The sequence below is a fragment of the Nitratireductor arenosus genome (genome assembly GCF_009742725.1).
GTDB lineage: Bacteria > Pseudomonadota > Alphaproteobacteria > Rhizobiales > Rhizobiaceae > Mangrovimarina > Mangrovimarina arenosa.
Genome location: NZ_WPHG01000007.1, coordinates 112,431 through 170,101 on the forward strand (window position 1 = coordinate 112,431; position 57,671 = coordinate 170,101).

At 65.3% G+C, this 57,671-nt stretch carries 52 protein-coding genes (2 of these 52 cut by a window edge); 9 read left to right on the forward strand and 43 right to left on the reverse strand.

What is annotated here, in order from left to right:
* The 25 genes from GN330_RS21010 to GN330_RS21130 all read right to left on the reverse strand — a co-directional run.
* Nucleotides 1-1,580, reverse strand: partial view of a hydantoinase/oxoprolinase family protein gene (locus GN330_RS21010; RefSeq protein ID WP_156715242.1) — the 5' portion only. Its footprint begins 460 nt before the window's first position; the window shows 1,580 of its 2,040 coding nt (coding positions 1-1,580); its start codon is at nt 1,578-1,580; its stop codon lies beyond the left edge, outside the window.
* 158 nt (nt 1,581-1,738) lie between these two features.
* Nucleotides 1,739-2,749 (reverse strand): dipeptidase, encoded by a 1,011-nt coding sequence (locus GN330_RS21015; protein WP_156715244.1) that lies wholly within the window; start codon nt 2,747-2,749, stop codon nt 1,739-1,741.
* Nucleotides 2,750-3,856, reverse strand: a complete 1,107-nt coding sequence (locus tag GN330_RS21020; protein WP_343041012.1) for an ABC transporter ATP-binding protein — start codon at nt 3,854-3,856, stop codon at nt 2,750-2,752.
* Nucleotides 3,853-4,878 (reverse strand): ABC transporter ATP-binding protein, encoded by a 1,026-nt coding sequence (locus GN330_RS21025; RefSeq protein WP_156715249.1) that lies wholly within the window; start codon nt 4,876-4,878, stop codon nt 3,853-3,855. Before GN330_RS21025 ends, GN330_RS21020 begins: the two co-directional genes overlap by 4 nt.
* A complete protein-coding gene (locus GN330_RS21030; protein WP_197435266.1) occupies nt 4,875-5,774 on the reverse strand; it encodes an ABC transporter permease in 900 nt (299 codons plus the stop codon). Before GN330_RS21030 ends, GN330_RS21025 begins: the two co-directional genes overlap by 4 nt.
* The gene (locus tag GN330_RS21035) at nt 5,771-6,688 is read right to left on the reverse strand and encodes an ABC transporter permease (RefSeq protein ID WP_106573353.1); all 918 of its coding nucleotides are present in this window, start codon (nt 6,686-6,688) and stop codon (nt 5,771-5,773) included. The genes GN330_RS21030 and GN330_RS21035 overlap by 4 nt, the downstream gene beginning before the upstream one ends.
* Nucleotides 6,689-6,763: 75 nt before the next feature.
* Nucleotides 6,764-8,302, reverse strand: a complete 1,539-nt coding sequence (locus GN330_RS21040) for an ABC transporter substrate-binding protein (protein ID WP_156715251.1) — start codon at nt 8,300-8,302, stop codon at nt 6,764-6,766.
* A 125-nt stretch (nt 8,303-8,427) separates the two neighbouring features.
* Nucleotides 8,428-9,192, reverse strand: a complete 765-nt coding sequence (locus tag GN330_RS21045; RefSeq protein ID WP_156715253.1) for an IclR family transcriptional regulator — start codon at nt 9,190-9,192, stop codon at nt 8,428-8,430.
* Between the two features lie 325 nt (nt 9,193-9,517).
* Nucleotides 9,518-10,939, reverse strand: coding sequence for an FAD-dependent oxidoreductase (locus GN330_RS21050; RefSeq protein ID WP_343041013.1), 1,422 nt, complete (start codon nt 10,937-10,939; stop codon nt 9,518-9,520).
* A 2-nt stretch (nt 10,940-10,941) separates the two neighbouring features.
* The gene (locus tag GN330_RS21055; protein ID WP_156715255.1) at nt 10,942-11,556 is read right to left on the reverse strand and encodes a cysteine hydrolase family protein; all 615 of its coding nucleotides are present in this window, start codon (nt 11,554-11,556) and stop codon (nt 10,942-10,944) included.
* Between the two features lie 3 nt (nt 11,557-11,559).
* Nucleotides 11,560-13,614, reverse strand: coding sequence for a hydantoinase/oxoprolinase family protein (locus GN330_RS21060; protein ID WP_343041014.1), 2,055 nt, complete (start codon nt 13,612-13,614; stop codon nt 11,560-11,562).
* Entirely contained in the window at nt 13,611-15,359 is a 1,749-nt protein-coding gene (locus tag GN330_RS21065; RefSeq protein WP_156715257.1) for a hydantoinase B/oxoprolinase family protein, read from the reverse strand. Before GN330_RS21065 ends, GN330_RS21060 begins: the two co-directional genes overlap by 4 nt.
* The gene (locus GN330_RS21070; RefSeq protein ID WP_156715259.1) at nt 15,356-16,225 is read right to left on the reverse strand and encodes an isocitrate lyase/PEP mutase family protein; all 870 of its coding nucleotides are present in this window, start codon (nt 16,223-16,225) and stop codon (nt 15,356-15,358) included. Before GN330_RS21070 ends, GN330_RS21065 begins: the two co-directional genes overlap by 4 nt.
* The gene (locus GN330_RS21075; protein ID WP_156715261.1) at nt 16,222-16,728 is read right to left on the reverse strand and encodes a LeuD/DmdB family oxidoreductase small subunit; all 507 of its coding nucleotides are present in this window, start codon (nt 16,726-16,728) and stop codon (nt 16,222-16,224) included. Before GN330_RS21075 ends, GN330_RS21070 begins: the two co-directional genes overlap by 4 nt.
* Nucleotides 16,725-18,002: a 3-isopropylmalate dehydratase large subunit gene (locus tag GN330_RS21080; RefSeq protein ID WP_156715263.1), complete on the reverse strand. Its 1,278-nt coding sequence runs from the start codon at nt 18,000-18,002 to the stop codon at nt 16,725-16,727. Before GN330_RS21080 ends, GN330_RS21075 begins: the two co-directional genes overlap by 4 nt.
* Nucleotides 18,002-18,706, reverse strand: a complete 705-nt coding sequence (locus GN330_RS21085; RefSeq protein ID WP_156715265.1) for an ABC transporter ATP-binding protein — start codon at nt 18,704-18,706, stop codon at nt 18,002-18,004. The genes GN330_RS21080 and GN330_RS21085 overlap by 1 nt, the downstream gene beginning before the upstream one ends.
* The gene (locus tag GN330_RS21090; RefSeq protein WP_156715267.1) at nt 18,699-19,445 is read right to left on the reverse strand and encodes an ABC transporter ATP-binding protein; all 747 of its coding nucleotides are present in this window, start codon (nt 19,443-19,445) and stop codon (nt 18,699-18,701) included. Before GN330_RS21090 ends, GN330_RS21085 begins: the two co-directional genes overlap by 8 nt.
* Complete coding sequence (locus GN330_RS21095; protein ID WP_156715269.1) at nt 19,438-20,418, reverse strand: branched-chain amino acid ABC transporter permease; 981 nt, start codon at nt 20,416-20,418, stop codon at nt 19,438-19,440. The genes GN330_RS21090 and GN330_RS21095 overlap by 8 nt, the downstream gene beginning before the upstream one ends.
* A 3-nt stretch (nt 20,419-20,421) precedes the next feature.
* Nucleotides 20,422-21,294, reverse strand: a complete 873-nt coding sequence (locus tag GN330_RS21100) for a branched-chain amino acid ABC transporter permease (protein ID WP_156715271.1) — start codon at nt 21,292-21,294, stop codon at nt 20,422-20,424.
* 65 nt (nt 21,295-21,359) lie between these two features.
* A complete protein-coding gene (locus tag GN330_RS21105) occupies nt 21,360-22,604 on the reverse strand; it encodes an ABC transporter substrate-binding protein (protein ID WP_156715273.1) in 1,245 nt (414 codons plus the stop codon).
* A gap of 2 nt (nt 22,605-22,606) precedes the next feature.
* Nucleotides 22,607-23,506, reverse strand: coding sequence for a GntR family transcriptional regulator (locus tag GN330_RS21110; protein ID WP_156715276.1), 900 nt, complete (start codon nt 23,504-23,506; stop codon nt 22,607-22,609).
* A gap of 326 nt (nt 23,507-23,832) precedes the next feature.
* Complete coding sequence (locus GN330_RS21115) at nt 23,833-24,681, reverse strand: HTD2 family dehydratase (protein ID WP_156715280.1); 849 nt, start codon at nt 24,679-24,681, stop codon at nt 23,833-23,835.
* Nucleotides 24,678-25,796 (reverse strand): CaiB/BaiF CoA transferase family protein, encoded by a 1,119-nt coding sequence (locus tag GN330_RS21120; protein ID WP_156715282.1) that lies wholly within the window; start codon nt 25,794-25,796, stop codon nt 24,678-24,680. The genes GN330_RS21115 and GN330_RS21120 overlap by 4 nt, the downstream gene beginning before the upstream one ends.
* An 8-nt stretch (nt 25,797-25,804) precedes the next feature.
* Complete coding sequence (locus GN330_RS21125; RefSeq protein WP_156715284.1) at nt 25,805-26,977, reverse strand: acyl-CoA dehydrogenase family protein; 1,173 nt, start codon at nt 26,975-26,977, stop codon at nt 25,805-25,807.
* Nucleotides 26,978-27,026: 49 nt separating this feature from the next.
* Nucleotides 27,027-28,415, reverse strand: coding sequence for an MmgE/PrpD family protein (locus GN330_RS21130; RefSeq protein WP_197435267.1), 1,389 nt, complete (start codon nt 28,413-28,415; stop codon nt 27,027-27,029).
* A 130-nt stretch (nt 28,416-28,545) separates the two neighbouring features.
* On the opposite strand from GN330_RS21130, the gene GN330_RS21135 reads away from it, so the two are divergent.
* Nucleotides 28,546-29,451 carry a LysR family transcriptional regulator gene (locus tag GN330_RS21135; protein WP_156715286.1) on the forward strand — a complete coding sequence of 302 codons (906 nt, stop codon included), beginning with the start codon at nt 28,546-28,548 and terminating at the stop codon, nt 29,449-29,451.
* A 13-nt stretch (nt 29,452-29,464) separates the two neighbouring features.
* Here GN330_RS21135 and GN330_RS21140 read toward each other — a convergent pair whose 3' ends face one another.
* The 14 genes from GN330_RS21140 to GN330_RS21205 all read right to left on the reverse strand — a co-directional run bounded on the left by GN330_RS21140 (nt 29,465) and on the right by GN330_RS21205 (nt 45,873).
* Nucleotides 29,465-30,436: a CobW family GTP-binding protein gene (locus GN330_RS21140; protein ID WP_156715289.1), complete on the reverse strand. Its 972-nt coding sequence runs from the start codon at nt 30,434-30,436 to the stop codon at nt 29,465-29,467.
* The gene (locus GN330_RS21145) at nt 30,433-30,753 is read right to left on the reverse strand and encodes a hypothetical protein (RefSeq protein ID WP_156715291.1); all 321 of its coding nucleotides are present in this window, start codon (nt 30,751-30,753) and stop codon (nt 30,433-30,435) included. The genes GN330_RS21140 and GN330_RS21145 overlap by 4 nt, the downstream gene beginning before the upstream one ends.
* Before the next feature lie 62 nt (nt 30,754-30,815).
* Complete coding sequence (locus GN330_RS21150) at nt 30,816-31,721, reverse strand: polysaccharide deacetylase family protein (RefSeq protein ID WP_343041018.1); 906 nt, start codon at nt 31,719-31,721, stop codon at nt 30,816-30,818.
* A gap of 284 nt (nt 31,722-32,005) precedes the next feature.
* Complete coding sequence (gene hydA / locus GN330_RS21155) at nt 32,006-33,463, reverse strand: dihydropyrimidinase (protein WP_156715293.1); 1,458 nt, start codon at nt 33,461-33,463, stop codon at nt 32,006-32,008.
* A gap of 65 nt (nt 33,464-33,528) precedes the next feature.
* A complete protein-coding gene (locus tag GN330_RS21160) occupies nt 33,529-34,467 on the reverse strand; it encodes an N-carbamoyl-D-amino-acid hydrolase (protein ID WP_156715296.1) in 939 nt (312 codons plus the stop codon).
* Nucleotides 34,468-34,500: 33 nt separating this feature from the next.
* Nucleotides 34,501-35,415 (reverse strand): NAD(P)-dependent oxidoreductase, encoded by a 915-nt coding sequence (locus GN330_RS21165; RefSeq protein WP_343041019.1) that lies wholly within the window; start codon nt 35,413-35,415, stop codon nt 34,501-34,503.
* A complete protein-coding gene (locus tag GN330_RS21170; protein ID WP_156715298.1) occupies nt 35,412-35,804 on the reverse strand; it encodes a carboxymuconolactone decarboxylase family protein in 393 nt (130 codons plus the stop codon). Before GN330_RS21170 ends, GN330_RS21165 begins: the two co-directional genes overlap by 4 nt.
* 28 nt (nt 35,805-35,832) lie before the next feature.
* Nucleotides 35,833-37,227 (reverse strand): amidase family protein, encoded by a 1,395-nt coding sequence (locus tag GN330_RS21175; protein WP_197435268.1) that lies wholly within the window; start codon nt 37,225-37,227, stop codon nt 35,833-35,835.
* Between the two features lie 340 nt (nt 37,228-37,567).
* The gene (locus GN330_RS21180) at nt 37,568-38,704 is read right to left on the reverse strand and encodes an ABC transporter ATP-binding protein (RefSeq protein WP_156715368.1); all 1,137 of its coding nucleotides are present in this window, start codon (nt 38,702-38,704) and stop codon (nt 37,568-37,570) included.
* Between the two features lie 48 nt (nt 38,705-38,752).
* Complete coding sequence (locus GN330_RS21185; protein ID WP_156715302.1) at nt 38,753-39,574, reverse strand: ABC transporter permease; 822 nt, start codon at nt 39,572-39,574, stop codon at nt 38,753-38,755.
* A 4-nt stretch (nt 39,575-39,578) separates the two neighbouring features.
* Nucleotides 39,579-40,442, reverse strand: a complete 864-nt coding sequence (locus GN330_RS21190; RefSeq protein ID WP_156715304.1) for an ABC transporter permease — start codon at nt 40,440-40,442, stop codon at nt 39,579-39,581.
* Between the two features lie 65 nt (nt 40,443-40,507).
* Nucleotides 40,508-41,797 (reverse strand): ABC transporter substrate-binding protein, encoded by a 1,290-nt coding sequence (locus tag GN330_RS21195; RefSeq protein ID WP_197435270.1) that lies wholly within the window; start codon nt 41,795-41,797, stop codon nt 40,508-40,510.
* A 205-nt stretch (nt 41,798-42,002) separates the two neighbouring features.
* Nucleotides 42,003-43,775, reverse strand: a complete 1,773-nt coding sequence (locus GN330_RS21200) for a hydantoinase B/oxoprolinase family protein (RefSeq protein WP_156715308.1) — start codon at nt 43,773-43,775, stop codon at nt 42,003-42,005.
* A 10-nt stretch (nt 43,776-43,785) separates the two neighbouring features.
* On the reverse strand, nt 43,786-45,873 hold the full coding sequence (locus GN330_RS21205) for a hydantoinase/oxoprolinase family protein (RefSeq protein WP_156715310.1): 2,088 nt from the start codon (nt 45,871-45,873) through the stop codon (nt 43,786-43,788).
* A 299-nt stretch (nt 45,874-46,172) separates the two neighbouring features.
* Between GN330_RS21205 and GN330_RS21210 the strand changes: the two genes are divergently transcribed.
* The gene (locus GN330_RS21210) at nt 46,173-47,081 is read left to right on the forward strand and encodes a LysR substrate-binding domain-containing protein (protein WP_156715312.1); all 909 of its coding nucleotides are present in this window, start codon (nt 46,173-46,175) and stop codon (nt 47,079-47,081) included.
* A gap of 22 nt (nt 47,082-47,103) precedes the next feature.
* Here the strand turns inward: GN330_RS21210 and GN330_RS21215 are convergent, their stop codons facing one another.
* Nucleotides 47,104-47,826: an isochorismatase family protein gene (locus GN330_RS21215; RefSeq protein ID WP_156715315.1), complete on the reverse strand. Its 723-nt coding sequence runs from the start codon at nt 47,824-47,826 to the stop codon at nt 47,104-47,106.
* Nucleotides 47,827-47,957: 131 nt separating this feature from the next.
* Between GN330_RS21215 and GN330_RS21220 the strand changes: the two genes are divergently transcribed.
* From GN330_RS21220 to GN330_RS21240, 5 genes are all read left to right on the forward strand, one after another.
* A complete protein-coding gene (locus tag GN330_RS21220; RefSeq protein ID WP_156715317.1) occupies nt 47,958-48,887 on the forward strand; it encodes a LysR family transcriptional regulator in 930 nt (309 codons plus the stop codon).
* A gap of 62 nt (nt 48,888-48,949) precedes the next feature.
* The gene (locus tag GN330_RS21225; protein WP_156715319.1) at nt 48,950-49,996 is read left to right on the forward strand and encodes an ornithine cyclodeaminase family protein; all 1,047 of its coding nucleotides are present in this window, start codon (nt 48,950-48,952) and stop codon (nt 49,994-49,996) included.
* A 24-nt stretch (nt 49,997-50,020) separates the two neighbouring features.
* Complete coding sequence (locus GN330_RS21230; RefSeq protein ID WP_156715321.1) at nt 50,021-50,632, forward strand: isochorismatase family protein; 612 nt, start codon at nt 50,021-50,023, stop codon at nt 50,630-50,632.
* Between the two features lie 274 nt (nt 50,633-50,906).
* Nucleotides 50,907-51,506: a LabA-like NYN domain-containing protein gene (locus GN330_RS21235; protein WP_156715323.1), complete on the forward strand. Its 600-nt coding sequence runs from the start codon at nt 50,907-50,909 to the stop codon at nt 51,504-51,506.
* 11 nt (nt 51,507-51,517) lie between these two features.
* Entirely contained in the window at nt 51,518-52,195 is a 678-nt protein-coding gene (locus tag GN330_RS21240) for a uracil-DNA glycosylase (protein WP_156715325.1), read from the forward strand.
* Nucleotides 52,196-52,228: 33 nt separating this feature from the next.
* On the opposite strand, the gene smpB is transcribed toward GN330_RS21240, so the two are convergent.
* Both smpB and dapA read right to left on the reverse strand, forming a co-directional pair.
* Nucleotides 52,229-52,702, reverse strand: coding sequence for an SsrA-binding protein SmpB (gene smpB / locus GN330_RS21245; RefSeq protein WP_156715328.1), 474 nt, complete (start codon nt 52,700-52,702; stop codon nt 52,229-52,231).
* Nucleotides 52,703-52,726: 24 nt separating this feature from the next.
* The gene (dapA, locus tag GN330_RS21250; protein ID WP_156715330.1) at nt 52,727-53,608 is read right to left on the reverse strand and encodes a 4-hydroxy-tetrahydrodipicolinate synthase; all 882 of its coding nucleotides are present in this window, start codon (nt 53,606-53,608) and stop codon (nt 52,727-52,729) included.
* Between the two features lie 234 nt (nt 53,609-53,842).
* Between dapA and GN330_RS21255 the strand changes: the two genes are divergently transcribed.
* Together GN330_RS21255 and GN330_RS21260 are read left to right on the forward strand one after the other, a co-directional pair.
* On the forward strand, nt 53,843-55,894 hold the full coding sequence (locus GN330_RS21255; RefSeq protein ID WP_246188792.1) for a lytic transglycosylase domain-containing protein: 2,052 nt from the start codon (nt 53,843-53,845) through the stop codon (nt 55,892-55,894).
* A 237-nt stretch (nt 55,895-56,131) separates the two neighbouring features.
* Nucleotides 56,132-57,016 (forward strand): alpha/beta fold hydrolase, encoded by an 885-nt coding sequence (locus GN330_RS21260; RefSeq protein WP_343041022.1) that lies wholly within the window; start codon nt 56,132-56,134, stop codon nt 57,014-57,016.
* 447 nt (nt 57,017-57,463) lie between these two features.
* On the opposite strand, the gene GN330_RS21265 is transcribed toward GN330_RS21260, so the two are convergent.
* Nucleotides 57,464-57,671, reverse strand: the end of a protein-coding gene (locus GN330_RS21265; protein ID WP_156715333.1) for a porin. 1,010 nt of this gene lie beyond the right edge of the window; only the last 208 of its 1,218 coding nucleotides appear in the window; the start codon falls outside the window, past its right edge; it ends in the stop codon at nt 57,464-57,466.

The window sequence follows — 57,671 nt, forward strand, 5'->3', positions numbered from 1 at the left end:
TCCGTCACCTTTTGGGCGGCAAGCCAGCGCCTGCCCTCCTCCGCGAGGGCGGCAAAACCGACGACGAGTTCGTCGGTCCCGAGCCGCTGACCGTGCACGGAGCGGACCGCGTCGTGCATCATGTCGGACACGAGGCCGCCGAAGGCGCAAAAGACGGAGGGAATGCGCGGTACCACGATGCGGCGAATGCCGACTTCCTCGGCGAGCAAAGGGCCGTGGATGCCGCCGGCGCCGCCGAATATCATCATGGTCAGGTCGCCGGCGCTGACGCCGAGCCTGGCCAGGAAAGGTGTGATCTTGGCAAGCATTTCGGAAGTGGCGACCGCCACGGCGCTTTCGGCGACCTGCACGCTGTCGAGACCGAGCCGCTCGCACAGCGGCTGCAGGGCCCGCACCGCCAGGTCCCGGTCTAGACTCAAGCGACCGCCCAAAAGCCCATCGCCGGGCAGATAGCCAAGCAGGAAATAGGCGTCCGACAGTGCCGGCTCGTCGCTGCCGAGACCATAACAGGCAGGCCCCGGCGACGAACCGACGCTGCGCGGACCGACTTTCAGCACGCGGTCGTCGAGCCCTATGACGGAGCCGCCGCCCGCCCCCATCGCCTCGACCGCGGTCACCGGCATCATCAGCGGAAAATCGCCGACTTCCGCCTGCCCGGCGGTGGTCGGTCGCCCGCTCTCCACCAGCGACACGTCCACCGACGTGCCGCCCATGTCGAATGTAAGCACATGATCGATCCCGACATGCTCGGCGAGCACCTGGGCCGCGGTCACGCCCGCGGCCGGGCCCGAAAGCAGCGTGTGGATCGGCAGCCTGCGCGCCTCGTCGACCGACATGATGCCGCCGTTCGACTTGGTCAGATAGAGGCGCGCCTCGGGGTAGCGGGAACGCAAAAAACCGTCGATCTCGTGCAGATAGTCCTGCATGAGTGGCTTCACATAAACATTGAGTAGGGTCAGCACGGCGCGTTCGTACTCGGCCTGTTGCGGCCACACCTCGTGCGAGGCCATCACCTCGAGCCGGGGGAACTCGCCGCGCGCGATCTCCAGCGCTCTCACCTCGTGCTGTTGGTACCTATAGGCGTTCACAAAGCAGATCGCGGCGCCGGCCAGGCCGCGATCGAGCATGGTGCGCAACGCCCCGCGCAGGCCGTCCTCGTCGAGCGGCCGGTCCTCGGTGCCATCCGCAAGGATGCGGCCGCCAACGGCGAAGACGTTTTGGCGCGGGACAAGCGGCCTGGCTCTCCGGTTAAAGAGGTCGACCGGCTTGTCGAGACGCAGCCGCGCCAGGCCGAGAATGTCGCGAAACCCTTCCGTGGTGATCAGTCCGACCGGAGGCTGCGAACGCTCTATCACCGCATTCGTGCTGACGGTCGTGCTGTGCACCACGGTCAGAGGCGCCTGATCAGAATAGCCGAGCTCGGCGACGATCTCGTCAATACCCCGCTTGACCGCCTCGGCGAAATTTGGCCGCGAGGTGGGAATCTTGCGGCTTTCGATCTGCGCGTAACCGTCGCCGTCATCCTTCCAGACGGCGAAATCGGTGAACGTGCCGCCGATGTCGATACCGATCCTGAGCATACCGCGCTCCTAAAACGCTAGCCACGAAAACGGGTGCGCGCCGACGGGCGGCTTCCTCGATGATCGCGCAGCCGCGCCAACGATTAGTGATATCCGGATAAGAGTGCCGGCCGCCCGCAACGACCCTACGGCCTTTGCGGGCGACAGAAACCGCGCCGTCAGTTCTTCCAGACGTCGCCGAGAACGCGCAGCCAGTTGCCCGACATCACTTTCTCGATATCGCTCTCGTGGTAGCCGCGCGCGCGCATCCTGTCCCAAACCAGCGGCGTCTTGGAGATCGTCTCCATTCCCTCGGTCGAGCGGTCCTCATAGGTGTACCAATCGCCGAGCACGCCGGTGACGTTGGGATAGAGACCATTCGGCCCCCACATTTTCTGCCAGTCGGCCTTGGTCTGACCGATGTCCTCCGGCAGGTCGCTGGCAAACGCCACGTGCTCGATGCCGCCGACCTTGACCAGGTGATCGAGGTGATCCAGGTAATCGTCGAGCGTCGGGCGCTGGTCCCAGCGCACGACGGGCGCCCAGGTGACGGCGCCGATCAGGCCGCCGGTCTTGGCGACGCCGCGGATCATCTCGTCGGTCTTGTTCCGCGGGCTGGGGCACACGGCATAGGCGTTGGCATGACTGAAGACCAGCGGGCGTTTGGCCGCCGCCAGATAGTCGAGGCTTGTGCGGTGGCCGCAATGCGACAAATCCACCAAAATGCCGAAGTCTTCCATCGCGTCGAGCCACATGCGGCCGGCTTCGGTGATGCCCCGGTCACCCATATCCGTGAAGGACGCCCCATAACCGAACGCATTGCGCTCGTTGTAGGTGGGCTGGATGATGCGCATGCCCAGGGCGTGGAAGCTCGCAAGCAGCTTGACGTCGGGCTCCACCATCAAGGTGTTCTGCGCACCGAGAATGATGCCGACCACACCCTTGTCGTGGGCGGCGACGATCTGGTCGACGGTCGTGACGACGGTCGCCAGTTCGGGCACGGCCTCGATCGCGCGGCGCGCGTCCTCGAGTTGCAGCAACGCGTCGTGAAGATGCGCTCCCGGCCTGATTGCCGTCAGGTTCATCGCCGAGATGCCCCCTTCGAGCGTCCGCTTGAGCTGGCCCGGGGTGACCCCAGCGCAGTTCAGCCCATCGATAACGATCGGGCGCGTTTTTGTTTCGGCACTCATCTATACCTCACTTACATCTTGACTGCTGTTGGTGGTTGGGAGCTGTGGGCGGGTGCGCGCGGCATAGGCGGCAACGCGCCGCCGCCCGGCGGGCGACAGAATGTCCAGCGGGTCGGGTGAGCCTTCCCAATCCGGCAGGTCGTCGACCCTGTGACAGGCCACCGCCTTGTCGGCGCCGACATCGGTGAGCGTCGGCTCTTCCTTTCGGCAGCGGTCGACGGCAAACGGGCAGCGGGGATGGAAACGGCACCCTTGTGGCAAATTGATCGGGTTGGGAATTTCGCCCGACAACGCCATCCGGTTCAGCCTTTCGCGTGGATTGGGCTGAGGTATCGCGGACAGAAGGGCCCGCGAGTAGGGATGGCGCGGACTGGCGAAAAAATCCCGCTTCGGCGCGGTTTCGATGATCTTGCCGAGATACATCACCGCGACCCGATCGGCGATGTGTTTGACCACCGCCAGATCGTGCGAAATGAAAAGATAGGACAGGCCGAGCTGTGCCTGCAGATCGCCCAACAGGTTGATCACCTGAGCCTGGATCGAGACATCGAGGGCCGAGACCGGTTCGTCGCACACCACAAGCTGGGGACGAACGATCAATGCCCTGGCGATCCCTATCCTTTGCCGCTGCCCGCCCGAAAATTCGTGCGGGTACCGACCGGCATATTCGGGGGCGAGCCCAACCTGCTGCATCACCTCGTGGATGCGCGCCCGGCGTGTCGCCTGGTTTCCGAGATCGTTGACGATCAGCGGCTCCTCCAGCGTCTGCCAGACCGTCATCCCGGGATTGAGCGAGGCGAACGGATCTTGAAAGATGATCTGCATATGCCGCCGGAAACGCCGCAATGGCGAACCGCGCAGCGCGCCGATGTCGCTGCCGTCGAAGCGGACGGTTCCCGCCGAAGGCTCGATCAGGCGCATGGCGAGCCGCGCGGTGGTCGACTTCCCACATCCGCTTTCGCCCACCAGCGCCAGCGTCTCCCCGCGCTTCAGCGAGAAGGACACGCCGTCGACGGCCCGCAACACCTGCTTGCGCCGGGTAATCAGCGATTGGGAGACCGTATAGGTCTTGGACAGGTCGCGTATTTCCAGAAGCCCTTCGGTCACGATTGGCCCTCCTCGATTGGCGCCTTCAGGCAGGCAACGGCGTGTCCGTCGGCCACGGCCGTCAATTCGGGCCGGTGCCGGGTACATTCCTGACCGCTGAAGACGCATCTGGGATGGAATCGGCACCCCGGAGGCATCGACGCAACCGGCGGCACCACCCCGTCGATGGCCAGCAGCCGCGTGGCGGCCTGGTCCATGCGTGGAATGCTGCCGAGTAGACCGAGCGTGTATGGGTGCTGCGGGTCGGCGAAGAGCGCGTCGCAGGTCGCCTTCTCCGCTATGCGTCCGGCATACATGACGGCAACCTCGTCGGCGACCTGCGCCACGACACCCAGATCGTGGGTGATCAGAACGATCGCCATATTGGTCTCCTGCTGGAGGTCGCGCAGAAGATCGAGAATCTCGGCCTGGACGGTCACGTCAAGCGCCGTCGTCGGCTCGTCCGCGATCAGCACCTCCGGCTTGCAGGACAACGCCATGGCAATAGCCGCGCGCTGGCGCATGCCGCCCGACAATTGGTGCGGATATTCGTCGAAACGTCTCTCCGCCGCCGGCATGCGCACCTGCACCAGCGCCTCGATGGCACGGCGGCGCAGCACTTCGTAGGACGACTTGCGATCATGCGCGCGCATCGCCTCGACGATCTGGAACCCGACGGTCAGAACCGGATTGAGACTGGTCATCGGCTCCTGGAAGATCATCGCGATGCGATTTCCGCGGATCCGCCGCATCTCGGCCGGCGACAAGTCGAGCAGGTTTCGTCCGGAAAACTCGATCCGTCCCTCAACCCGGCAAGGCGGCGGCACCAGCCCCATCACCGACAGCGAGAGCATCGACTTGCCGCAACCGCTTTCGCCGACGATGCCGAGTGTCTTGCCACGCCGTACCGACAAGTCGACGCCGTCGACCACCGTCACGCCGCCGGGGCGGGAGCCCAGGGTCGTGCGTAGCTGCTTGATCGACAGGATCTCTTCGTGCCGATCAACACCGGCGCTGGTCCCACAGGTCGCGGTCGCGTTCATCGGCCGTCCTCGCCGGACAAACGGGGATCGAGGGCATCACGCAGGACATCGCCAAGCATGTTGATGGCAAGAATGGTCGACGCGATGGCAATGCCCGGAAACACCGAGGCGGCCCAGGCCAGGCTGATATATTTCTGGCCCTCGCTGATCATGCCGCCCCATGTGGGCGTGGGGGGCTGGATGCCGAGTCCCAGAAAACTCAGCGTCGCCTCGATCAGGATCATGCGCGACAGTTCGTAGGTGGCGAATACGATCGTTGCCGACAGCACGTTGGGGCCGATATGCCGGAAGATGACACGCATTGCCGGCGCGCCGATAGCCCGGGCGGCCTCGACATACTCCATTTCCCGCACCGAAATGACCGCCGCGCGAACGATGCGGGCAAATTGCGGCCAGCCGGAAATGCCAAGCACCACGATCAGGGTGAGCACGGACGAGCCGACGACGGCGACCACCGCGATCACCAGCAGGATCACCGGAAAGGCGAGTTGCATGTCGATCAGGCGCAAGACAAGCGCATCCGTCCTGCCGCCATTGTATCCCGCGACCAGTCCGACCGTCGTGCCGATGCTGCAGGAGATGACAACCGCCGCGATGCTGATCAAAAGCGTCGCGCGCGCGCCGTAGATGATGCGCGACAGAATATCGCGACCAAGCTGGTCGGTTCCCAGGAAATGCCCCTCCGGTCCACCCAGGAAGGACGGCGGCGCGAGCCTTGCCAAAAGGCTCTGCTCGGCGGGATCGTGCGGCGCCAAGAGGCCGGGCGCGAGCGTGGCCCCGAGGGCCAACCCGACCACGATCAGGCTGGTGACGGCCACCGGCGAGCGCAGATGGCGCATAAGCGAGCCCAGGCGCCTGTGCCGACGAGCCGGCATGAATACAGGTGCAACGGTCATTTGTAACGAACCCTTGGATCCAGCACGGCCGAGAGGATGTCCGCGAGCAGGTTGGAGAGAACGAAGATCAGGGCGAAGAAGAACACCACCGCCTGAACGACCGGATAGTCGCGCGCATAGATTGCCTGGATGACGAGGCGCCCCACGCCCGGCCAGGAAAAGACCGTTTCGGTGACGATCACGCCGCCCATGAGGACGCCGAACTGCAGCGCGATCACCGTCAGTACGGGAATGAAAGCGTTGCGCGCGACATGGCGCATGACGACGGTGAATTCGCCCAGCCCCTTGGCCCTGGCGGTGCGAACGAAATCCTGCCGCATCACGTCCAGCATCGTCGAACGCATAACCCGTGCCAGCAGCGCGACGAGCGTTGAGGCCAAAGTGGTCGCGGGCAAGATCAGGTGAACCAGCCCGCCGCTACCGCCGGTCGGCAGCCATTTCAGCCATACCGAGAAGATGAGGATGCACAAAACGCCCCAGTAGAAGGTCGGCACGGCCTGACCGAATGCGGCCAGGCTGCGCACCGCCACGTCCAGAAGCGAGTTGCGGTAATAGGCGGACACGATGCCGGCCGGGATGCCGACGCCAACGGCGATAAAAAGCGTCGCCAGGGCAAGCTGAATAGTCGCTCCGAGCCTCTCGGCGAGCAGGCTTATGGCCGGCTCTCCGAAGCGCAGGGAATTGCCGAAATCGCCCTGCAAGGCCTTGTAGAAGAACGCGACAAACTGCTCCATGAGCGGCTTGTCCAGCCCATACTGGACCCGAAACGCGTCCCGCGCCTCCTCCGAGGCATCGATCGGCAGAAACAGGTCCGTCGGATCACCGCTCAGACGCGTGAGGAAGAAACACACCACCACAATGCCGAGCAGCGACGGAATTGTGTAAAGAAGGCGGCGCAACACATAATCGACCATTGGACACCTGTGGTCGCGGGAGTGCGTGAAATCGGGTGGCAGGGCTTCGCGCCGGCCGGCGCGAAGCCCTGAACGTTAGTTCAAGGACATTCCGTAGATGACCCAGCGCTGGTCGCCGCGCGGCGCAAAGCCGTTCACACGCTCCGAAACGCCGTAGAGGTCGACACCCTGGTACAGGAACAGCACATGCGCCTGATCGTGCATGATGCGCATGGATTTTCTGTAGATCTCCTGCCTCTTTGCGCGATCCAACTCGCTGCCGCCGGCGTCGATAAGCGTGTCGAGCTCGGGATTGTTGACGTAGGAATATCGCCAGTCCGAGCGGTACTGCGAGAGCTGAAGATCGGGATCGTCGGCGGGAGCCAGCCCGACATAGCCCATCGGCTGCAGTTCGCGCCCGCTGAGCTGACGCAGGAACTCGCCTGGCTCGAGCGATACCATCCGGGTTCTCACGCCGACGGCGCCCAGCATGCCGGCCACGGCTTCGGCCACTTCCCTGTCCTGCGCATAGCGCCCGGTGGGGAATTTGAACGTGATGTCGAAACCGTCGGGATAGCCGGCTTCGGCGAGCAACGCCTTCGCCTTTTCGGGATCATAGGGGTAGTCGCTGATGTCGGGATTGAAACCGACCTGCTCCTTGCGCAGCAGCTGCCCGTTGAGCGACCTCGCCTGCCCCTGAAAGAGCCCTTTGATGATGCCTTCCTTGTCGACCGCGTAATTGATCGCCTGGCGGACGCGGACATCGTGCAGGGGGCTCTCCTGGCCCGGTAGATTGGACAGGGAGACCGTGAAGATCCGATAGCTGGGGATGGACATCACCTCCAGGCCGGACTGGCCGCCGATCTGCGCCGAAGCCGCGATCGGGACATTGGTGGCAATGTCGAATTCACCGGCCATGAGCGCGGAGGCACGCACCATGTCGTCGGGGATCGGACGCAGCACGATACGCTCGATACCTTCGGGAACCTCTCCCCAATAATCCGGATTGGCCTCCATCACCAATTCGCTGTCGCGCACCCAATCGGCCAGCTTGAAGGGGCCGGTGCCGATCGGCTTGCTGCCAAATCCGTCGGGCCCGCCGACTTCCTGCCAATAGGCAGGCGGGACGATGAAGACCTGGCTCAGCACGAGGTTAAGCGCGGGATAGCGCTGGTTGAGATAAAGCATGACCGTGTGGTCATCGACCTTTTCGGCCCGGTCGATGACCACGGAGTAGCGCCCATAGGCCGGCGTGGTCTTTATGTCGGTGAAGATGTCGAACGAATGGACGACCGCATCGGCGTTGAAGGGCTCGCCGTTGGTAAACTGGATATTTTTGCGCAGCGAGATTCGGACCGTCTTGTCATCGACCAGTTCGTAGCCCTCGGCCAAGATCGGCTGCGCCTCATCGGAATCCGGCGGCACCCAGAACAGCGGCTCGACGATCAGACTGCCGACATTGATCTGCTCCTGAGTGGTCGAATAGTTGGGCCACAGAGAAACGGGATCGAACCCCTGGGCAATGGACAATACGCCCTCTTCTGTCGCCGAAGCCGGAACGACCCCGACAAACTGCGAAGCCAGCAGCGACACCGACATCAAGCCGGAGAGAAAAGTTCTTCTGATTATCGTCATGGATTTTACCCCTCTTTCCTTTTTTGCGAATAATCGATTTCACCCTGCGGCAGACCGAAGCTCCGCGGGGCATTGCCAGGTGATTGGGCCGGCATTCTCCTTCGCCAAAGCCGCGAAAGCCCTGTTCAGGACATCTCCACCCCACGCGACGGGTCCGACCAGAACGGGTCGCCCACGCCCTTTCCGATGCGCAGCGCCTCTTCGCGCACCCGCGCCCGCATGCGCTTCAGCAACGGCTCATCCACGGCGTCTGACGGATAAGAGATCGAGAACGAAATGTTTTCGTGGCGCGCCGGATCACATACGGCGGCGCCAACCGCCGACACGCCCGACCGCATTCCGTCGAACAGGTTGAAGACGCCGGTACGGCGGGTCTCCTCGATCCTGGCTAGGGCGTTCTCGCGCGCCTCGTCGCCATCGAGCTTGCCGTCGAGCGCGGTCAGGATCTGCTCGTCCGTCTGCCGCGCCAGGAGCGTAACGCCGAGCGCCGTCGGCAAGGCCGGCATGCGCCGCCCCACCGCGTGCACGAGCCGCAACGGGTAGGATCCCGACTTGGCCCGAAGGATGATGATGTCGGCGCCGGACAACACCGCGACATAGCCCACGAACTGAAACTCCGAGACCAATTCGTCGATGCTGGCATTGACCATCGACAAGAGCGACCGCGCCGCAACGAAGCAGTCCGCCAACGCGAGCGCCTGCACCCCGAGAACGTAGCCCGCATCCCCTGCCTCGCGCTCGACAAGCCCGAATTCGCTCAACGTCTTCAGAAGGCGCGACGCTGAACTCTTCGGGATGTCCAGCTCGCGACATACTTCCCCGACCCGTAGCACCGGGCGCTCCTTGCTGAAGTGCGTGAGGATTTTGAGGCCGTTTTCGAGCGAGCTCATGTTGTTCCATATACAGCAACTATGTTGTTCTATATAGTTCAATAGCCATCCACCGTTTGTCAACCCGGAATCTCAAGGAACGCTCGACGGCGCATTCACCCGACCGCAAGCATCACTCACGCAGTTGTTTTTGCGGGTTCTTTTTCTTCAAGATTCCGAAGAGGGGCGTCCGGGCCGCCGCTTTGCGTCGGTCGTCCGACAGTGCTGGACACGACAAGCCGGTCTCGCAAAGCGACATGTCCGGACGACTTGCAGCCGTTCGCCGCAGACGAAAATCGTTGCGCCGCCTGCCGTCCGCGCCCGCATTTGATAGGCTGATGTCGGTTTATCGGGTCGACATCTGCTCTTGCACCGTGCGCACGGCCTCTTGGCCGGCGAGGAAGCCGAAGGCGATCGCCGTCAAGAGCCCGTTGCCGGACAGATAACCGGAGACATCGGGACCTGACACGCCGCAAGCCGCGCCGCCGCCGGCGAAAAGATTGGCAAAGGGCCGGCCCTTCCGGTCAAGGACGCGGGCGCGGTCGTCGATCCGCAACCCGCCCTGGGTGTGGAACAGCGCGCCGGTCACCTTGACCGCGTAAAACGGTGGCAACAGCGGTGCCAGACCGGCAAAATCCCGCCCGAGCGGGTCGGGCTTCGCACCGACGCAAAACCGCGCCACCTCGGCCAGCGTGGCGGCGAGCCGCAATTGCGGCAGCCCGGTCAGGGCGGCGAGCGCACCGACGGTCGTCGCCGTGCGCACGGCGCCGGCGGCATGCGCCTGGCGATAGTCGGGAAAGGTGAGGCCGAAGCGGTGGACCGTTTCGTCATAGACGTTCCAGGCAAAACCGCCCGGCTGGGCGAGCACCTTGACCGCCTGCTCGGAATAGCCGCCGCTTTCATCGGCAAAGCGGTCGCCATCGCCGTTGAGTTGGATCGCGCCCTTCATCATTAGCGCCCAGGAAATCAGGATCGCGTGCGGATGGGCCAGCGAACCGTGTCCCTGATAGCCGGACATGTGCGCGAACCCGGCGCCGAGCGCCTCGCCCCAGCGTACGGCGTCCCCGGTATTGCCGGTATGGCCGTAATAAAGCGCCTTGCCAAGTTCGGGAATGTGGGCTTCCATCAGGTCCGGATCGCCGCCGAAACCGCTCGAGGCTAGAACCAGCGCGCCGCAACCCAGGGTTTCGCGTGTTCCGCCCGGTCGCTCGATCCCGACCGCGGTGATCCGGCCGTCGGGGGCGGCGTAAAGATGCGTGGCGCGCGCCTCGGTGACGATCGCGATATCCATCGCCTCGGCGGCGGCCAGCAGCCTCGCATGCAGCGCCGCGCCGGTGCGCTCGTCGACGCAATGCATACGGTGGCGGCTGTGGCCCGGGTAAAGAAAATCATCGAGAACCTGCCAGTCGACGCCGGCGTGATCGGCGAGCCATTCCAGCGCCGGACCGATGGTTTCGGCGGCCAGGATCGCCAGTTCCGCGTCGCAACGCCCGTTCGACTTGGCCAGGATGTCGGCCGCGAATCGCGCGGGCGTGTCGTCCGTAACGCCGATCTTTCGCTGAAAGCGGGTGGCCGGCGCGGGCACGAAGCCGGACGACATCGCGGTCGAGCCCGACGGCGTGGCGTCGCGTTCGACAACCACCACCTCCGCGCCGGCGGCACACGCACGCAGTGCGGCGACCAGGCCGCAAGCGCCGGCGCCGATCACCACGACATCGGCCGCCGCGTCACGGCGGTCGGGCGCGGTGCGCAGAACGCGGCCTTCCACCCTCACGCCTCTTCGACCAGCTCGCGCGCTTCGGCGCAGCGCATGGTGCGGGCCACGGTGGCAAGGTCGGCGACGGCGCGCTCATGGGTGTCGCGCAAAAACGCCGCGCAACCGTCCGACAAGACGATGGTGGCAAAGTCGCGCACATGCGCGTCGCGCACCGTGGAGGCGACGCCGCCATTGGTGACGATGCCGCAAAAGATCAGCGTGTCGACGCCGGCCTTGCGCAGCAGCCATTCGAGCCGGGTCATGTAGAAGGCCGAATAGGCGATTTTTTCCACCGTCAGATCGGCCGGTTTGAGGAGATCGACCAGATCGTGGCCCCACGAACCGGGAGCGAAATCGCCCTTGCCGAGAAACGGCCGCATCGCCTTGAGATGCGGCGCGATGAACGGTTCGCCGCGCTTGCCGGGAACCAGCGTAAAATGCGTCGAGACGATCCAGCCGCCGCGCGCGCGCAGCGCCTCGGCCACGGGCAACACGCGTTGCGGCAGGGCGGCGATGTCGTCACTGGCCTGGCCGCCGCGGGCATAAGCGCCGTCGGGATGCAGAAAATCGTTTTGCAGATCGACGATGACCAGCGCGGTGCGCGCGACATCGATTGCGGCATGCGCCATTTTTCACCCCTTTCCCGGCGTGATCACCAGATTGCCGAAACGGTCGACGGCGGCGACGAGCCCCGGGTCGACGAAGATCGTGGTATCGGGTTGTTCCAGCAGCGCCGGCCCCTCGATCACCGCGCCGACGGCGAGGCCGAGCCGCTCGTAGACACCGGCGTCGTGATAGGCGCCGTCGGCGTAGACGCGCCGGGTCGCGGTCCGGCAGTGTTCGGCCGACTTGCCGTCGACGGGGGCGAAAACCTGCATGTCGAGCGCCGGCCGGCGGCCGATCACCGCGACGCGGTGGTTCATCACCCGCTTGGGGATACCGTCCAACAGCCTCCCGAAGGCGTCGCGGTAGGCAGCGTCGAAGGCGCCGGCGACCGTTTCGGCGTCGAGCCCGCCGGGGCCGATCGCGATCGGCACGGCGACGGAATGGGTCTGGCCGAGATAAAGCATGTCGAGTTCGAACACCCGGTCGACGCGCTCGAAGGCAACGCCGGCGCGCGCCAGCACAGTCTCGGTGTCCTCGGCGACGGCCAGCATCGCGCGACCGAGCGCTTCGGCGTCGATATCGTCCAGCAGCCGGTTGACCGTCTGGACCCGGTCGTGGCGCATATCGGCCACGACGCAGCCGAGCGCTGAGGTGACGCCGGGAAAGCGCGGCACCAGGGCCGAGCCTAGGCCGACCTCCTTGATCAGCGCGCCTGTGTGCAATGCGCCGCCGCCACCGAAGGGCATGGCCGCGAACCTGGCCGGGTCGTGCCCCTTTTCGATCGAGACCAGGCGGATGGCGCCGGCCATCTTGGCGTTGGCAAGCCGCAAGATCGCCTCGGCCGCGTCCTCGACCGAAAGTTCGAGCGGGCGTGCGATCTCCGTCTCGATCGCCGCACGCGCGGCCTCGATGTCGAGCCGGTCGAGCTTGCCGCCGATCGGGCGGTCGGCATTGATGCGGCCGAGCACGAGACTGGCGTCGGTGACCGTCGGACGGCTATTGCCGAGACCGTAGCAGACAGGGCCGGGATCGGAACCGGCCGATTCGGGCCCGACCTGCAACAGGCCGCTCTTGTCGAGCCCGGCGATCGAGCCGCCGCCGGCGCCGATCGTGGTGATCTCGATCATCGGGGTGCGCACCACCAGGCCGAAATCGATCGCCGTCTGAGCGGCAAGCGTCGCCTTGCCGTCGGCCACCAGCGACACGTCGAAGGAGGTGCCGCCCATGTCGCAGGTGATGATGTTGGTAAAACCGGCCGCCCGCGCGATGGCGGTTGCAGCGATCACGCCGGCCGCCGGTCCCGACAGCGCCGTGCGCACGGGATAGCGGCGCGCGGTCTCGGCCGACATCACCCCGCCGTTCGACTGCACGATCAAAAGCTCGCCGGCAAAGCCGCGCCCGTCCAGCCCCTGTTGCAGCCGCTCCAGATAGGACGACACCACCGGCTGCAGATAGGCGTTGAGCGTGGCGGTGGAGGCGCGCTCGAATTCGCGGATTTCCGGCAGGATCTCGGTGGCTGCGGTGACGAAGGCGTTGGGCCAGACCGAGCGCACCGCTTCGACGGCGCGGCGCTCGTTGTCGTCATTGGCGTAGCCGTTGATGAAAAACACGCACACCGCCTCGCAGCCGGCCGCGGCGAGAGCGCGAGCACGTTCGCGCACTTCGTCCTCCGCGACGGGAGTGAACACGGAGCCGTCGGCCAGCACCCGCTCGGCGACCTCGAGCCGGTCGCCACGTTCGACCACCGGGGTGAAGCCGCCCTTCAGCCCCCAGGTGGTCGGACGGTCGCGCCGGCGCATTTCGATCACATCGCGGAACCCCTCGGTGGTGATGATGCCGGTGCGCGCGCCCTTGCGTTCCAGAAGCGCGTTGGTGCCGACGGTGGTGCCGTGGACGAGTGTGCCAATCTCGGCGAAATCGGCGACAATCTCGGCGATGCCCTGGACGAAGCCACGCGACTGGTCGCCGCGCGTGGAGGGAACTTTCGTCGTGACGACCGCGCCGGCGGCCTCGTCCAGCACAAAAACGTCGGTGAAGGTGCCGCCGACATCGACACCGACAATAAAGGCTCTGTCATTCACGTGGCGGGCTCCCGGCTGCGCAGTTGGCGGGTGGCGTCGGCGTCGACGGTGCCGTTCGCCGAAAATGCCACGCCGTAGCTGACGGCCGCCTGTTCGGCGCTGACGAAACCGCGCCGCACATCGCGCGCGACCTCGTCGACCGGGCGTAAAAAGGCCGGACCGTAGCCGCCGCCGCCCGGCGTTTCGAGCCGCAGACGCTGGCCGCGGGCGAGCTTGATGCCGACCATCTTGGAGACCATCTGCGGCCGGTGCTCGCCATCGTGCTGCTGGTAGGTAAAGCGATTGGTCGCCGCGTCACCCCCGCCGACGACGCCGCGCGGGGCGAAGCGGCCGCGTTCGCCGAACAGGAACACATCGGCCTGCTTTTCCAGTAGCTCGATCTCGTAGACGGCGCCGAGCCCGCCGCGATGGCGCCCGGGGCCGCCCGAATCCGGGCGCAGCGCCCATTGGGTGAAGCGCACCGGATAGGCCGCCTCGAGGATTTCGAGCGGCGGGATGGTGGCGGTCGAGATCGGCGCGTTGCCGTGGTTGAGGCCGTCGCCGCCGCCATGGGCGCCATGGCCGCCGCCGAAGAAGGAAAACATCACCCAGCGCTGGCCGTTTTCGCGATGGCCGGCGAGCGACAGCGCGTTGATGGTGCCGTAGGCGCAGGCCATAGCCGGCCCCGGCGCGATGCTGGCGATCGCCTGGAAGACGACGTCGATCAGGCGCAGGATGGTCTCGGTATAGCCGCCGACCGGCTTCGGCGCCGTAACCGAAAGCAGCGAACCGGGATCGATGCGGAACTCGACCGGTTCGAGCACGCCGGCATTGGCCGGCACGTCGCCGAAAATATGCTTCAGCGCGACGTAGCAGGCCGCCACCGTGGTGGCGCGCGAGATGTTGACCGGGCCGGCACAGGCCGGCGATGAGCGCGAAAAATCCATCACCATGCGGCCGTCGCCGATCGTCAGGTCGAGCGCGATCTTCAACGGCTCGTCGACGATGCCGTCATTGTCGAGAAAATCCTCCGCCGACACGGTCCCGGCCGGCAGCTCTGCGATCTGGGCGCGCATCATCTCGGCCGCACGCGCCTTCAGTGCAGCAAGTGCTGCGGAAATCGTCGGCGCGCCATAATCGTCGATCAGCGCATGCATGCGTTTTTCGCCCAGTTCGAGCGCGTTGATCTGGCCGTTCAGGTCGCCGTAGAGCGACATCGGCAGGCGCGAATTCGCCGACAGGATATCGACGACGTCCTGACGGAACGCGCCGCGGTCATAGAGCTTGACCGGCGGGATCAGCATGCCCTCCTGAAAACACTCGGTGGCGGCGGGATTGTAGTTGCCCGGCACATTGCCGCCGACATCGTGCCAATGGCCGACCGAAGCGAGAAAGCAGAACACCGCGCCATCGCGGAAGACCGGCTTGACCAGCCGGAAGTCGGACAGATGGGTGCCGCCATCGTAGGGATCGTTGAAGATCCAGACATCGCCTTCGTGGATGCCGCCCCTGAGCCTGGCCTTCTCGATGACCGCCTGCACGGCGAAGGCCATCACGCCGACGAAGATCGGCAGGCCGGACTTGCCCTGGACCAGGGTCTCGCCGGTCGCCGCGTCGTAGATGCCGTGCGAGGCGTCATGCGCCTCGGCGATGATTGGGTTGAAGGCGGAGCGGAACAAGGTCGCGTCCATCTCGTCGGCGATCTGCTCCAGCCGTCCCTTGAGGATCGCCAGCGTTACGGCGTCGACGGTCGCGGTGCCGCTCATTGATCGTCCTCCGCGTCATAGCGTTTGCCTTCGGCGAGCAGCTCCGGCGTGCCGATGACCCCGTTCAGCCCGGCGAAATCGAACATCCGGTTGCGAAAACCCTGGTTCGAGCCGGTGGCGAGCAGATTGGCGTAATAGTCGCGCGCCGTCGCCGCGACCGCGCGCACCACACCGCCGGGGAAGATGACCAGGCCGTAGCCGAGCGCTTCCAGGCCCGCGGCATCGATCGCCGGGGTCTTGCCGCCCTCCACCATATTGGCCATCAGCGGCACGCGCCCCTTGAAACGCTGCACGATCTCGCCGATCTCGGCCAGCGATTGCGGCGCCTCGACGAACAGCATGTCGGCGCCGGCCTCGACATAGGCCTCGGCCCGGTCGAGGGCGGCCTCGAAGCCTTCGACCGCGATCGCATCGGTTCGGCCGATGATCAGGGTTTCCTCGCTGGCACGGGCATCGCAGGCGGCGCGGATCTTGCCGGCCATCTCCGCCGTCGAAATCAGCGACTTGCCGTCAAGATGGCCGCAGCGCTTCGGCATCGTCTGGTCTTCTAGTTGCAGGGCGCCGGCGCCCATGCGCTCGAACACGCGCACGGTGCGCTGCACGTTGAGCGCGTTGCCGAAGCCGTTATCGGCGTCGACCAAGATCGGCAGACCCACCCGGTCGCGCAGCGCGGCGATGGTGTCGGCGACCTCGCTCATCGAGACCAACCCGATATCCGGACGGCCGAAGCGGCTATAGGCGATCGAGGCCCCCGACAGGTAGACGGTTTCCGCGCCGGCCTGCTCGGCGATCAGGCCCGACAGGGCGTCGTAGACGCCCGGCGCGACCAGGATCGGCGGCGCCTGCAATCGTTTCCTGAGGCTCATCGGCCCGTCTCCCGCGTGCGCTCCGCGGCGAAGCGCTTCTTGAGATGCGGCACCAGGCCGCCGTCACGCAGCATGCGCCTGAGATTGCCGGGCAACGGCTCCAGACGAACGGACAGATCGCGGTCGACAATCCGCAATTCGCTCTTGTCCAGGTCGAGAGCCGCCCGGTCTCCGTCGGCGACCGTCTCCAGATCCGCACCGACCAGGACCGGCAGGCCGAGATTGATGGCGTTGCGATAGAAAATACCGGCGAAGGAACGCGCCACTACCCCGGCGACGCCGAGATGCTTCAAGGCCTCGGCGGCCTGCTCGCGCGAGGAGCCCATGCCGAAATTCCGTCCCGCGACCACGATGTCGCCCGACCGCGCGGTGGCCGCGAAATCAGGCCGCGCCGTTTCCAGGCAATGGGCGGCCAGCGCCTCGATGCCGCCCTTCATATAGGCGCCCGGCGCGAGCTGGTCGGTATCGATGTCGTCGCCGAACAGGAAGACGCGTCCGCTCATGCCGCCCCTCCGCCGGCCAGGAACTCGCGCGGGTCGACGATGCGGCCGGCGACCGCGGCGGCCGCAACGGTGAAGGGCGAGCCGAGCCACACTTTCGCCGACGCCGCCCCCATGCGCCCACGAAAATTGCGCGCCGTCGAGGAAACGCAGGTGACGTCCTCGCCGAGCCGGTCGACGCCGTAGCCGGCGCAGATGCCGCAGGCATTGGGCAGGATGCGCGCTCCGGCCTGTTCAAACACCGCCATGATGCCGTCGGCGGCCGCGCGCTCCTGGTCACGGCGCGAGGACGGCGCCACCATCAGTTCGACGCCGGCGGCCAGGCGCCGGCCTTTCAGGATCGCCGCTGCGTTTTTGAGATCGTCATATTTGGCGCCGGTGCAGGCGCCGATATAGGCGACGTCGATCCTCGTCGGCGGCGCCGCGCCGACCGGTCCGGCATTGGCCGGCGAATGCGGCGCAGCCACTTGCGGCTCGAGTGCCGCGGCGTCGAAGACATGATGTTCAAGCAGTTCGGCGTCGGGGTCGGTGTTGAGCCAGCGCCAGTCGCCGGCCTCGCCGCCATGCGCGGCAAGCCAGGCCGCCGACTTCGCGTCAGGCGCGATCAGCCCCGCCTGGGCGCCGAGTTCGGCGGCCATGTTGGATAGGGTCATGCGCTCCTGCATCGACAATGCCATGACTGCCTCGCCGGCATATTCGACCGCCTGGTAGCGACCGCCATCCATGCCCAGCCGTCCGCACAGCGCCAGCATCATGTCCTTGGCGACGACCCCGGGGCCGAGCCGGTTTTGCCATTCGATCAAGATCGTTTCGGGAACCTTGAGCCAGATCTCGCCGGTCGCCAGCACGCCCGCCATTTCGGTCGCACCGACCCCGAACATGTAGGCGCCGAAGGCGCCCCCGGTCGGCGAATGGCTGTCGCCGCCGACCACGAACATGCCGGGCCTGAGATGGCCGCGTTCGGGCAGGACGACGTGGCAGATCCCCTCGCCGTCATGGAAGGCGACCTTGCGCTCGCGCGCCCATTGCCGGGTCAATTCAAGAATGCGCGCGCCCTCGTCGGTGTCGCCAGGCACGAAATGATCGGAAATCAGCACCACCTTGTCCGCGTCGAACAGGCCGACACCCAGTTCGCGCAGGATCGGCTCGACCCGGCGCGGACCGCCCGAATCGTGAATCATGGCGAGATCGACCGCGGCGGTGACGATCTCTCCCGGCGCGACCGTCTCGCGGCCGGCAGCCCTTGCGATGATCTTTTGCGCCAACGTCTGCGCCATCACACCAGCCCGAGATAGGAGCGTTGTAGTTCGGGATCGTCGAGCATGGCGCCGGCCCTGCCCGACAGGCGGATTTCGCCGTTTTCCATAACGAAGGCACGGTCGGCGATCTCCAGCGACTGCAAAACGTTCTGCTCGACCAGCAGAATCGTCAGCCCGTCCTGGTTGAGTTGCCGGATCAGGGAAAACATTTCTTCCACCAGCAGCGGCGACAGGCCGATCGACGGCTCGTCGAGGATCAGCAGTTCGGGCTCGGCCATCAGGCCGCGGCCGATCGCCAGCATCTGCTGCTCGCCGCCCGACAAGGTGCCGGCCTTCTGGTCGAACCGCTCTGCAAGCCGGGGAAACGTCTCGCCGACGCGCACGATGTTGGCGGCGCGGTTGGGCTTGCCGCGCCGATAGGCGCCAAGCTCGAGATTTTCGCGCACCGTCAGATTGGGAAAGATGTGCCTTCCTTCCGGCACCTGGATCAGGCCGAGTTCGACGATGCGCCGCGCGCCGAGCCGGGTGATGTCGTGGCCGGCAAAGCGGATGGCGCCGCCTCGGCACGGCAAAAGCCCCGACAAAAGCGCGGCGAAGGTCGTCTTGCCGACGCCGTTGGAGCCGAGCAGCGCGACGATCTCGCCACGGGCGATGTCGATGTCGACGCCGCGCAGCACCTCGACCGCGCCGTAGCCGCCACGCAGACCCGCCACTTCAAGCATTGGCCGCCTCCCTGGCGCGCATGCGCTCGGCCATGCCCTTGCCAAGATATGCCTCGATCACGCGCGGATCGGCGACCACTTTGGAGGCCGTGCCCTCGGCGATGATTTCGCCCTGGTTGAGCACCCAGGTATGTTCCGACAAGCTCATCACCGCCTGCATGACGTGCTCGATCAGAAGCACGGTCACGCCCTCGTCGCGGATCGCGCGGATGATCGGGATCACCGCCTCGATCTCGGACGGGTTGAGCCCGGCCATGACCTCGTCGAGTAGGATCAGCTTCGGCCGCGTGGCGAGCGCGCGGGCGACTTCGAGCCGCTTGCGCCCGGCAACCGTGAGCGCGGCCGCGTCGATGTCGAGCCGGTCGCCGAGCCCGACCTTGCGCGCCACCGCGCCGGCATAGGCGAGCGCGTCGGCTCGGGACGCGATGTGGAGATGGGCGCCGACCGCGATGTTGTCGCGCACTGTCTGGCCGGCGAAGGGCTGGACGAGCTGGAAGGTGCGCACCATGCCGCGCCGCGCGATCGCCTCGGGCGAAAGGCCGGTAATGTCTTCGCCGCAAAACCGCACCGTACCCCGGTCGGGGCGATGAAAGCCGGTGATCATCGCAAACAGGGTCGTCTTGCCGGCGCCGTTGGGGCCGATCAGCGAGGCGATCACGCCTTGCGGCACGGTGAAACCGACGTCGCGGGCGGCCTGAACGCCGCCGAAATTCTTGGAGATGCCCGCGACCTCAAGCATGGCGGCGCTCCGCGACGAGCGGGCGCGCGCGACGCCAGGCCCCGAGACGGGTGACGAGGCCGGCCAGGCCCCGCGGCATGAAGGTGACCATGACGACCAGTAACGCGCCGTAGACGGCCAGGCTGATGCCGGGCGCGTCGCCGGTCACCTCGCTGGTGAACTCGGAAACGGCGTGGATCGCGGCGGCCCCGAGCAAGGGGCCGAACAGCGTGCCCATGCCGCCGATGATCGGCACCAGCAAGCTCTCGATCGAGACCGCCGGACCGTAGGCGATCGACGGGTCGAGGTAGAGCAGATATTGCGCGTAGAAGACCCCGGCCAGACCGGAGAAGATGCCGGACAGGACGATCGAGCCCATCTTGACGCGAAACGCGTCGACGCCGAGCGCGCGCGCGGCCTCCTCATTGTCACGCACCGCCATCAGCCTGGCGCCGAACCGCGAATTGCCGATCCACCACACGACCAGGAAGGCCGCCAGCGTCATCGTCCAGATCAGCCAGAAATAAGATGTCTTGGAAGCGAACTGGAGATTGGCCAGGCTGCGCTCCAGCGGGATCAGAATGCCGACGCCGGCGCCGGTGAAGTCGACCGAGTTCGACAGGATGCGCAGGACCTCGGCGAAAGCGAGCGTGACCAGCGCGAAATAGGAACCGCGCAGGCCATAGCGGAAGGTGGAAAAGCCGATAAAGGCGGCGACCGCACCCGCTGTCAGCCCGCCGGCGACGAGCCCGATCCACGGATTGACGCCGAACTGCACCTGCAGCACCGCCACCGTGTAGGCGCCGGTGCCGAAATAGGCGGCGTGGCCGAAGGAGAACTGACCGCCATAACCGCCGAGAATGTTCCAGGCCTGCCCGAGCAGCGCGGCGTAAAGCGTCATGATGACCACGTCGAGCCAGAACTCCGAAACGATCAACACCGGAACCGCGGCGATCGCGATGAAGACGGCGAGAAGGAGCAGCAGTGAACGCATTATCTAAACCTTGTGGCCCAAGAGGCCGGTCGGCCGGAATATCAGCACCAGGATGAAGATCGCGAAGATGCCGATCTGGCCCAGGCTCTCGCCGAGGAAAAGGCCGCCCATGGCCTCGACCACTCCGATGACGAAGCCGCCGATCAGCGCGCCGACGAACGAGCCCATGCCGCCGAGCACGACGATGGTGAACGCGATCAGCACGAAGCCGTGACCGACCTGCGGATTGACGTAATAGCTCGGCAGAAGCAGGCAGGCGGCGACGCCGAGGCAGGCAATGCCAAGGCCGTAGCTCGTCGCGTAGACATGGTCGGTGTCGATGCCGACCAGAGCAGTACCCTTCTTTTCCTTGGCTACAGCACGGATGGCGCGGCCGAGATCGGTGCGCGCCATGATCAGCCACAAAAGCGCCGCGGTGACGATAGCGCCGACGAAGGCCACCAGCTTGGGCAGCGGCAGGAAGGCGCCGAGTATCTCGACCGTCTCGAAGGAATAGGGCGTGTCGACGATGCGCGTGTCGGAGCGGAAGAAGAACAGCGACAGATTCTCGATGACGATCGCCAGGCCGAGCGTGACAAGCAGGATGTTCTCGTCGCGGCCGTGGCTGGCGCGGCCGATAATGCCGCGCTGCACTGCGTAACCGAGGGCGAACATCCCCGGCGGCACGATCAAGAGGGCCACGTAAGGATCGATGCCGAACCTCGCCTTGAGATAATAGACGGCGTAGAGGCCAAGCATCAAAAGCGCGCCATGGGCGAAATTGATGATGTGAAGGACGCCGTAGATCAGCGTCAGGCCGAGCGCCACCAAAGCGTAGAGTGCGCCGGTGGTGATGCCGTTGAGCACCGATGGGACGATGATGGCGAGATCGGGCATCTTGGTATCCGTGCTGCGTTCGCATCCGCCGGGCCGTCGGCCCGGCAGACCTAATGCGAATGCGGTCAACTCATCGGGAAAACCGCGTCTGCGGAAGCGAACTCCTTGGGAAAGATCACCTCGATCGCGCCGTTCTGCACTTGGGTGTTGACCGGCTGGGCGCCCATGTTCTGCCCGTTTTCCATCTTGGTGGAACCATAGGGCATGCCATGCTGGTCCCAGGTCGACCCGGCCAGCGCCGCGATCACGGCGTCCTTGTCGGTCGAACCGGCCCGCTCGATGGCATCGGCCAGGAAAGCGACTGCATTATAGGCCAGGAACACCTCGTAGGTGTAGATCACGCCTTTGGCCTCGGCCGCCTTCTTGCGCGCGAGCGCAGTGTCGGACTTCGGGTCGAACCAGTGATTGCAGTCCATGATCTGCTCGGCGGCCTCGGGATATTCGTTGACGAACTGGTAGCTGGAGGCCGCCCCGCCGAGCACCGAATAGATGCCCTTGGCCTCGACCTGCTGCTGCTGCAGCGTGCGCGCCAGAAGCACATATTCGTTGTAATAATTGGCCGGAATGATCAGGTCCGGCTGCTTCGACTTGATCTGCAGGGCGATGTTGGTGAAGTCGCGTGTCGGGTTGGCGTGCTTGATGACGTCCAGAACCTCGATCCCGATTCCCGGCAGCTTTTCGCTCAAAAGCTTCGCAGTGCCGGTCCCGAACAGCGATTCCTCGTGCACGATCATCGCGCTCTTGGCCGGCGAGCCGGCGGTCTTGTTGATGGTGTCGAGATTTGCGACCGCGATCTCGGCGACCTTGCCGTAGCCGGGGGCGAAGCGGAACGTGTTGGCCAGGCCACGGCTGGTGATCTGGTCGGACACGCCGACATCGACCACGTGCGGCGTGTTCGTTTTGGCTGCCTCCTGCGAGGTGGCGAGCGAGATCGCGGAAGAGTAGCCCGCGACGAAACCGGCAACGCCGGCTTCCACCATCTTGCTTACCTCCTGCGCGCCGATTTCGGGCTTGCCCTGGCTATCGCCGAGCATCGCCTCGAGCATGGCACCGCCCATCGACTTGATGCCGCCGGCGGCGTTGATGTCGTCGATCGCCATCTGCGCACCGGTCCGGCATTGGGTTCCGGAAAAGGAGATGAACCCGGTCACCGGATGAATCAGTCCAATCTTGACGGTTTCGCTCTGTGCTCTGAGCACCGCCGGAAAACCGGCGGAGGCCACGCCGAGCGCGGCGGCGCCGGCAAGAAAGTCGCGTCGTCCGATACGATGCCGCGATCGAACGAGCCTATCCGTCGTGTTGTTTTTCATAACTATCCTCCTGTCGTCATCCGGCCTGGGGTCCCCGAGGGTCCTTTCTCCTCCTCATCGCCGGCCGGAATCGGCGATGACGGCAACGTCGTCCAATGCGCTCCGTCCTTCGCACGGACGCGGCGCATGGACATTTCGAAGCGGTAGAGATCGGGCCGGTAGACAACGCGGATATATTCCACCGGTCGGTCGTCCGTATCGCGCACCACGCGCCTGACCTCGATCAGCGGCGCGCCGGCATGAATACCGAGCGCGGTGGCAACCTCGGCGTCGGCGAGGGTAGCCGAAACCGTCTGGCGCGCCGAGGCGACCTCGACACCCGCCTTTTCAAGCAGATGCAGGAGCGGCTTGGTCTCCAGATCCTCGCGCTCATATTCGCGACCAACCCGGCTCGGCACATAGGTGACCAGAAAGGACATCGGCTCGCCGTCGAGGCTGCGCACGCGCACGGCGCGCTGCACCTCGTCGCCAAGCCCCACTTCCAGCGCGGCGGCGATATCGGCGGATGCCGCGAGATAACCGAATTCCAGCACTCGCGCCTGGGTCGCGATGCCCATCAGCGAGACGTTTTCCAGCCAGCCCTCGATCGAGGCCATCACCGCCGGCGCGGGCGGTTGCTCGACGACGCGCGTGCCCCTGCCCCGCTCGCGCACGACCAGACCGGCATCGGCGAGTTCGTTGAGCGCCCGTTTGGCGGTGATGCGCGAAACGCCGAATTCCTGGCACAATTCCTGCTCGCTCGGCACAAGATCGCCGGCCGAGAGACCGCCGCCATAGATGCGGCTGCGCAGGATCACGAAAAGCTGGTGATAGAGCGGGACGCGGGAGGCTTCGTGGAGCTGACGGGCCGGACGCAGCTTATCGCGACGGACATCGCTCTCCGGCTCGCCCAACCTGTCCATCACATCCTCCCGATGCGCTGCCTATATGGCATGTAGGTATATCATTATACCAATTGAATTGACGGCTCAAGCGGCAATCTGCGGCTGGCCTCGCGGCGGTATGCGGCCGCCGGCGGCCGTCGCCTGTGCGTAACGCAGTCGTTGTTTGCGGTATCGGATCGGGCGTTGAGGGAAAGCCAACATGCCGCGGCTCCAGGCACCGATCCTTCGACGGCGGTGCCCTCGAAAGACGGGACCCGAATGGCGTGTCGTCGAAGCGCCCCCGACCCATTCCCTCGTTGCGTTGTGATCGCTCCCGAAACCCGGCATCCGGGTCAGGATCAGCGTCAGAAAACCAGCGTCGCGCTCATCGTCCTAGCCGCCTGGCCATCGGCGCACCAGAGGTCCAGCCCATCGCCGGAACGGACCGCGTTGACGGTGAACGGGCCGCCGTGGAAGAGCGGCGACAGGCCGCGATAAGAAAAGCGGCGCGGCGGACGACCGGCGAGCCGCGCGCCGAGATGCAGCATCAGCGTCGCCTGCAGCGGACCGTGCACGACGAGACCCGGATAGGCCTCCTCGTCGCGCGCATAGTCAACGTCGTAATGGATGCGATGGCCGTTGAAGGTCAGCGCCGAATATCGAAACAAAAGCGCCGTCGTCGCCTCGACCGTCTCGGTGTGCTCGGCCGTCGGCAGCGGCGCGGGCGATCCCGGTTGCCCGGGCGTGGCGGGCGCGGTGGACGGCGCTGCGCGATAGACGATATCCTGGCGCTCGCTGATGACGGTGCGGCCGTCGCAGTCGAAATCGTGCTCGACCGTCACGAAGACCAGTTCGCCGCTGCGGCCTGTCTTGTGGGCGATGTCGGCGATGCGTGAAACCCGCATCACCTCGGCCCCGACCGAAAGCGGCGCGTGAAAGGAAAGCGCGCCGCCGGCCCACATGCGGCGCGGCAGCGGCACGGGCGGCAGAAACCCGCCGCGCGCGGGATGGCCGTCCGGACCCAGTTCATCGGGCTGCACGGCCGGCGGAGCCAGGCACCAGTGGATGGCGAGTGGAGCCGCGGCGGCGCCGCGATAGGCCGAGTGGCCGAGCGTGGCCTCGAAACGTTCGGCCAGCCCCGGCGTGACGATGTCGCTTGCCCGTTGCTCGTTTCCGATCCAGCGTCGCAGATCGTCGATGTCGACCGCGCTCATGCCGGTGTTTCCGAAAACTCGCGCCGTACAGCGTCGGTATGGACGCCAAGCGCCGGCACGGGCCCGCCCTTGATGGCGCGGCGCAGCGGCGAGCCAACCCCGTCGAAGACGCCGCCCGGCGTCTCGACGGCGATGCGCCGCAGAGCCGCATGGCCAGAAAGATCGGCAACCGTGGAGACGTTCGACCAGGCAAGCCGGTTGGCCTCAAGCCTTGCGATCGCCTCGACCCGGCTCATGCGGCCGAAAATGCCGGCCATGATCTCGCCCAGCAGTTCGCGGTTTTCGACCCGGCTCGGATTGTCGTGGTAAAGCGGATCGTCGACCAGATCGGGCCGCTCGAAGACGCCTTCGCACAGGCGCCGCCATTCGCCCGGATTCTGCACCACGATCACGATCTCGCCGTCGCTGCAGGCGACCGAGCAATAGGGGTAGATCGCGGCGTGGGCGAGCCCGGTGCGCGGCGTCGGCTTGCCGCCATAGTCGTGATGCAGCAGAGGCACGCTCATCATGTCGGCCATGGTGTCGAACATGGCGATCTCGATGGCCGCGCCGCGTCCGGTCGCGGCCCGGCCGACCAGCGCCTCCAGAATCGCGGCATGGGCGTTCATGCCGGTCATGACGTCGGCGATCGACACGCCGACCTTGACCGGCGTGTCGGGCGTGCCGGTGACCGCGCAAACGCCGCTCTCGGCCTGGATCAACATATCGTAGGCGCGCATGGCGCGCGCGGGACTGTCCTGGCGGTAGCCGACAATGTCGACAGCGATCAGACGGGGATAGCGCGCGACCACGTCCGCGGCACCGAGACCCAGCCGGGCGGCGGCGCCCGGCGCCAGGTTCTGCACGAAGACGTCGGCGCGCGCGACCATGCGCTCGACCAGCGCCCGGTCGTCATCGTGCTTGATATCGAGCACGGTGCTTTCCTTGCCCCGGTTCAGCCAGGCGAAATAGGCGCTAGTGCCGTGAACCGCCTTGTCGTAATGGCGCGCCGTCTCGCCTTCCGCGCGCTCGATCTTGATGACACGGGCACCGGCATCGGCGAGCCGGAGCGTGCAGGTCGGCGCGGCGACGGCCTGTTCGATGGAGACGACCAAAAGACCTTCAAGCGGCAGCATGGCTTTCCTCAATAGGAGCGCGGCAGGCCGAGCACGTGCTCGGACAGATAACTCAGGATCAGATTGGTCGAGATCGGCGCAACCTGGTAGAGCCGGGTTTCGCGGAACTTGCGCTCGACGTCGTATTCCTCGGCAAAGCCGAATCCGCCATGGGTCTGCACGCAGGCTTCCGCCGCCGCCCAGGAGGCCTCGGCCGCAAGCATCTTGGCCATGTTGGCCTGTTCGCCGCAGTCCTCGCCGGCCTCGAACAGGCGGGCTGCCTGGTGGACCATCAGTTCGGCCGCGCGCATCTGCGCATAGGCGCGCGCGATCGGGAACTGCACGCCCTGGTTCTGGCCGATCGGACGGCCGAAAACCCGCCGTTCGCCGGCATAGGCGCTCGCCTTGTCGATGAACCATTTGGCGTCCCCGATACATTCGGCCGCGATCAGGATGCGCTCGGCGTTCATGCCCGACAGGATGTAACGGAAGCCCCGGCCCTCCTCGCCGATCAGGTTGTCGGCCGGCACGCGCACGGAATCGAAAAACACCTCGGTGGTGGCGTGGTTCATCATCGTGCGGATCGGCTTGATCGTCATGCCGTCCTTCAACGCGTCGCGCATGTCGACGATGAACACCGACATGCCGGCGGTGCGCTTTTCGGCCTCCTCCTTCGGCGTCGTACGCGCCAGAAGCAGCATCAGGTCGGAGTGCTCGGCGCGCGAGGTCCACACTTTCTGCCCGTTGACGACATAATGGTCGCCCTCGCGCCGGGCGAAGGTCTTGATGGAGGTCGTGTCGGTGCCGCTGGTCGGCTCGGTGACCCCGAAAGCCTGCAGCCGCAATTCGCCGGCGGCGATGCCGGGAAGGTATTTTTGTTTCTGCGCCTCACTGCCGTGCCGCAGCAGCGCACCCATGATGTACATCTGCGCGTGGCAGGCCGCGCCGTTGGCGCCGGCGCGCTGCACCTCTTCCAGGATCGCGGCCGCGGCGGACAGCGGCAGGCCGGAGCCGCCATATTCCTCCGGGATGAGCACGGACAGATAACCGGCATCGGACAGCGCCTTGACGAAGTCGCTCGGATAGGCGTTGTCGCGGTCGAGCTGGCGCCAATATTCGGCGGCGAAGCTGGCGCACAACCGTCTGACGCTTTGCCTGATCTGGGCGATATCCTCGCCTTCCGGAAGATCCTTGATGGTCATGAAGTTTTCCGATTTTGGTCTGGTTGATTTGGGCGCGGCGAAGCCGGGTTCAGGAGGGACCGGCACCGCGCGCGGGCATCAGCGCGCCGATATGGTTGGCGCGTTCGATCGTCCACAGGCGCGGCAGCACCATGTCCATCTCGGCCGCGTCGGCGGCCCGGCTGAAGGCGGCGAGGCCGCGCACCTTGGCGTCGATCTCCTCGCGGCTGAGCGTGTTGCCGGGATCGCCCTTGGGATCGTCGACCCTGGCCTCGATATGGCGGCCGTCGCGCGTCTCCAGCGCAACCTTGCCGATCCAGCGCGCCGGATAGGCGGCATTCACCTCATCGTCGAGCCGCATGGCGACGCGCTCGCGAAAGCCCGCGATCTCGGGACTGTCGAACCCGTTCTGGAACTCGCCCATGCCGGCGCGGCCATGGGCGGCGATCAGCCCGAGCGTGGTGCCCATGGAGAATTTCGCCTGGTGCACACTCGCCGGCGCCGTCACCGGCCCGAGCACGTCGATGGCGGCCTGGTGGACCAGCGCCGTGACGCTGCCGATGTCGTCGATCGTGAGATCGTTGTCCTGCATCGCCTTCAACAGCGCGTCCGCGGCCGGATGGGTGTGGCGGCAGGAGGCATGAAACTTGAACGAGGTTTCCGCCAGGGCCCAGCGTACGCCGAGCCGGTCGGTAAGCCTTGCCGGGTCGGCGTCGCTCGACATGCCGGCGCCCATGCCCTGCGCGCCTTCCAGTATGCGCCTCGCGCCGGTGAAGCCGTCGGCGGCGAGATAGGCGGCGATCAGCCCATTGGCGGCCGCCTTGCCGGTGTGCAGCGGCTTTGAATCGGCGGCGTCGCGCAGGAACTCCCACAGCCCTGCGGCCTGCGTGCCGGCCGAGCCGAAAGCGTCGAGCATGGCGGCGGGATTCAGTCCCAGCAACCGGCCGGCGGCCGCCGCGGCGGCCAGCGCGCCGGCCGTGCCGGTGGTATGGAAGATACGGTAGTGCGAACGGCCGAGAAATTCGCCGATCCGGATGCCGGCTTCGTAGCCGGCCACCACGGCGGCGATGAAATCGCGGCCCGAGGCGCGGTTGGCCTGGGCGACGGCGAGCGCTGCGGGAAACACCACCGCGGCCGGATGGAAAACCGAGCCGTTGTGGACGTCGTCCTGCTCGGCCACGTGCGAGGCGGCGCCGTTGACAAGCGCGGCAAACAACGGCGAGCTGGAGCCGCGGCTTGCAAGCAATTCGCTCGGCCCGTCCGCCGGCCCCATGCGGGCGGCGAAGGCGGCGACGATCTCCACCGGCCGCACGCCCTTGCCCGCGAGCGCGGAACCGGCCCAGTCGACGAACAGATCGACTGCGCGCTCCACCACCGGCTGCGGAATATCCTCATAACGCAACCCGGCGGCAAAGGCGGCCAGCCGGGCGCTCGGTGTCTCGTCCAGTTGCTCATGCATGGGTGCGCTCCTCCAGGGCCGACGGGGCGCGGCCGGCCCATCTCATCCTGCATGTAGCGCCCCGTGGCGCAATTCGTTATTCAGGAAGCACGCCTTCAGCACAGGCAAACGCTCCCGGAGAAAAGGCTCGATGTCCGGCCTTCGTTACGACCTCGTGGACCTGCGGCTCTATGTCAGCATCGCGGAAGCCGGTAGCCTGACCAAAGGCGCCGAACGCGTGCATCTGTCGGTCGGCGCGGCCTCGATGCGGGTCAAGAACCTGGAAGAAGCGCTCGGCGCACCGTTGTTGGTGCGCACCAGCCAGGGGGTCAGCCTGACCCCGGCCGGAGAGGCGCTGCTGACGCATGCACGACGGGTTTTCCGCGACCTTGAACGGCTGCATGGTGACCTGCAGGCCTTCTCGCGCGGTCTGCGGGGCCGGGTGCGCGTTTTCGCCAACACGACCGCGATGACCGAAATCCTGCCGGCTGCGCTCGGCTCCTTCCTGGCCGCCCACCCGCATGTGGACATAGACCTGGAGGAGCGGCTCAGCCCGGAAATCGCCCGCGCCGTGGCCGACGGCAGCGCCGATATCGGCATCCTGGCCGGCACCGTGCGCACCGACGGACTCGACGTGCTTGCCTATCAGAAAGACACGCTGGTGCTTGCCGTTCCCGCCGGCCACGCGCTCGCCGGGGCAGACATGGTGGATTTCGCCGAGGTGGCCGCACTCAGCCTGGTTTCGCTGCAGCGCGGCAGCGCCATACACGGCTTCATGGAAAACATCTTTGCCGAAATGGGCGTCGCGCCAGACATCCGCATCCGGGTGTCCAGCTTTGAATCGCTATGCCGCATGGTCGAGGCCGGCGTCGGCATCGGCATGCTGCCCGGCTCGGTGGCAAACCGGCTCAAGCACAACCACGCCATTGCGGTCGTGCCGCTTTCCAACCGCTGGGCGGTGCGCGAACTCAAGATCTGCGTGCAGAAGCTCGACGAGTTGCCGGCATTCGGCCATGCGCTGGTCGAACACCTGGTGTCCGGCGCCCGCGCCACATGACACCTCCACCCGCTCAGCGCCGCTCGCCGGTAAAGTAGGCCAGAGATTTGCGCAGATCCTCGGCCCGAAAGCCGCGGCCGATCACCACCACGGAATTGTCGTCGTCGGTCGGCTTCGCGCCGGCTTCGGGCACGATTTCCGGCTGTTGGACGACCTTACGCACGCTCTGCAGAAGCAGCCGGCCGGCCGGCGTGCGCACCACGCCCTTCACCCGCATGATGTCGTCGCCGCGCGCGTGAAGCAGCGCGCTCAACCAGACCGAAAAGGCCGGCCAGTCGGTCGCCTCGGAAAGATCGAGCCGCGTGGCGGCGATCGGAGCCGGCGCGCGGCTGCCTTCGGCCGGCGGGATCGCGACCGGTTCGATACCGGCATGGTCTGGCAGGCCGGCGCCGCTGCCCATGGCAGCTCCCGATATCGCCGCACCGGGATTGAGCGCCTGCAGCGTCGCCACCAGCCGGGCAAGATCGGGTTCGGCAGCGGCGTCGACCTTGGTCACCAGCAGCCGGTCGGCGGTTTCGATCTGACGCAGCGTCAGCGGCTCGTGGCGCATCTGGTCGAGCCCGTACAGCGCGTCGATGGCGATGACGATCTCGTCGACCATCAGATGGTGGATCAGGACAGGGTCGGTGCGGATCGTATCGACGATCGGGCCCGGATCGGCCAGCCCGCTGGTTTCCAGCACGACGCGGTCGAGCGAGGCCAGCGCGTCGTCGCCGCCGACGCGCGCATCGCAGATGGCGCGCAAAAGGGCAACCAGCGCCTCGCGCCCGTCGCAGCAGGCGCAGCCCCCGGCCAGAACCCGCAATTCGGCCGACCGCGCCAGTAACGCGTCGTCGACCGGCACCTCGGCCGCCTCGTTGACGATCACCAGCGCGTCCTTCATCTGCCCGTGATGCAACTGGTGGCGCAACCAGGTCGTCTTGCCCGAGCCGAGAAACCCGCCGAGCACTGTCAGCCGCATGCGCCCGTCGCGGGCCTCGCTCATGTGTCCTCGCGCTCCTCCGCGTCACACGCTTCGGCGAGGAACTGCGGGTCGAGCGGATCGATCACGCGCCCGCTCATCCGTTCGGCGGCGCGCCACACTTCGCTGACGTCATCGACCATTTCATGCCGGCCGGTGCGATCGGAAAGCGTGACGCCGGGTATCGCGCCGTCGTCGTGCACGCTCAAGCCGAATGCCGGCAACACCGATTGAAGCAGTTGGGCGCGGCGGAACCGCGCCCGCAAGCGGTCGGTCGGCGTCGAGGCGCCGGCTTCGGTCCAGTGGCCCGGGGCGGACGGAAAACCGCAATTGGCGCACATCTTGTCTGCTCCTTCGATCGCGGCGGGCGGTGCCAAACGCCGCCCGCCATTGCCCCACCGGCTTAGATGACCGGCGGGCGCTGTTTGCCTTCGAAAGGATAACGCGCGCGGAAATCGTCGGCGATTTCCTCGAACGGCACCCAGCGCACGCCATCATGGCCGTTAATATAGTCGATCAGCCTTTCGAGCATCAAAAGCACCTGCGGCCGGCCGCTGACGTCGGGATGGATGGTAAAGCAGAAGGCGGCGTAATCCATCTCGCGATAGACCCAATCGAACTGGTCGCGCCACAATTCCTCGATGTCGCGCGGGTTCACGAAGCCGTGGCTGTTGGGCGACTTCTTGATGAACATCATCGGCGGCAGGTCGTCGACATACCAGTTGGCGCCGATCTCGACCAGGTCGATCTCCTTGCCGTGCTCGAGCGGCTTCATCCACTCCTCCGCCTTCTTGGAGTAGTCGATCAAAGTCCATTTGTCGCCGACACGGGCATAAAACGGCTGGAAATCGCGATAGCCCTGGCTGTGGTCGTATTTGAAGCCGTATTTCTGCAACAAGGCGGCGGTGCTGTTCGACATTTCCCACCACGGCGCGACGTAGCCGCGCGGCGCCTTGCCGCTCATCTTCTCGATCAGCTCGACCGACTTGGCCAGCACCGCCTCCTCCTGGGTCGGCGTCATGGCGACCGGATTTTCGTGCGTATAGCCGTGGGCGCCGATCTCATGGCCCTCGTCGACGATCTGCCGGCACTGATCAGGAAAGGTCTCCAGCGAGTGGCCCGGAATGAAGAAGCTGGTGCGCAGGTCGTATTTCTTGAACAGCCGCAACAGCCGCGGCACGCCGACCTCGGAAGCGAACACGCCGCGCTGGATGTCGGACGGGGAATCCCCGCCGCCATAAGAACCGATCCACCCCGCCACCGAGTCGATATCGGTGCCGAACGAACAGAAAATCTCTTTCTTTGCCACTTCGAGTCCTCCTTCCAGGTGAAAACCGAACTTTCTCTTCCGCGCCGCGCCCTTCAAGACGGTGCGCGCGATGGATGACACCGCCGGGTCCCGGCCCCGAAGCCGCTGTCGTGCCGGTCCCACGTGCGGGCTGCCGGCTAGGTCGAGGATATTCCGGGATGCTATAGAAGCGCTACGATATTCGCAATTCTCCTTCCATTTTATAGCTTTAGCTAAAACCAAAAGCCTATTGATACATTTCTGCTATCAATTGATCCGATTCTAGTATCGCCGGCCGCGCGGCGTCAGACACCGATCGGCATGTGCTCGGCCGACCGCTGCACGGCGCGCGGCGCGGTCAGTTCCTTCCAGGTCGACAGCGCCCGGTTGACGGCGGAAAACGGCGGACGCTTGACAAAGCGGCCACGACCCGGCCGCGGCTCGTTGGAGCCCTCCTCGCCCCAGACAACCTCGCCGCGCGAGAGCGTGTAGCGCGGCATGCCGCGCACCTCGTGACCCTCGAAGACGTTATAGTCGATGATCGATTTCTGGGTTGCGGCGGTGATCGTCTTCGATTTCTTCGGATCCCAGACCACGATATCGGCATCGGCGCCGACCATGACCGCCCCCTTGCGCGGGTAGACGTTGAGTATCTGGGCGATATTGGTGGAGGTGACCGCGACGAACTCGTTCATGGTCAGCCGACCGGTCTCGACCCCATGGGTCCACAACAGCGACAGCCGGTCTTCCAGCCCGCCGGTGCCGTTCGGAATCTTGGTGAAATCGGTGCGTCCGAACTGCTTCTGCTCGGTGGTGAAGGCACAATGGTCGGTTGCGACCACCTGCAGGGAACCGGCCGACAGCCCGGCCCACAAAGAATCCTGATGCTGCCTGTCGCGGAAGGGCGGGCTCATCACCCGCCGCGCGGCGTGGTCCCAGTCGGCATTGGCATATTCGCCCACGTCGAGCAGGAGATGCTGGATGAGCGGCTCGCCATAGACGCGCATCCCCTTCTGGCGCGCCCGGCGGATCGCCTCGTGCGCCTGCTCGCAGGAGGTGTGCACGATATAGACCGGCACGCCGGCGGCATCGGCGATCATGATGGCGCGATTGGTCGCCTCGCCCTCGACCTCGGGCGGGCGCGAATAGGCATGCGCCTCGGGTCCGGATATGCCCATTTCCAGGCATTTCTGCTGCAGGGCGGCGACCAGGTCGCCGTTTTCGGCATGCACCAGCGGCAGGGCGCCGATCGCGGCGCAGCGGCTGAAGGAGGCGAACATCTCGTCGTCGTTCACCATCAGCGCGCCCTTATAGGCCATGAAATGCTTGAAGGTGTTGACGCCACGCCCGACCACCGCTGCCATATCGTCGAAAATCTTTTCCGACCAGCCGGTCACCGCGACATGGAAGGAATAGTCGGACGAGGCCTGGCGCGCGGCGCGCTCCTCCCAGGCGTCGAGCGCCTTGAGCATGCCGTCTTCGCCGGGAATAACGAAATCGACCACCATGGTCGTCCCGCCCGACAAGGCGGCGAAGGTGCCACTCTCCCAGGTCTCGGCGGTGGTGGTGCCCATGAAGGGCATTTCCAGATGGGTATGGGGATCGATGCCGCCCGGCATGATGTAGGCGCCCTCGGCGTCGATGACCTTGTCACCGGCGAGATTGTCCCCGATCGCGGCGATGGTCTCGCCCTCGATCAAAACGTCGGCCTCGTAACTGCGGTCGGCAGCCACCACGGTTCCACCCTTGATCACGGTCGACATCGTGTCCTCCTTGCGTTGTTCAAAACCTTTCGGCCGATGCGGCGGTCGCACCGGTCTTTTCTTCGTCACATCGGCGGCGGCACCGCGCCCTTGCGCTCGACGATCAGCCGATAGGCGTCGGGTTCGCGATGGCGCGCGAAATCGAAGATCGTCTCGCGATAGCGCTTGCCGATATCAAGGTCGCAGCGCGCGGTTATGACCTCGTCGCCGATGGTCGAGGCCATGGCGACGATCTCGCCGGACGGAGAGACGATCACGCTCTGGCCGACCATGTTGGAACCTTCCTCGACGCCGCATTTGGCCGTGCCCACCACCCAGGTCGCGTTCTGATAGGCGCCGGCCTGCATCGACAGATGGTTGTGGAACTGTGTCAGGCTGTCGATGTCGGGATGCTGGGTGTGATCGTAGGGGGTGTTGTAGCCGAGCATGACCATCTCCACGCCCTGCAGACCCATGACACGATAGGTTTCGGGCCAGCGGCGGTCGTTGCAGATGCACATGCCCATCACACCGCCATAGGCGCGCCAAACGCCGAAGCCGAGATTGCCGGGCTCGAAATAGCGTTTTTCCAGATGCTGGTGAGTGCGGCCGGGCTGCGGCGCGTCGTGGCCGGGCAGATGCACCTTGCGGTATTTGCCAACGATCTCGCCGCCGGGATCGACCAGGATCGCGGTGTTGTAGCGGCGCTTCTTACCTTGCTCGTGAACGAGTTCGGCATAACCGACATTAAAGCCGATGCCGAGTTTCTTGGCCTCCTCGAACAGCGGCGCGGTCTCCGGGCCGGGCATCTCGGTCTCGTAAAAACTGTCGAGCTCGGCCTCATCCTCGATCAGCCAGCGCGGAAAGAAAGTGGTGAAGGCGAGTTCGGGAAACACCACCAGTTCCGCGCCGCGCGCCTTGGCCTCGCGCATCATCTCGATCAGCCGGCGTACCGTGTCGCGGCGGGTCTCCGAACGGCTGATCGGTCCCATTTGGGCCGAGGCGGTGTTGATCACTCTTGCCATATCGCGTCCTCCTTCGTTCGGCGGCGAGCCGCCTCAGACGGGTTTGCGGGACTGCGCCCGCTTGTTCAAAAAAGTGTGGATCAAGGTGTGGTCGGCACCCTGGCCGAGATCGGCCAGGGCAGCCGACCACAGGGCAGCCGCCTGCTCGGCCCCGCATGCGGTCATGCCCAGCTCTTTCGCCAGATCGCTGGCGGTGTGGAGATCCTTGGCCATCAGGGCCATGGCGAAGCCGGAAGCGAAGCTTCCCGACAAGATGTGAGGCTTCAGCTTAACCTCGGTGGAATTGTTGCGGCCGGTCGAGGCGTTGAGAATGTCGACAAGCGTGCCGGGATCGACGCCGAACGCCTCGCCGATCAGCGTCGCCTCGCAAGCCGCCGCCAGGCCGGCCGCCGACACGTAATTGTTGAGCGCCTTGGCGGCGTGGCCGCAGCCGAGCGGCCCGGCATGGATGACCGTCGCGCCCATGGCGTCGAGCAGCGGCTGGGCCCGGGCGACATCGGCCTGGCGGCCACCGGCCATGATGCACAACGAGCCGTCGCGCGCCCGGGCCACCCCGCCCGAGACCGGCGCGTCGACCAGCGCAAGACCCCTTTCAAGCAGGCCGGCGCCGAGCAGGCGCGTGCCCATCGGCGCCGACGAGCTCATGTCGATGACCAGAACCCCGGGCTTCAGGCACGTCGCCACGGCCCCCTCGCCCAAAAGCACCTCGCGCACCACCGATCCGTCGGGCAACATGGTCACGACGATGTCGCAGCCATCGGCCGCCGCGCGCGCGCTGTCGAACACGACCGCTCCCTTGTCGGCGAGCGCCTGACGCGCCTCGGCCGCCATGTCGGCGCCACGCACATCGAAGCCGGCCGCGACCAGACGCTCGGCCATCGGCCGGCCCATCATGCCGAGCCCGATGAAGGCGACAGGGCCCGTATCGCCAGACACCGTCGCCGTCACACGTCCAGCTCCTTGAACACGTCCCTGGCGATGCGGAAGCAATCGAGGGCCGCCGGCACGCCGCAATAGACGCCGATCTGCAGGAAGATTTCCTTCAGTTCGTCCTTGGTCAGGCCGTTATTGAGCGCGCCGCGCAGATGCAGCTTGAACTCTTGCGGCCGATTGAGCGCCGCCGTCATGCCCAGATTGAGAATGCTGCGGTCGCGCCGCTCAATGCCGGGCCGGTTCCAGATCTCGTCCCAGCACCATTCGGTCGTGAGTTGCTGCATGGCCCAATTGAACTCGTCGGCTTGTTCGAGCGAACTATCCACATAGTCCGCGCCCAGCACAGCGCGACGAGTTTTCAGGCCGCGCTCGAACTTTTCCGATCTTGGTTTTTGTCCGCTCATCTCGCCTGTCCTTGCTGCATCATCTTGTTCACGCCCGCATCCAGGTCGGCTCGAACAGACCGTCCAGCAGACGCTCGATCTCCAGCCCGGCGCTCATAAGCCGCACGTCATGACCATAGAGCCCCGAAATCAGGATGCTGGTCGGCAGGCCGTCGCCGTCACGCCCGGTCGGCAGGGCCAGGCCGCACAGACGCAGCATGTTGCCCAGCATAGTGTTGCGCAACGTGCGTAGATTGACCTGGTGGAAGAACTCGTCATCGGCCTCCAGCGGCGCGACCTCCGGTGCCGTCGTCGCCGTCGTCGGCATCAGCAGAAAAGCGTCCGCCAGTTCCTGCTCGAGATACGCGATCGCGGCAGCGCGCTCCGACAGGATCGATTGCAGGTCGTGAGCAGACATCGCCTTGCCCTGCAGGATGCGATGGGTCACCCGGCGGTCGATCTTGCCCCCATCCGGGCCGTCCACCAGATCGTGATATTCGTGATAGGCTTCGGCCGCCGCCAGCGAGCCGTGGCTTGCCGTCATGCGGCTCGCCATCTCCAGCGCCTTCACGGAACGCCTTTCGACCTTGGCGCCGGCCTTTTCCAATCGCACGATCGCGGCATCGTAATTGTCCAGAACCGCCTGCTCGGCGTCCTCAAGGACGATATTGGTCGCAGCCACGAAGCGAGTTCCCGACAGGTCAACGCGCCGTGCCTCAGTCACGGGCGCGCCCCGCAACACCATGTCGAGCATCACGCAGTCGGCCACACTGCGGCCGAGTGGGCCGATCGTGTCCAGCGTGCGGGCAAGCGGCACCATGCCGGTCTTGTCGATCCAACCTTCGCTCGTTTTCAGTCCGACGACACCGTTGAGCGAAGCGGGAATGCGCACCGAACCGCCAGTGTCGGTGCCGACGGCGCACGGCGCCAACCCGGCCGCGACCGCGGCGCCCGAGCCCGAAGACGAGCCTCCCGGCGAGCGGGCGATCTGGCGGTCGTTGGGATTGAGAGGCGTGCCGTAGTGGGGATTGAGGCCAAGGCCCGAATAGGCGAATTCGGTCAGGTTGAGCTTGCCGAGCGTCACCATGCCCGCCGCCGCCGCGTTGGCCACGCAGAAGGCGTCGTGCTGTTTGGGCGCCGCGTCGCGATAAAGCGACGAGCCGGCCGTGGTCGGTGCGCCTGACGTGTCGAAAAGGTCCTTCCAGGCGATCGGAACACCGTCGAGCGGCGACAGCGGCCGGCCTTCTCGGAACCGCTCTGCTGCAGCCTGGGCCTCCCTGCGCGCCCGCTCCTGCATGACCGCGATGAAGATGCGGTCCGCCTTCGCATCTTCGATACGTTCCAGAAAATGTTCGGTCACGGCGACCGGATCGGTCTCGCCGTTGCGATAGGCCAACGCGATTTCGCCGGCCGTGCGACGGGCAATCGCCTCGATGTCTTTCACTCTTCCGCTCCTTCGCGATCTCCACCCGCCTGGGCTTCTCAAGCCGCCCGTGGTGGGATAGTGTCATATGATCGTTGCCCGCCCGCGCGCATTCATCACGCCGTCTTCGGCGCAATGCGGCCGCTGCATTCAACGCCAGGCATATGGGGATCCTGCCCTTGCGGCGCGGCGTCGCGCGCGCCTCCGGACAAAGACCATCCCTTGCGGCGCGCCGAGAAGCGCGACACATCGTGTCGGATGACACCGCCAAGCGGTTCTGCGGATGGGGACTAGCTGTTCAGTCCGTCGTCTTTATCCTTCCATTCTGGTCGCGGTTTCGTTGTCGTGTCCGCGCCGCCCGCTAACGTGCCGCGTAGGGTTCCGGCACCCCGGTGTCGACCCGGTCGAGCACATGGGCGTGCTGCTTGTCCCATTTCGCCGCCACCGCGTCGCCGGGTCCGATCGGCTCGACGAAATAGTCATGGTCTGGAACGTTGGCGACAAAGGTGTCCATGCCCGGAACCTGCAGGCTCACTTTCACAAAATTGCCCTGATATTCGATGGAGTCGACCGTGCCGAAGACGGCGTTGGCCGCCGCCTCGGTTTCGATATCGGAGCGCTTGCGGATGGCGATGTAGTCCCGGCGCACGGAAAAGGACATCTCCTCGCCTATCGCCGGCGTGACATTCTGCCGGGGAATCTCGAACGTCTCGCCGCGCGCGCTCTTCAGCCTCGCAATACCGTCCTCGATGCCTTCGACCGCTCCGGTCAGCACGTTCTGCGCACCCATGAAGCGGGCCACATAGGGCGTGGCGGGACTGTTGTAGATCTCGCGCGCACTGGCGGCCTGATCGATACGGCCGGTATCCATCACCACCACCATGTCGGCGAGCGCGATCGCCTCGGGCTGAGTGTGGGTGACATGCACGAAGGTGATGCCGAGTTCGGCCTGAAGCGTCTTGAGCTCAACCCGCATCTGCAGGCGCAGGAATTCATCGAGCGCCGAAAGCGGTTCGTCGAGAAGCAGCACGCGCGGATTGGTGATCAGCGAGCGCGCCAGGGCGACGCGCTGCTGCTGGCCGCCAGAAAGCTGCGCCGGCATGCGGTCACGCAGATGCGCGAGTTGTACGCGCTCGAGCATCTCGTCGGCGCGCTTGCGGCGCTCGTCCTTCCCCACGCCGCGCATCTTCAGATAGAAGGCGACGTTGTCGCGAATGCTCAAATGCGGAAACAGCGCATAGCTCTGGAACATCATCGCCGTGCCGCGCTGCACCGGCGGCAGGCCGACCACCGACGTGTCGCCGATGGTGATCTCGCCCGATGTCGGCGTCTCGTGCCCGGCGATCATGCGCAGGATCGTCGTCTTGCCACAGCCCGACGGGCCGAGAAGACAGCAATAGGACCCGTGCGGAATGGTCAGGTTGATATCCTTGACCGCATCGGTGTCGCCGAATTTCTTGGTCAGATCGACCAGACGGATCTCGCCGGAGTTCGACATATCGGCCGCCGAGGCGCCGGACGGAGCTGTAACAGGTGTGAAGTTCATCTATTTCGACCGTCTGCGTTGAATGAGGATGATCGAGCCCAGGGCCACGGCAATCACGAAGAACGAGATCACCGTCGTCACCGTGCCCAGTGCGTAGAGCGCCGGCGAGGTGACGTTGGTCGTCATCGTCCAGATCTCCAGCGGTAGGGTGTTCTTGGTGCCGACCGTCAGCCAACTGCGCGGAAATTCGTCATAAGACAGCGTGAAGCCGAACAGCGCGACAGCGATCATGCCGGGAAACACGATCGGCACGACCACGTCCTTGATCGACTGCCACCGGCTGGCACCAAGATCGAACGCGGCTTCCTCGTAGGACGGGCTCAGCCGTCCGAGGATCGCGAACATGATCAGGAGGCCGAACGGCAACGTCCATGTCAGATGGGCGCCCAGCGCGGTCCCGTACCAGCTCGCCGACAGGCCGAGGAACTGCCCGGTCACCAGAATGCCGATTGACAGCACCAGACCGGGAATGATCAGGCTGGCGATCGCCATATAAAACAGTGCGCCCGAACCGCGGAAACGGTGACGGAAGCCGAAGCCCGCCGTCACCGAAATCAGCACCGTCAGCACCATGACGACGAGGGCAAGCGGCAGCGAGCGCGAGAAGGCACCAGGCACGTCGCCGACGCGCGTCGGGTTGAAGAGCTCGTCGAACCAGATCAGCGAGGGATCGCGCAGGGGGAAATTGAGCGACGCCGACGGGCCCTGGAAAGACAGCACAAGCACCGAGATCATCGGCCCGTACAGGAACAGGACGAACAGCAGCATCAGCAAGGCGAGGACGTAGAAGGTCCAGGGTCTGCGGTCTTGGGAGGACGGCATGGCGTTACCTGACAAGCTCCTTGCGCACATCGACCAGACGGAAGATGGCGGAGGCGATCAAAAGGACGACGATCAAGAGAATGACCGCGTTGGCGGCGGCCCGCGGATAGTTCAGGAACTGGAGGTCGTTGAAGATCGCGGACGCCGCCGATCCCGACAACCCGCCGCTCATGACGGTGACGACCGAAAAATCGCCCATAACCAAGGTCACGACGAACAGCGTGCCGAGCGCGATGCCGGTCTTGGACAAAGGTAGCACGACGTTCCAGATCACGCCCCAGCGGCTGGCGCCAGCGTCCATCGCCGCCTCGAGCAGCGACTTGTCGATGCGCGCCATGGAATTGAAGATCGGCACGATCATGAACAGCGTGAACAGATGGACATAGGCGACCACCACCGCGAAATCCGAATAAAGCAGCCATTCGACCGGCTGATCCGTCAGCCCGCTGCCGACAAGGGCCTGGTTGACCAGCCCCTCGCGCCCGAGCACCGGACGCCACGAGATCATACGGATGATGTTGGAGGTCCAGAACGGCACCGTGCACACCAGAAACAGCGCGATCGCGGTCACCAGATTGCGGATGTGAAAGACCAGGAAATAGGAGACCCAAAAACCGATAAAACCGGTAATCGCGAGCACGATCACGGCGAATTTGAGCGTCGACCAGTAGAGCAGCCAGTTGGTCTGGTTGGTCAGGATGTCAGCATAGTTCTTGAACGTGAAATCGGGAACGATGCCGACCAGCATCTGGTAGCGGAAAAAGCTTACCACGAGCACCAGCGCGACCGGGATGGTGAAAAACAGGATCAGGACCAGCGCCAGCGGCGAGACCTGAATATAGGGAAGGGCTGAGGATCTGCTGTTCATCTTGCAAAATGTCCGGATGCCGGGGGCGGACGGCGGCCTGAGCCGCCGTCCGATTTTCACAACCGTCAGGCGGCGCTGAACTCGTTCCACTTGGAATAGAGGAATTCAGCCTCATCCATGAGGTTGTTCCACACGGCGACATTGGCGAAACGGTCCTCGTAGGAGCCGCCGTCACGCACGTCGCCGGCCGAGTTCGTCTTCTGACCGGTCGGGCTGGTGATATCGGCCGTGGCCGCCTTGCCCTCGTAGAAGAAGCCGCGCTCGTTCTCACTCAGGGCCGCCTTGGCGGTCGCCGGATTGGAGCTGTAGTAGCCCTGCTTGGCGATGAAACCGCCGACCCAGCCGGAATTGTACCAGGTCATGTATTCATAGGCGGCGTCGCGCTTGAGGCCGTCGAGATGAGCCAGCATCGCCAGCCCATTGCCCCAGCCCCGATAGCCTTCCTTGAGCGGCTGGTAGACGCAGGGCACGTTCTGAGTCTGGACCGCGGTGACGGCGGGCGACCACATCGACTGGATCACCACCTCGCCCCCGGCCATCAGATTGACCGACTCGTCGAACGTATTCCACAGGGCACGCCAGTGGCCGCCGCGCTTCAGCTCGATCAGCCGGGCGATCGTCTGCTGGATCTCGTCCTGGGTCGGGTTGCCCTTGTCGCCATAGGTCATCTCGCCCGCGCCCTCGAGCGCCATCATAGCGTCCATGATGCCGTTGGTCGGGATGTTCTGGATCGCCGCCTTACCCTTGAAATCGGGCGAGATCAGATCGGCCCAGGAGGTGATGTCGCGCCCTACTAGGTCGGGACGGATGCCAAGCGTGTCGGCGTTGTAGACGCCGGGCACGAAGGTGGCGAACTCGGTCTGGCTGCTGGCGAAAGCCTTGGCGTCGACCGCGTCGAGATAAATATACTCGATCGGGGCGTCGCCTTCGCGCGACACCTCTTTCCCGTTGAACACGCCCGTCGTGTAGAGCGGGGTGAGTTGATCCCAGTTCTTGACCTTGCCGATCTCCACGCCCTGGAGCACGCCTTGCGGAACGGCGATCTTGGTCTGCCAGATCTCCATGTCCGCTACGTCGATCGACTTGGGATCGTTGATCATGCGGTTGATCAGGCCGGGATGGTCGACAACCGACATCTCGACCTTAAAGCCAAGATCCTTGCTCGCTTGCCGAGCGATATCCGGCAAGGTCGAATAAGACATGCCGGTGTGGTTGAGCGTGATGTCCTTGAGGTTCTGCGCCCAGACTGTCGGAAAGCCGGTGACCAGCGTCGTGCCGGCAACAGCGGCGCCACCCTTCAGAATCGAGCGCCGCGACACGCGGCCCGTACCGATCGTTTTCGCTGATTTTTTCATTTCATACTCCCATTCGTCAGTATGGAACATACTCCGCGCCATTCCCATGGCGTTTGACGGGCGAAGCCTTGCATTGGCTGTGTTTTTTGTCGCTTCGCCGCCGTCGTCACTGCTTGGCAGTCCTTCATCGCCGCCCCACTAATTGCGATGTCTTGATTGCGCTCCTTTCAACCGGGGACCATACCGCATCCGAACCCGAACCTCGTCATTGGGCACCCATTTGCGCCCTCAGCTTGCGAGTTCCATTCAAGTCAAGCTTCCAACCGTAGCCGTCGTCAACCTCTTCCAACACCACGCCGTAATCGTCGCGCGCGTGTTCGTGTGTGATAAACCCGTCCAGCACGTCGTCGAGGACCTTGTCCGGGTCGCGCTCGAGCGGATCGCCGTAGCCGCCGCCGCAGGGCGAGAAATAGGATATGACATCGCCCGCGCGGGTGAGCTTGCCGGAGAATTTCGCCGGCTCGAGGCTGACATCGCCCGTGTGGACGTTGCGAATCTCCACCTTGCCGCCGGCACCCGGCTTGCCGCCGAACACCCCCCAGGGCACATCCTCGTGGCGATCGGCCTCGTGCGTCATGTAGCCGGCACTGAGGAAACGCTGCGACTTGACCACGCCGGCGCCGCCGCGGAACTTGCCGGCGCCGGGGGGCGCGTCGTCGCGGACCTCGTAGCGGTCGCAGATCAGCGGCAGGTGCATGCCGAGATCCTCGAGCGGGTTGTTGCGCGTGTTGCGCATCAGTTCCTCTATGGTATCGGGGCCGTCCGATTGCGGACGCCCGCCCATCGCAGCCTCGTTGACTTCGAGAAAGACCCAGTAATCGCCGCTCTCGCGCACGCCGGAATAGGCCGCGAAGGAAAGTACTGCTGCGTTACCGGCGGTACATTTGTCCGGCAGCACCGGCGCCAGCGCCTTGATGATCAGGTCGACAATACGCTGGATCTGGGCGAAGCGTGCTTCGGCCGCTGCCGGCGCAATCGGGTTGAAGATCGAGCCCAGCGGCGCGGTCACCTTGACCGGACGGAACGAGCCCTCATTCTGGGGGATATATTCGGAGTGGGTGTAGGTATCGAGCAGCAAGGCGCGGAAGGCGAAGAAGCAGGCGACCTTGGTCGAGCCCTCGAAGGGAACGTTGTAGGCCGTCGGCACCTGGGCCGACGAGCCGGTCAGATCGACCTCGACCGCGTCGCCGGCAACCCGCACGGTCACCTTGAGCGGCAGGGTGACACCGCGGTTGCGCCCGTCATCGTCCAAAAATCCTTCCGCGACATATTCGCCGTCCGGGATCTTGGCGATCTCGCGCCGCAACATGCTTTCGGTGTAATCCATAAGCTGGTGCGTCGCCCGCAGCACCGTGGCCTTGCCGTATTTCTCCATCAATTGCTGGAAACGCGCGACACCGAGTTCCGCCGAGGCTATCTGGGCCTCCAGGTCGTTCATCACCTGACTCGGCACACGGGTGTTGTCGCGGATATATTTCCACATCGTGTCGTTGCGCTTGCCGGCCTCGAACAGCTTGATGCCGTTGAGCAGCATGCCTTCGGCATAGACGTCGGGAATGTCCATGATCAGGCCCGGCGTGGCCGCCCCGATGTCGATGTGATGGGCGGTGTTGGCGGAAAATCCGACCAGTTCGCCCTCGAAGAAGACGGGCATGACGATGGCGATGTCGGGCGAATGGCTGGCGCCGAAATAGGGATGGTTGTGGATCACCACGTCGCCGGGCTGCCACTGGTCGAGCGGGATCGATTTCTCGATGCCGCGCAGATAACCTGGCAGCGAGCCGATATGCATCGGCGTGGAATCGGACTCGCACAGCGTGTTGTAGTCGCGATCGAACAATCCGGCGCCAAGATCCTGGCTTTCGCGGATGATGGAGGAATAGCTCATCCGGTAAAGGACCGTGCCCATCTGGTCGGCGATCGAGTGCAGCGCGCCGCCGATGACCTGGAGCGTGATCGGATCGACTTCCTGTGTCATCCCTGCCTCCTCAGTTGCGGCCGATCAAAATGTCGCCGAAGCGCATGACCTGCGCGACATAGCCCGGCGGCACGATGGTGGTGGAATTGTGCTGGATCACGACGGCGGGGCCCGAAACGCGATCGCCGGCGAGCAGCTTCTCGCGCTGGTAGCGCGGCGTGTCGTGCGCCTGGCCGTCATCGAATACGGTGCGCCGGCTGTAGAGCCGCGCCTCGTCGGGGTTTTCGCGGCCGCCATGGGCGAGTTCCGGCAGGGCCAGCGTCTCGACCGCGACAGTCGCCACCAGCCGCAAGGTGATCAGTTCGCAAGCCTGGTCGCGGAAGGCATGGCCGTAGATCTTTTTGTGCTCGTCGTAGAAGCTGTCGATGATCGTCCTGGCATTGCCGGCATCGACCGTGCCGTCGGGCATCGCGGCACGCAGCTCGAAGCCCTGGCCGACATAGCGGCACTCGGCGATACGCTGAAAACGTCGCGCCTCGCGCGGAATGCCGTCGGCGTCGAGTTGCTGGTGCGCCTGTTCCATCAGGCCGTCCAACGCATCGTTGACGGTCTTGAAATCGGCATCGCTGGCGTTGTCGAGCACCATCAGCAGCGGATGGGTGTATTCATACTGCAGATCGGTCACCAGCAGCCCGGTCGCCGCGGTGATGCCCGGCTGAACCGGCGAGATGATATCCTTGGCGTGGATCGCCTCGGCGAGCGAGACGGCGTGCAGCGGACCGGCGCCGCCGAAGCCCATCAAGGTGAAATTGCGCGGATCGACACCCTTGGCCATCGAATTGGCGTTGATGGCGAGCGCCATGTTGTTGTTGACGATTTTCAGAATGCCGAGCGCGGCATCGTCGAGCGACAGGCCGAGCGGCCCTGCGATGTGATCGCGGATCGCGGTTTCCGACAGCGCGGCGTCGATCTTGATGTCGCCGCCGAGGAACTGTTCCGGGTCGAGCCGTCCCAGCACGACCTGCGCGTCGGTGACCGTCGGTTCGGTGCCCCCCTTGCCGTAGCAGGCCGGTCCCGGCACGGCGCCGGCCGAGCGCGGCCCGACGCGGAACGCCCCGCCCGGATCGAGATAGGCGATCGAGCCGCCGCCGGCGCCGATCGCGTCGATGTCGATCATCGGCACCAGCACGGGCAGCAGCCCCACTTCGGTGTCGCGCGGATTCTTGATCCGCAAATCGCCGTCCTGGATGACGCCGATATCGGCCGACGTGCCACCGATATCGATGGTGATGATGTTGGACTTGCCGCAATTGTCGCCCGTCCAGCGCCCGCCGATCACGCCGCCCGCCGGCCCAGACATCAACAGACCGATCGGCAATTCGCTCGATTTCTCGACCGTGGTGATGCCGCCGTTGGATTGCATGATGCGAATGATGCCGCCGACGCCCGCGGCCCGCAACCGCCCTTCCAGCTTGCGCAGATAGGCCGAGGTCTTCGGCCCGATATAGGCATTCATCGCCGTCGAGGAGAAGCGCTCGTACTCGCGGATCGAGTTGACCACCTCTGAGGAGCAGCACACATAGGTGTCCGGCAGAACGGAACTCACGATCTCCTTGGCGCGCTGCTCGTGCTCGTCATTGAGGAAGGAGAACAGGAAGCCGATGATGACGGCGTCCATGCCGCGCTTGGCGAAGAGTTCGGCCGCCTGCTTCACCTCGTCCTCGGCAAGCGGCACCTCGATGCGACCGTCGGGCGGGAGGATGCGCTCGGTCACGACGAGGCGGTCGCGCCGCTTGACGAGGGGCTTGGACTGCCACGGCACGTCGAACTGGAGCGAGAAATTGTGCGGGCGCTTGTGGCGGCCCATATGCATGATGTCGCGGAAACCGCGGGTGGTGATCATCCCGACCCTGGCGCCGCCGCGCTCGATGACGAGGTTGGTGGCAACGGTCGTGCCGTGAAACACCGCATCGATGGCGCCCGGCTCGACGCCGGCCATCTCGCAGACATTGAGTATGCCCTGCACGACGCCTTCGGACTGGTCATGCGGCGTGCTCGACACCTTGGTGACCACGACCGACTGCTCGCCGCCGGCGTCGGAACGCTCCAGGATGATGTCGGTAAAGGTACCGCCGACATCGACACCGACGCGGATCATGACAGCCACCTCCCGGCGCTCGAATATGGCCGGGCGGGGCGCCCGCGAAAGCGCGGCGCCACCGGCTTATGACCGGGCAGCGCGGAGCGGATGGCGCCGCCTCGGCGGCGGGGCGCTGCGACTATCGCGGCGCCCGATACGGCACGGATTCGTGGCATTCGAGAAAAAACGCCCCCACTGAGTTGTTCACCTCGGCGACCTCTGCGGCCGCTCTTTGATTGATTGATCGGATAGTAGACATCGAAAATCTGCATGTTAAATAATGATTTCGCAATGATTGATACGATGGCGTTATCAAAGTGCATTATGATCTGAAGCATCTGTCCACCTTTGTGGCCGTGGCCGAAGAGCTGAATTTCCACCGTGCTGCCGAACGCCTGGGCATGGCGCAACCCGCGGTCAGCCGGCTGGTTCAGGAACTCGAAGACCGGCTCGGCGTGAAGCTTCTGGAACGCACCACGCGCAAGGTGATGCTGACGGAAACCGGGCGCTATCTGCTGGAGGAAGCCCAGGATGTTCTCGACCGCCTGGACGTTGCCGAAAGCACGGTGCGGCTGCTTGCCTCCGGCACCAAGGCGATCCTGCGCATCGGCTACACGACCATTACCGGCCACTCTCTGGTGCCGAAGATCGCCCGCGAATTCCGGCTCGAGAACCCCGAAGTGCGCCTCGAGCTCACCTACCTGACCTCGCCGGTCCAGCGCGACCGGATCCTGCAGGACGAAATCGATCTGGGTTTCATCGAGGGCTCGTTCTTGAGTTCGGAGATCGAGTCGCGCGCGGTCGCGCGCCATTCGCTGGTCGCGCTTCTGCCGCCCGGCCATCCCCTGGCCGCCAAGGACGCGCTGACCGTCGCCGACCTCGCCCGCGAGGCGTTGATCCTGGGCACCAACGCCGAGTGGCCGACCTTCCGGCGGATCGTCGTCGATATGTTCCAGAATCACGGTCAGGTGCTGACGGTCGGCCAGGAAGCCTCCAGCCTGACCGGCATTCTCGGTCTGGTCACCGCCGGCGTCGGCATCACCGTGTTCTGCGGTATGCCGAGCTTTTGCGGCCCGGAGGTGCTGACGGTGCGCCCGATCGCCACCGACACGCCGACCGAGGTGGAAACCCACCTCGCCTGGCGACGCTCCAATTTGACGGCGGCCATGAAGCGTTTCGTGGAAACCAGCCAGTGCGTCGGCGCGAATTACCGCAGCATCGTGTGAGGCAGACGCGGCGCAGCCCAATCTATTCGGCGGCCGCGCGGGCGCCATCGACCGTTTCCAGATAGGCCGCGCATTCGTCGGCCGAGTGTACGTCGGCGAACTTGGCGTCGATGTCGTAGAGGTTCCACGCCACCGCGCCGGGCACGCGGTCGCCGATGCAGTCGCGCACGGCGATGGTGCGAAACCCCTCCGCCAACCCGTCGCAGATCGTGGTGCGCACGCAGGCCGTGGCCGTAACGCCGGTGACCAGGATGGTGTCGACACCCGCCGCCCGCAAAATACCGGCGAGCGGCGTGCCGTGGAAGGCGCTGGCGCGCTTCTTGAGCAAAGTGTGCTCGCCGTCGACCGGGGCGATGCGCGAATCGATCGCCCACAATTCCGTGTCGGCCATCGACACCACCTCGATCGGGATCTTGCAGTGCCACAGCCCCATATCGGTGAAGGGGGCGTCGCGGTCGGTGATCTCGTAGGCCGTGGTCACATGGATGACCGGATGGCCGTTGGCGCGGCAGGCCGCCAGCAGCTTTTGCATGCCGGGGATGATTTCCGCGTCCATGACCTGCTGGTCGCAGGTGAAGGGATTGCCGGGCCGGGTCCAGGCATTGGCCAGGTCGACGCTGACCAGCGCCGGGCGCCGGCCGAAGCCGATGCGGCGTTGAAAACCGCGCTCCTGATAGATGCGCGTCGACGCCTCGAAGGCGGCACGCAACATCTTTTCGAGTTTTCCATCGTCAAGCTGGTCCATTGTGGCGCTCCTTCAGTCGAAAGCGATTTAAACGGTCCAGCAGTATCGCGCCGCCGTTGCCCGTGCGGAACTGGCATTGATACCTTTATTGATGTACCTTGTGCATCAATCGTCCACACAGAGCTGGCACCATGGACGAACATCCGGGCCTTGATCTCGCGCACTCCTTTCTGATCGCGGCGGAGGAACTCAGCTTCCGGCGCACGGCCGAACGGCTGGGTATCGACCAGTCCGCGCTCAGCCGGCGGATCGCCAAGCTGGAGCGCCAGCTCGGTTTCCAGCTTTTCGAGCGGACCACGCGCGAGGTGGTGCTCACGCCGGCCGGCCGCAGTTTCCACGAGGCCGGCGCTCCGATATTGGCCGGCTACGACCGCGCCGTCGCGACCGCGCGGCGCGTGGCACAGGGCAAGACCGGCCTGTTGCGCGTGGCCTACATGGCATTTGCCGCCATCGAGCTGATGCCGCGCGTGGTCAAGCGCTTCCGGGCGGCTAATCCCGCCGTCGAGCTCGCCCTGCGCTATCTGCCCACCCAGGAACAGAAGATCGCCCTGTCGGAGGGCGAGATCGATCTCGGCTTCATGATCGGCCCGTTCGAACACTCCGATTTCGACAGCCGGCAACTGGCCTCGGACCCGCTGCATGTCTTCATGCCGCGGGGCCACCCGCTGTCGACCAAACGCACCGTCGCGCCGCGCGACCTCGCCGGCGAGGACCTGCTTTTGGGCGACATGGCCGAGTGGGCGGCCTATCGGCGCCACCTCGGCGAAAAATTCGCGCACGCCGGCGTACCGGTGGCGCCACGCCAGGAAGCCTCGAGCACGATGGCGCTTCTCGGCCTGGTCGCGGCCGGTTTCGGCGTCACCGTCTATCCCCGCCAACTGACCGGACTGACCGGCACGACGATCGTTTCGCGGCCGATCGCCGACCCCGCCTTTCACATCGAGACGGTGCTTGTGCGGCGTCGCATCGACCGCGCGGCCAGCGTGCGGCGGTTCATCGACTGCGCGCTCGACACCGTACTGCCCGCGCCCGAGGGACGCAAAAACCGCGACGGCCATTGACGCGGCGTCGCGTTTGCGACCTGATTAAGGTGGACGCGGATGCTTCGGCCCCATCGGCGATCATGAGCAAAATCGTGACGATCGTGGAGACGAAGATGGAAAACTGGGCCAACCGCAAGACGCTGATCCTGGGCCGCAGCGAGATGATCGGGCTTTTGAGCCCGGCCGAATACAATCAATGCGTTGAACAGGCCTATCGCATGCATGGCGAAGGCCGCTTCTACATGGACCCCAAGGGCCATATCGTGCTCGACCGGTTCGCCGGCGAATGGGAGGCGATGCCGTCCTATATCGAGGAACCGCACGCGGCGGCCTGCAAATGGGTGTCGATCCGCGAGCAGAACCGCGAGCGCTACAACCTGCCGACGGTGTTTTCGATCCTGATCTACACAGAGCCGGAAACCGGTTTTCCGCTGGCGATCGTCGACGGCTCCTACCATACGGTGATGCGCACCGGCTCGGCCGGCGCGGTGTCGGCCAAATGGATGGCGCGCCCGGACTCCAAGACGCTCGCCATCGTCGGCGCCGGCCATATGGCCGAAGGCGCGCTCGCCACCTGCAACGAGGTGTTCGACTGGTCGGAGGTGCGGGTTTGGAGCCGCAGCCAGGCGACGCTCGACCGGTTCGTGCACGAGCAGCAGCCCAAATATGACGGTTTCACGATCCGCACCTCCACCGATCCGGAAGAGGTCGTGCGCGGGGCCGACGTGATCGTCACGCTGACGCCTGCGCGTACGCCGATCATCAAGGCCGACTGGGTGTCGCCCGGCACCCACATCGCAGCGGTCGGCGCCGACAAGGCCGGCGACCAGGAACTGGAGGGCAGGCTGCTGACCAAAGCGCGGATCTTCGTCGACGACATCCGCCAGTGCCGCACCGACGGCGAGATCAACGTGCCGCTTTCCGAAGGCCTGATCACCGAGGCCGACATTGCCGGCGAAATCGGCGAGGTGGTCACCGGACGCAAGGCGGGAAGGACGTCCGACGACGAGATTACTATCTTCGATTCCACCGGCATCGCGCTGCAGGATTCAGCGACCGTACCGCTCGAATATCAGCGCGCCATGGAAAAGGGCGTCGGCATCGAAAAGAAGATGATCTCGACCTGATCCGGAAGCCAGGACAACGCGACAATGACCAACACCGACATTTACGCGCGGCAGAGCTTCGGCCAGTCGACCGGTCTCGGCAACAGGCCGGCCCTGCTCGTCATCGACTTCGTCAACGGCTTCAACGATCCCGAAATCCTCGGCGGCGGCAATATCGATGCCGCCGTCAAGGCGACCGTTCCCCTGCTTGCCCATGCACGGGCGCGCGGCGTGCCCGTCATTTTCACCCGCATCGTCTATGCCGAGGACGGCAGCGATGCCGGGTTGTGGTGCGAAAAGGTTCCGCGGTTGCGCGAGCTCACCGAAACCGCGGCGGCAAGCCAGGTGGTCGGCGAACTCGCGCCGCAAGGGGGCGAACTGATCATCCGCAAGACCCAGGCCTCGGCCTTCTTCGATACCACGCTGGCAGCGCAGCTCGCCTATCGCGGTATCGATTCGCTGGTCATGGTGGGCTGCACCACCAGCGGCTGCGTGCGCGCCAGCGCAATCGACGCAATGAGCAACAATATCCGTTCGGTCGTGGTGTCGGACTGCGTCGGCGACCGCGCGCTTGAACCGCATGCGGCCAATCTGTTCGACATCGGCCAGAAATATGCCGACCTGATGAGCGCCGAGCAGGTGATGTCCATCCTGTAACGAACCCGTGCCGGCGGCATTCGGCTCGGGCGGATACGGCATCGGCGCCGCGACCGGGACGCTGCCTTTGCGCACGCCGCCTGCCGACGACATTGGGCCCGCGCCGCCGCGCGTGAGCCGATGCCTGCGGGTCCGCAGCGCCGCAGTTTCGCGAACAGACGCTGTTTCCCTTTGGGTCGTTTTATGGCAATTCTATTCGCATTGCCGCCCGACGCCGAATTTTGCACGTCGCGACCATTGCCCGACCTGTCCGTTACCGACAAAGGACTTTGCCATGTTCGATCCACGCGAAAAGATCGCGCTGTTCATTGACGGTGCAAACCTCTACGCCACGTCGCGAGCGCTCGGTTTCGACATCGATTACCGCAAGCTGCTCGCCAGCTTTCACAAACGCGGCTATCTGTTGCGCGCCTATTACTACACCGCGCTGGTGGAGGACCAGGAATACTCCTCCATCAGGCCGCTGATCGACTGGCTCGACTACAACGGCTACAAGGTGGTCACCAAGCCGGCCAAGGAATTCACCGATTCCAGCGGGCGGCGCAAGATCAAGGGCAATATGGACATCGAGCTGACCATCGACGCGCTCGAGCTCGCCGATGTCGTCGACCACTACGTGATCTTTTCCGGCGACGGCGACTTCCGTACCCTTGTCGAGGCGCTGCAGCGGCGCGGCCGCAAGGTCAGCGTGGTCTCCACCATGGCCTCGCAGCCGCCGATGATCTCGGACGATTTGCGCCGGCAGGCCGATTACTTCGTCGATTTGATGACGCTGAAGGGCGATGTCGGCCGCGATCCCAGCGAGCGCCCGGCGCGCCGCGTCGAAAATGTCGACGTGGACAATCACGACGACCACCAGGACGACGACGATTGAAGCCAGCCACCATGTCGGACCCCGTGCGAGCGGTCGAACCGCCCCGCAACTGTGCGCTGTGCCCACGCCTTCACGGCTTTCTTGCTGATTGGCGCGCGCGCGAGCCCGGTTGGCACAATGCACCGGTGCCGTCCTTTCTGCCGCCGCGAGGTGCTGAAACCGTACACCTGCTGATCGTCGGGCTGGCGCCCGGACTGCGCGGCGCCAACCGCACCGGCCGCCCCTTCACCGGCGACTATGCCGGCGACCTGCTCTACGCCACGCTGAAACGGTTCGGACTGGCGCGCGGCACGTTCGAGGCGCGTCCCGACGACAGTCTGGAACTGGTGGAGACCGCGATCACCAATGCGGTGCGGTGCGTGCCGCCGGAAAACAAGCCGGTCGGGGCCGAGATCAACACCTGCCGCCAGTTCCTGGTGCCGACCATCGACGCCCTGCCCCGGCTTGAGGCTATCCTCACCCTGGGGTCGATCGCACACCAGTCGACGGTGCGCGCGCTCGGCCTGAAGATCAAGGATACGCCATTTGCCCATGGCGCGGCGTTCGACACCGGCCGGTTCCGGCTGTTTTCGAGCTATCACTGCTCGCGCTACAACACCAATACCGGCCGGCTGACGGAACAGATGTTCGTCGACGTGTTCGCAAAAGTCGCGGAGCATCTGCGCAAGCGGCGACAAGCCGCCGAATAAGCACCGGGCCCTACATGGGGTCGAGATCGCCGTTCAGCCACGCTCTTTCAGCAGGCGCGCCTTTTCGCGGTTCCAGTCGCGCTCCTTGGACGTCTCGCGCTTGTCGTGCAGCTTCTTGCCGCGCGCGATCGCCAGCAACAGCTTGGCGCGGCCGCGCTCGTTGAAGTAGATTTTCAGCGGCACCATCGTCATGCCCTCGCGCTCGACGGCTTGGGCGAGCCTGGCCATCTCACGCTTGTTGAGCAACAGTTTGCGGCGCCGGCGCGGCTCATGATTGAAGCGGTTGCCCTGCAGATATTCCGGCACGTGCGAATTGATCAGCCAGATCTCGCCGCCCTCGGACGAGGCGTAGGATTCGGCGATATTGGCATGCCCCTCGCGCAGCGACTTGACCTCGGTGCCGGTCAGAACCAGGCCGGCCTCGACCGTGTCCAGCACTTCGTAGGAGAAGCGGGCCTTGCGGTTTTCGGCAACCGTTTTGTTGTTCGATTTCTTGTCCTGGGCCATCATTCGCTCAACGCGCGGAGCGCGTCAGTTTGTCAGCCCGGCATGTTTCATCGCCGCGTCGATGCGTTCGGCCGTGGCGGTCTCGACCGTCATCATCGGCAGGCGCACGCCGTCCCCGATGCGGCCGAGACGCGACAGCGCGTATTTTGCGCCGGCCGGGTTGGGTTCGATGAACAGTGCTCGGTGCAGCGGCATCAACCGGTCCTGCAGGTCGATCGCCCGTTCGCGGTCGCCGTTCAGCGCGGCTTCCTGGAATTCCGCGCACAGGCGCGGGGCGACATTGGAGGTGACGGAAATGCAGCCGACTCCACCATGAGCGTTGAAACCGAGCGCCGAGGCGTCCTCGCCCGAAAGCTGGATGAAATCGGCGCCGCAGGTGGCGCGCTGCTCGCTCACGCGCTCGACCTTGCCGGTCGCGTCCTTGACGCCGGCGATGTTCGGAAACTCCCTTGCGAGCCGGCCCATCGTCTCGGGCAGCATGTCGATCACCGAGCGCGGCGGGATATTGTAGATGAAGACCGGCAGCTTGGTCGCCCGCGCGACGGCGGCGAAATGCTCGTAGAGCCCGCGTTGGTTCGGCTTGTTGTAATATGGCGTCACCACCAGCACGCCGTCGGCGCCCACACTTTCGGCATATTCGACCAGTCCGACGGCTTCTGCCGTGTTGTTGGAGCCGGCACCGGCAATTACAGGCACGCGGCCGGCGGCGACCTCGACGCAGACCTTTATCACCTGACGGTGCTCGTCATGGGTGAGCGTGGGCGATTCACCAGTCGTACCGACCGGGACCAGGCCATTGCTGCCTTCCGCGATCTGCCATTCGACAAAGGCACGAAACGCTTTCTCGTCGAAACTCCCGTCGGACGCAAAGGGGGTAACGAGCGCGGTTAGCGAGCCTCTGAACATCTTTTCTTCCCAAAATCCTGACGAATGGGGGCACGGTCGCGCCAGCCCCGCTGCGCTCAATAACCGATTGCGCGGCCGCGCACCATAGTCTTGCCACGAGCACCCGACAAGATTCGCGCCGTTTGAGACGGCGGCGGCGCGTTAACCGGCCGTTTACGCCGTTTTCACCGGCGCGGACTACAATGACAACGACATACAGGTGGAAACTTGGCGCCGACTGGGCGGAAAATCGCGATGAAAGTAGGAACAGCGACGGGTAGGATCGGGTTGGCGGCGCTGTTCACCGCCCTCCCCGCGCTGTTGGTGATGACCATCATCGATGCGCCCGGCCCGGGCCAGAACGTCGATCGCAACGTGACCACGGGGTCTGTCATCGCGCTGGGGGCGGATCCCGACGGCAAGCCGGCGGCCGACAGCGAAAACCTGACCCAACTCAAGGACGGACTCAACGCCCTTTCCGGCGGCGATGTCGTCGGTGCCCGCGCGCGGCGCGACACGCTGCCGTCCGGCTCCCTCGACCGCAAGATCCTCACCTGGGCGATCGCGCTTGCCGGCAGCGAGGGCGCCGGCAGCGAGATCGCCACCGAGCCTCTGCCCGACTGGCCGGGATTGGGGGCGCTGCGCAGCAACAGCGAACGCGCCCTTGCTGGAAAAAACCCCGAACCGCAAATCGTTGTGGACGCCCTTGCCGGCGCGCCCCCGCAAACCTTCGAGGGCACGATGCTGCTCGGCAAGGCGCTGTTCGCGCTCGGCCGCGAGCAGGAGGCCCGCACCCTGCTGACGCCGTTCTGGCGCCGCACGAAGCTCGCCGCGCGCCAGGAAACGGCCTTCCTGCGTGCCTTTGGGCAGGTTCTGCCGCCCAGCGACCACCACTACCGCGCCGAGCGCATGCTTTATGAGGATCGCATTCGTTCCGCCGAGCGCGTGGCCACCCTGGCCGGCATCGAGGAACTCGTCGCGGCATGGGGGGCGGTGATCCGCAACCGGGACAATGCCGGCGCCCTGCTTGAGGCCGTGCCGGAGAGCCAGCGCGACGCCGGCTATCTTCACGCCAAAGCGAAATATCTCAGACGGCAAGGCCAATTCGTCGAGGCAGCACGCGTGCTCGCCGACGCGCCTCGAGACGGCGAGCACAGGATCGACCCCGATGCCTGGTGGGTCGAGCGCCGGGTGCTGTCGCGGGAACTGCTGGATAGCGGCGAGGCCGAACTCGCCTATCAGATCGCCGCCAACCATACCGCCGAAAGCGCGGCGGCAATCGCCGACGCCGAGTTTCACGCCGGCTGGTACGCGCTGCGCGGGCTCGGCGACGCCAAACGGGCGGCCGCGCACTTCGCGCGTATCGCCGCGATTTCGTCGGGACCCATTTCGCTGGCGCGGGCCCATTACTGGCTCGGCCGCACCGCGGAGGCCGGCGGACCAGGCGAGGCGATGCAGGAATACCGGCGCGCCGCCGCGCACGGCACCGCGTTTTACGGCCAGCTCGCCGCCGCCCGCCTCGGGCAAAACACGATCGCCACCGGTTATCCCGAACCGACCGCGGCCGACCGCGACCGGTTCGCGGCCCGCGAAACGGTCGCGGTGATCGACAGGTTGGAACGCGCCGGCCATGGCTGGCGGGCTGAGATTTTGTATCGTGGACTGGCCGACGACCTGACGAGCCCGGGCGAAGTCGCATTGCTTGCGGCTAGGGTGCAAGGTCGCGGCAATCATTTCCTGGCCCTGAAGATCAGCAAGCGTGCGGCCGCGCGCGGCATCGATACCGGCGCGCTCGCCTATCCGCTCGGGGCGATCCCGGCTTCGGCCGATGTCGCGGCGGCCGGCAAGGCGCTGGCCTATGCCGTGGCGCGCCAGGAAAGCGAATTCAACGTGGCCGCGATATCGGGCGCCGGCGCGCGCGGGCTGCTGCAGCTTTTGCCGGGTACGGCCAGGGACATGGCGCGCAAGACCGGGCTTGCCTACTCGGCCGAGCGGCTGACCAGCGACGCCGGCTACAACGCCACGCTGGGCGCGGCCTTTCTCGACGAACAGCTGGCGCGTTTCGACGGTTCCTACGTGCTCACCTTCGCCGGCTATAATGCCGGGCCGCGCCGGGCCGCCGAATGGGCGGCGCGCTATGGCGACCCGCGCGGCGTCGATATCGAAACCGTCGTCGACTGGATCGAGCGCATCCCCTACACCGAAACCCGCAACTATGTGCAGCGCGTGATGGAAAACTATCAAGTCTACAAGATGCAATTGACCGGCCGCGTCGACATTGAAAAAGACCTGACTGGGGGACGCTGAGCCGGGGGCCGGACAGGGACGGTCGGCAACCGTGTCTCTTGCACGCGGCGGCGAACCGGCCGCATGTTTGACCTTGCGGACGGCGGTCGGTAGAGCGTGGTCGGGCGCACGCACATCGGCCTTTTCGCGAAGAAGGGCCGCGTTTCGACAAAGACATGAATCGTGACGCCAAGCCGGCGAAACGGCCTGTCGATCCATCCCCGCACAAATACGGTGCCGGAGCCAGAGGAGCCATTCGTGCAGCAGGACGTCGCGTATCGGAGCTTTTTCTTCACCGCTTCGGACGGGTTGCGGCTTCATGCGCGGCTTTATCCGGGCGATGGAGACGGCCTGCCGTTGATCTGTCTGCCGGGATTGACGCGCAATGCGCGCGATTTCCACGCGCTTGCCGTCGCGCTGACGCGCGAAACGCGTCGCGCCCGCACCATCATCGCCTTCGACTATCGCGGCCGTGGCCTGTCGGCGTGGGACAAGGACTGGCGCCGCTACGACGTGCTGGTGGAAGCAGACGACGTCGTCGCCGGCCTGGTGGCGGCGGGTATAGAGCACGGCGCTTTCGTCGGTACCTCGCGTGGCGGGCTCATCATTCACGCGCTCGCGGCGCTGCGTCCCGGCCTCTTGAAAGCGGTGATCCTCAACGATATCGGGCCGCGCATCGACGGTGCGGGGCTGGCCCAGATTCGCGCCTATCTGGAACGCGCGCCGCGCCCGAGAACGCGCGCCGACGCAATCGCCATCCAGCGCGCGGCGGCCGGCGCGTCATTCGAGGCGCTGTGCGATGCCGACTGGGAACGCATGGTGGACGCGCTTTACGTCGAAGACAGCGAGCCGCCGGCGCCGGCCTACGATCCCGCGCTGTTGAAGACGGTGACCGGCGTCGACCTGAACCGGCCACTGCCGGAACTATGGCCGCAATTCGCCGGGCTCGCCGCGATGCCCGTGCTTGCCATCCGCGGCGCCAACTCGAAATTGCTTTCCGCCGCAACGCTGGCGGAAATGGCGCAACGCCATCCCGATATCGAAACAATCACGGTGGCCGGACAAGGCCACGCGCCGCTGCTAGAGACTGGCGGCCTACCACGACGCATCGGTGCCTTTCTGGCCAAGGCAGACCGACGCTAAGTCACGATCGCGTTTCGGTTCATCACCGCTGCGGTCCGGCGTGCCGGTCCGGGGCTAATCTGGCCGAAAAACCGGCGCCCGCCTGTCGTGATCAAACGATGCCAAGCGGCTGCGCTCCTGGGGCATGCCTCTTCATATGGGTCTGTTTGACCGCCACGATTTCATGATCTTGCCAGGAACGCGGAGCGATACGGTGTTCGCGCCGCCAGCCGCGCAGGTTGAGGGCATCACTGACCGGAGTCGGGTGAGGCAGGCCGATGGACGGCCCCGCATCCGAGGATCCCCCACAACACCGCTTGTCGGTCGCGCCTACGCGTGAGTGCGGGTGATCCGTCGCTCGGCAGATCGGCGCACCGGACATGCCAGACCACCGTCGAATCTTCGACCAAAACGCAAAAAACCCGGCGGTTGCCCGCCGGGTTTTCCTCAAATCAGCCAATCAGCCGATTAGAAGTAGCGCGTGAAGCGCAGGTAGCCCGAAACCGTGCCATCCGGATCCAGCGGAGCCGGGGTGGCCGGGAAGCTGAAGGCACCGACGTCGTCGTAGTGAATCTCGGCGCGGACTTCGAAGTCCGAAACCGGGAACCAGACCAGCGAGAACTCAGCACCCCAGGCATCAGCACCGGAGAGCAGGTCGGAACCCGCGTAGTACAGG

Excerpts from the sequence above, each read along its gene's own strand:
- GN330_RS21035 (WP_106573353.1), bottom strand. The coding sequence starts at position 6,688 with ATGGTCGATTATGTGTTGCGCCGCCTTCTTTACACAATTCCGTCGCTG.
- GN330_RS21140 (WP_156715289.1), bottom strand. The coding sequence starts at position 30,436 with ATGAGCGAGGCCCGCGACGGGCGCATGCGGCTGACAGTGCTCGGCGGG.
- GN330_RS21040 (WP_156715251.1), bottom strand. The coding sequence starts at position 8,302 with ATGACGATAATCAGAAGAACTTTTCTCTCCGGCTTGATGTCGGTGTCG.
- GN330_RS21225 (WP_156715319.1), top strand. The coding sequence starts at position 48,950 with ATGAGCAAAATCGTGACGATCGTGGAGACGAAGATGGAAAACTGGGCC.
- GN330_RS21115 (WP_156715280.1), bottom strand. The coding sequence starts at position 24,681 with ATGAGCGCGGTCGACATCGACGATCTGCGACGCTGGATCGGAAACGAG.
- GN330_RS21120 (WP_156715282.1), bottom strand. The coding sequence starts at position 25,796 with ATGCTGCCGCTTGAAGGTCTTTTGGTCGTCTCCATCGAACAGGCCGTC.
- GN330_RS21125 (WP_156715284.1), bottom strand. The coding sequence starts at position 26,977 with ATGACCATCAAGGATCTTCCGGAAGGCGAGGATATCGCCCAGATCAGG.
- smpB (WP_156715328.1), bottom strand. The coding sequence starts at position 52,702 with ATGGCCCAGGACAAGAAATCGAACAACAAAACGGTTGCCGAAAACCGC.
- GN330_RS21110 (WP_156715276.1), bottom strand. The coding sequence starts at position 23,506 with ATGGACAGGTTGGGCGAGCCGGAGAGCGATGTCCGTCGCGATAAGCTG.
- GN330_RS21135 (WP_156715286.1), top strand. The coding sequence starts at position 28,546 with ATGTCCGGCCTTCGTTACGACCTCGTGGACCTGCGGCTCTATGTCAGC.
- GN330_RS21185 (WP_156715302.1), bottom strand. The coding sequence starts at position 39,574 with ATGCCGTCCTCCCAAGACCGCAGACCCTGGACCTTCTACGTCCTCGCC.
- GN330_RS21045 (WP_156715253.1), bottom strand. The coding sequence starts at position 9,192 with ATGAGCTCGCTCGAAAACGGCCTCAAAATCCTCACGCACTTCAGCAAG.
- GN330_RS21190 (WP_156715304.1), bottom strand. The coding sequence starts at position 40,442 with ATGAACAGCAGATCCTCAGCCCTTCCCTATATTCAGGTCTCGCCGCTG.
- GN330_RS21095 (WP_156715269.1), bottom strand. The coding sequence starts at position 20,418 with ATGCGTTCACTGCTGCTCCTTCTCGCCGTCTTCATCGCGATCGCCGCG.
- GN330_RS21215 (WP_156715315.1), bottom strand. The coding sequence starts at position 47,826 with ATGGACCAGCTTGACGATGGAAAACTCGAAAAGATGTTGCGTGCCGCC.
- GN330_RS21130 (WP_197435267.1), bottom strand. The coding sequence starts at position 28,415 with ATGCATGAGCAACTGGACGAGACACCGAGCGCCCGGCTGGCCGCCTTT.
- GN330_RS21205 (WP_156715310.1), bottom strand. The coding sequence starts at position 45,873 with ATGATCCGCGTCGGTGTCGATGTCGGCGGTACCTTTACCGACATCATC.
- GN330_RS21030 (WP_197435266.1), bottom strand. The coding sequence starts at position 5,774 with ATGACCGTTGCACCTGTATTCATGCCGGCTCGTCGGCACAGGCGCCTG.
- GN330_RS21105 (WP_156715273.1), bottom strand. The coding sequence starts at position 22,604 with ATGAAAAACAACACGACGGATAGGCTCGTTCGATCGCGGCATCGTATC.
- hydA (WP_156715293.1), bottom strand. The coding sequence starts at position 33,463 with ATGTCGACCGTGATCAAGGGTGGAACCGTGGTGGCTGCCGACCGCAGT.
- GN330_RS21240 (WP_156715325.1), top strand. The coding sequence starts at position 51,518 with ATGTCGGACCCCGTGCGAGCGGTCGAACCGCCCCGCAACTGTGCGCTG.
- GN330_RS21070 (WP_156715259.1), bottom strand. The coding sequence starts at position 16,225 with ATGAGCCTCAGGAAACGATTGCAGGCGCCGCCGATCCTGGTCGCGCCG.
- GN330_RS21015 (WP_156715244.1), bottom strand. The coding sequence starts at position 2,749 with ATGAGTGCCGAAACAAAAACGCGCCCGATCGTTATCGATGGGCTGAAC.
- GN330_RS21085 (WP_156715265.1), bottom strand. The coding sequence starts at position 18,706 with ATGCTTGAAGTGGCGGGTCTGCGTGGCGGCTACGGCGCGGTCGAGGTG.
- GN330_RS21200 (WP_156715308.1), bottom strand. The coding sequence starts at position 43,775 with ATGACACAGGAAGTCGATCCGATCACGCTCCAGGTCATCGGCGGCGCG.
- GN330_RS21075 (WP_156715261.1), bottom strand. The coding sequence starts at position 16,728 with ATGAGCGGACGCGTCTTCCTGTTCGGCGACGACATCGATACCGACCAG.
- GN330_RS21180 (WP_156715368.1), bottom strand. The coding sequence starts at position 38,704 with ATGTCGAACTCCGGCGAGATCCGTCTGGTCGATCTGACCAAGAAATTC.
- GN330_RS21255 (WP_246188792.1), top strand. The coding sequence starts at position 53,843 with ATGAAAGTAGGAACAGCGACGGGTAGGATCGGGTTGGCGGCGCTGTTC.
- GN330_RS21065 (WP_156715257.1), bottom strand. The coding sequence starts at position 15,359 with ATGAGCGGCACCGCGACCGTCGACGCCGTAACGCTGGCGATCCTCAAG.
- GN330_RS21235 (WP_156715323.1), top strand. The coding sequence starts at position 50,907 with ATGTTCGATCCACGCGAAAAGATCGCGCTGTTCATTGACGGTGCAAAC.
- GN330_RS21220 (WP_156715317.1), top strand. The coding sequence starts at position 47,958 with ATGGACGAACATCCGGGCCTTGATCTCGCGCACTCCTTTCTGATCGCG.
- GN330_RS21025 (WP_156715249.1), bottom strand. The coding sequence starts at position 4,878 with ATGAACGCGACCGCGACCTGTGGGACCAGCGCCGGTGTTGATCGGCAC.
- GN330_RS21195 (WP_197435270.1), bottom strand. The coding sequence starts at position 41,797 with ATGAAAAAATCAGCGAAAACGATCGGTACGGGCCGCGTGTCGCGGCGC.
- GN330_RS21230 (WP_156715321.1), top strand. The coding sequence starts at position 50,021 with ATGACCAACACCGACATTTACGCGCGGCAGAGCTTCGGCCAGTCGACC.
- GN330_RS21160 (WP_156715296.1), bottom strand. The coding sequence starts at position 34,467 with ATGGCAAGAGTGATCAACACCGCCTCGGCCCAAATGGGACCGATCAGC.
- GN330_RS21145 (WP_156715291.1), bottom strand. The coding sequence starts at position 30,753 with ATGTGCGCCAATTGCGGTTTTCCGTCCGCCCCGGGCCACTGGACCGAA.
- GN330_RS21055 (WP_156715255.1), bottom strand. The coding sequence starts at position 11,556 with ATGGCGCATGCCGCAATCGATGTCGCGCGCACCGCGCTGGTCATCGTC.
- dapA (WP_156715330.1), bottom strand. The coding sequence starts at position 53,608 with ATGTTCAGAGGCTCGCTAACCGCGCTCGTTACCCCCTTTGCGTCCGAC.
- GN330_RS21090 (WP_156715267.1), bottom strand. The coding sequence starts at position 19,445 with ATGCTTGAGGTCGCGGGCATCTCCAAGAATTTCGGCGGCGTTCAGGCC.
- GN330_RS21080 (WP_156715263.1), bottom strand. The coding sequence starts at position 18,002 with ATGGCGCAGACGTTGGCGCAAAAGATCATCGCAAGGGCTGCCGGCCGC.
- GN330_RS21170 (WP_156715298.1), bottom strand. The coding sequence starts at position 35,804 with ATGAGCGGACAAAAACCAAGATCGGAAAAGTTCGAGCGCGGCCTGAAA.
- GN330_RS21100 (WP_156715271.1), bottom strand. The coding sequence starts at position 21,294 with ATGCCCGATCTCGCCATCATCGTCCCATCGGTGCTCAACGGCATCACC.